Origin of the sequence: Streptomyces chattanoogensis (genome assembly GCF_001294335.1) — a bacterium.
In the GTDB taxonomy this organism is placed as follows: domain Bacteria; phylum Actinomycetota; class Actinomycetes; order Streptomycetales; family Streptomycetaceae; genus Streptomyces; species Streptomyces chattanoogensis.
The window spans coordinates 1-56,350 of record NZ_LGKG01000153.1; the positions used below are offsets into that span (position 1 = coordinate 1).

The 56,350-nt window shown below is 72.3% G+C and carries 50 protein-coding genes and 1 pseudogene (1 of these 51 cut by a window edge); 28 read left to right on the plus strand and 23 right to left on the minus strand.

What is annotated here, in order from left to right; translation table 11 throughout:
• Window positions 1-95: 95 nt before the first annotated feature.
• From ADL29_RS26705 to ADL29_RS26725, 5 genes are all read right to left on the minus strand, one after another.
• The gene (locus ADL29_RS26705; protein WP_053926144.1) at window positions 96-335 is read right to left on the minus strand and encodes a DUF397 domain-containing protein; all 240 of its coding nucleotides are present in this window, start codon (window positions 333-335) and stop codon (window positions 96-98) included.
• A gap of 88 nt (window positions 336-423) precedes the next feature.
• A complete protein-coding gene (locus ADL29_RS26710; protein ID WP_053926145.1) occupies window positions 424-1,590 on the minus strand; it encodes a thiolase domain-containing protein in 1,167 nt (388 codons plus the stop codon).
• Entirely contained in the window at window positions 1,587-2,645 is a 1,059-nt protein-coding gene (locus tag ADL29_RS26715; RefSeq protein ID WP_053926190.1) for a thiolase domain-containing protein, read from the minus strand. Before ADL29_RS26715 ends, ADL29_RS26710 begins: the two co-directional genes overlap by 4 nt.
• Window positions 2,646-2,653: 8 nt before the next feature.
• A complete protein-coding gene (locus tag ADL29_RS26720; RefSeq protein ID WP_053926146.1) occupies window positions 2,654-3,595 on the minus strand; it encodes a Zn-ribbon domain-containing OB-fold protein in 942 nt (313 codons plus the stop codon).
• Between the two features lie 33 nt (window positions 3,596-3,628).
• Window positions 3,629-4,594 carry a crotonase/enoyl-CoA hydratase family protein gene (locus ADL29_RS26725; RefSeq protein WP_078971312.1) on the minus strand — a complete coding sequence of 322 codons (966 nt, stop codon included), beginning with the start codon at window positions 4,592-4,594 and terminating at the stop codon, window positions 3,629-3,631.
• 131 nt (window positions 4,595-4,725) lie between these two features.
• Here ADL29_RS26725 and ADL29_RS26730 point away from each other — a divergent pair, with 131 nt between their 5' ends.
• Window positions 4,726-6,354 carry an acyl-CoA synthetase gene (locus ADL29_RS26730; RefSeq protein WP_053926147.1) on the plus strand — a complete coding sequence of 543 codons (1,629 nt, stop codon included), beginning with the start codon at window positions 4,726-4,728 and terminating at the stop codon, window positions 6,352-6,354.
• Between the two features lie 157 nt (window positions 6,355-6,511).
• On the opposite strand, the gene ADL29_RS26735 is transcribed toward ADL29_RS26730, so the two are convergent.
• Together ADL29_RS26735 and ADL29_RS26740 are read right to left on the minus strand one after the other, a co-directional pair.
• Window positions 6,512-7,165 carry a chorismate mutase gene (locus ADL29_RS26735; RefSeq protein ID WP_425424285.1) on the minus strand — a complete coding sequence of 218 codons (654 nt, stop codon included), beginning with the start codon at window positions 7,163-7,165 and terminating at the stop codon, window positions 6,512-6,514.
• A 147-nt stretch (window positions 7,166-7,312) separates the two neighbouring features.
• Window positions 7,313-8,011, minus strand: coding sequence for an alpha/beta fold hydrolase (locus ADL29_RS26740; RefSeq protein WP_053926148.1), 699 nt, complete (start codon window positions 8,009-8,011; stop codon window positions 7,313-7,315).
• A gap of 123 nt (window positions 8,012-8,134) precedes the next feature.
• Here ADL29_RS26740 and paaK point away from each other — a divergent pair, with 123 nt between their 5' ends.
• Window positions 8,135-9,529, plus strand: a complete 1,395-nt coding sequence (paaK, locus tag ADL29_RS26745; protein ID WP_245689643.1) for a phenylacetate--CoA ligase PaaK — start codon at window positions 8,135-8,137, stop codon at window positions 9,527-9,529.
• A gap of 97 nt (window positions 9,530-9,626) precedes the next feature.
• Here the strand turns inward: paaK and ADL29_RS26750 are convergent, their stop codons facing one another.
• The 5 genes from ADL29_RS26750 to ADL29_RS26770 form a co-directional block, all read right to left on the minus strand.
• Complete coding sequence (locus tag ADL29_RS26750) at window positions 9,627-10,427, minus strand: VOC family protein (protein WP_053926149.1); 801 nt, start codon at window positions 10,425-10,427, stop codon at window positions 9,627-9,629.
• Between the two features lie 214 nt (window positions 10,428-10,641).
• Window positions 10,642-12,201: an acyl-CoA synthetase gene (locus tag ADL29_RS26755; protein WP_053926150.1), complete on the minus strand. Its 1,560-nt coding sequence runs from the start codon at window positions 12,199-12,201 to the stop codon at window positions 10,642-10,644.
• A 403-nt stretch (window positions 12,202-12,604) separates the two neighbouring features.
• Entirely contained in the window at window positions 12,605-14,206 is a 1,602-nt protein-coding gene (locus tag ADL29_RS26760) for an acyl-CoA synthetase (protein WP_078971313.1), read from the minus strand.
• Window positions 14,203-15,312: an NAD(P)H-dependent flavin oxidoreductase gene (locus tag ADL29_RS26765; protein WP_053926151.1), complete on the minus strand. Its 1,110-nt coding sequence runs from the start codon at window positions 15,310-15,312 to the stop codon at window positions 14,203-14,205. The genes ADL29_RS26760 and ADL29_RS26765 overlap by 4 nt, the downstream gene beginning before the upstream one ends.
• A gap of 106 nt (window positions 15,313-15,418) precedes the next feature.
• A complete protein-coding gene (locus ADL29_RS26770; protein WP_053926152.1) occupies window positions 15,419-17,002 on the minus strand; it encodes a phytoene desaturase family protein in 1,584 nt (527 codons plus the stop codon).
• 200 nt (window positions 17,003-17,202) lie between these two features.
• Between ADL29_RS26770 and ADL29_RS26775 the strand changes: the two genes are divergently transcribed.
• Window positions 17,203-18,540, plus strand: coding sequence for a glycoside hydrolase family 27 protein (locus ADL29_RS26775; RefSeq protein WP_053926153.1), 1,338 nt, complete (start codon window positions 17,203-17,205; stop codon window positions 18,538-18,540).
• 29 nt (window positions 18,541-18,569) lie between these two features.
• On the opposite strand, the gene ADL29_RS26780 is transcribed toward ADL29_RS26775, so the two are convergent.
• The 6 genes from ADL29_RS26780 to ADL29_RS26805 form a co-directional block, all read right to left on the minus strand.
• Window positions 18,570-20,537, minus strand: a complete 1,968-nt coding sequence (locus ADL29_RS26780; protein WP_053926154.1) for a serine/threonine-protein kinase — start codon at window positions 20,535-20,537, stop codon at window positions 18,570-18,572.
• A 26-nt stretch (window positions 20,538-20,563) separates the two neighbouring features.
• On the minus strand, window positions 20,564-21,481 hold the full coding sequence (locus ADL29_RS26785; RefSeq protein ID WP_053926155.1) for an oxygenase MpaB family protein: 918 nt from the start codon (window positions 21,479-21,481) through the stop codon (window positions 20,564-20,566).
• A gap of 15 nt (window positions 21,482-21,496) precedes the next feature.
• Window positions 21,497-22,687, minus strand: coding sequence for an acyl-CoA dehydrogenase family protein (locus ADL29_RS26790; protein ID WP_053926195.1), 1,191 nt, complete (start codon window positions 22,685-22,687; stop codon window positions 21,497-21,499).
• Window positions 22,688-22,882: 195 nt separating this feature from the next.
• Window positions 22,883-23,371 carry a hypothetical protein gene (locus tag ADL29_RS26795; RefSeq protein WP_053926156.1) on the minus strand — a complete coding sequence of 163 codons (489 nt, stop codon included), beginning with the start codon at window positions 23,369-23,371 and terminating at the stop codon, window positions 22,883-22,885.
• A 130-nt stretch (window positions 23,372-23,501) separates the two neighbouring features.
• Window positions 23,502-24,083, minus strand: coding sequence for a TetR/AcrR family transcriptional regulator (locus tag ADL29_RS26800; RefSeq protein WP_053926157.1), 582 nt, complete (start codon window positions 24,081-24,083; stop codon window positions 23,502-23,504).
• A gap of 122 nt (window positions 24,084-24,205) precedes the next feature.
• Window positions 24,206-25,345: an FAD-dependent oxidoreductase gene (locus tag ADL29_RS26805; RefSeq protein WP_053926158.1), complete on the minus strand. Its 1,140-nt coding sequence runs from the start codon at window positions 25,343-25,345 to the stop codon at window positions 24,206-24,208.
• Between the two features lie 239 nt (window positions 25,346-25,584).
• On the opposite strand from ADL29_RS26805, the gene ADL29_RS26810 reads away from it, so the two are divergent.
• The 20 genes and pseudogenes from ADL29_RS26810 to ADL29_RS26900 all read left to right on the plus strand — a co-directional run bounded on the left by ADL29_RS26810 (window position 25,585) and on the right by ADL29_RS26900 (window position 46,877).
• Window positions 25,585-26,595: a FecCD family ABC transporter permease gene (locus ADL29_RS26810; protein WP_053926159.1), complete on the plus strand. Its 1,011-nt coding sequence runs from the start codon at window positions 25,585-25,587 to the stop codon at window positions 26,593-26,595.
• Window positions 26,592-27,650: a FecCD family ABC transporter permease gene (locus tag ADL29_RS26815; RefSeq protein ID WP_053926160.1), complete on the plus strand. Its 1,059-nt coding sequence runs from the start codon at window positions 26,592-26,594 to the stop codon at window positions 27,648-27,650. Before ADL29_RS26810 ends, ADL29_RS26815 begins: the two co-directional genes overlap by 4 nt.
• Window positions 27,647-28,480 carry an ABC transporter ATP-binding protein gene (locus ADL29_RS26820; protein ID WP_046929307.1) on the plus strand — a complete coding sequence of 278 codons (834 nt, stop codon included), beginning with the start codon at window positions 27,647-27,649 and terminating at the stop codon, window positions 28,478-28,480. Before ADL29_RS26815 ends, ADL29_RS26820 begins: the two co-directional genes overlap by 4 nt.
• Window positions 28,481-28,543: 63 nt before the next feature.
• On the plus strand, window positions 28,544-29,560 hold the full coding sequence (locus ADL29_RS26825) for an ABC transporter substrate-binding protein (RefSeq protein ID WP_053926161.1): 1,017 nt from the start codon (window positions 28,544-28,546) through the stop codon (window positions 29,558-29,560).
• A 659-nt stretch (window positions 29,561-30,219) separates the two neighbouring features.
• Window positions 30,220-31,407, plus strand: coding sequence for an ATP-grasp domain-containing protein (locus tag ADL29_RS26830; RefSeq protein WP_053926162.1), 1,188 nt, complete (start codon window positions 30,220-30,222; stop codon window positions 31,405-31,407).
• Between the two features lie 8 nt (window positions 31,408-31,415).
• Window positions 31,416-33,218, plus strand: coding sequence for an IucA/IucC family protein (locus tag ADL29_RS26835; protein ID WP_107095096.1), 1,803 nt, complete (start codon window positions 31,416-31,418; stop codon window positions 33,216-33,218).
• A complete protein-coding gene (locus ADL29_RS26840; protein ID WP_078971314.1) occupies window positions 33,218-34,699 on the plus strand; it encodes an MFS transporter in 1,482 nt (493 codons plus the stop codon). Before ADL29_RS26835 ends, ADL29_RS26840 begins: the two co-directional genes overlap by 1 nt.
• The gene (locus ADL29_RS26845) at window positions 34,687-36,474 is read left to right on the plus strand and encodes an IucA/IucC family protein (RefSeq protein WP_053926163.1); all 1,788 of its coding nucleotides are present in this window, start codon (window positions 34,687-34,689) and stop codon (window positions 36,472-36,474) included. Before ADL29_RS26840 ends, ADL29_RS26845 begins: the two co-directional genes overlap by 13 nt.
• Window positions 36,471-37,721 carry a type III PLP-dependent enzyme gene (locus ADL29_RS26850; protein ID WP_053926164.1) on the plus strand — a complete coding sequence of 417 codons (1,251 nt, stop codon included), beginning with the start codon at window positions 36,471-36,473 and terminating at the stop codon, window positions 37,719-37,721. Before ADL29_RS26845 ends, ADL29_RS26850 begins: the two co-directional genes overlap by 4 nt.
• Before the next feature lies 1 nt (window position 37,722).
• Window positions 37,723-38,493 carry an HpcH/HpaI aldolase family protein gene (locus ADL29_RS26855; RefSeq protein ID WP_053926165.1) on the plus strand — a complete coding sequence of 257 codons (771 nt, stop codon included), beginning with the start codon at window positions 37,723-37,725 and terminating at the stop codon, window positions 38,491-38,493.
• Window positions 38,494-38,628: 135 nt separating this feature from the next.
• Window positions 38,629-39,861, plus strand: a complete 1,233-nt coding sequence (locus tag ADL29_RS26860) for an NAD(P)/FAD-dependent oxidoreductase (RefSeq protein WP_053926166.1) — start codon at window positions 38,629-38,631, stop codon at window positions 39,859-39,861.
• Window positions 39,862-40,047: 186 nt separating this feature from the next.
• On the plus strand, window positions 40,048-40,239 hold the full coding sequence (locus tag ADL29_RS26865) for a hypothetical protein (protein ID WP_053926167.1): 192 nt from the start codon (window positions 40,048-40,050) through the stop codon (window positions 40,237-40,239).
• A gap of 150 nt (window positions 40,240-40,389) precedes the next feature.
• A complete protein-coding gene (locus tag ADL29_RS26870) occupies window positions 40,390-40,590 on the plus strand; it encodes a DUF5133 domain-containing protein (RefSeq protein ID WP_046929299.1) in 201 nt (66 codons plus the stop codon).
• Between the two features lie 2 nt (window positions 40,591-40,592).
• Window positions 40,593-42,980, plus strand: coding sequence for a phosphoketolase family protein (locus tag ADL29_RS26875; protein WP_053926168.1), 2,388 nt, complete (start codon window positions 40,593-40,595; stop codon window positions 42,978-42,980).
• Window positions 42,981-43,099: 119 nt separating this feature from the next.
• Window positions 43,100-43,291 (plus strand): hypothetical protein, encoded by a 192-nt coding sequence (locus tag ADL29_RS26880; protein WP_053926169.1) that lies wholly within the window; start codon window positions 43,100-43,102, stop codon window positions 43,289-43,291.
• Complete coding sequence (locus ADL29_RS26885) at window positions 43,288-43,821, plus strand: monovalent cation/H+ antiporter complex subunit F (RefSeq protein ID WP_078971315.1); 534 nt, start codon at window positions 43,288-43,290, stop codon at window positions 43,819-43,821. Before ADL29_RS26880 ends, ADL29_RS26885 begins: the two co-directional genes overlap by 4 nt.
• Window positions 43,814-44,080 (plus strand): hydrogenase subunit MbhD domain-containing protein, encoded by a 267-nt coding sequence (locus tag ADL29_RS26890; RefSeq protein ID WP_046929296.1) that lies wholly within the window; start codon window positions 43,814-43,816, stop codon window positions 44,078-44,080. The genes ADL29_RS26885 and ADL29_RS26890 overlap by 8 nt, the downstream gene beginning before the upstream one ends.
• Window positions 44,077-44,620 (plus strand): annotated as a pseudogene (locus tag ADL29_RS41560) (Na(+)/H(+) antiporter subunit B). The gene ADL29_RS26890 and the pseudogene ADL29_RS41560 overlap by 4 nt, the downstream one beginning before the upstream one ends.
• Window positions 44,617-44,964 (plus strand): sodium:proton antiporter, encoded by a 348-nt coding sequence (locus tag ADL29_RS26895; RefSeq protein WP_053926198.1) that lies wholly within the window; start codon window positions 44,617-44,619, stop codon window positions 44,962-44,964. The pseudogene ADL29_RS41560 and the gene ADL29_RS26895 overlap by 4 nt, the downstream one beginning before the upstream one ends.
• Window positions 44,961-46,877 carry a complex I subunit 5 family protein gene (locus ADL29_RS26900; RefSeq protein WP_053926170.1) on the plus strand — a complete coding sequence of 639 codons (1,917 nt, stop codon included), beginning with the start codon at window positions 44,961-44,963 and terminating at the stop codon, window positions 46,875-46,877. Before ADL29_RS26895 ends, ADL29_RS26900 begins: the two co-directional genes overlap by 4 nt.
• 74 nt (window positions 46,878-46,951) lie before the next feature.
• On the opposite strand, the gene ADL29_RS26905 is transcribed toward ADL29_RS26900, so the two are convergent.
• Window positions 46,952-47,614 (minus strand): HhH-GDP family DNA glycosylase, encoded by a 663-nt coding sequence (locus tag ADL29_RS26905; protein ID WP_053926171.1) that lies wholly within the window; start codon window positions 47,612-47,614, stop codon window positions 46,952-46,954.
• Window positions 47,615-47,813: 199 nt separating this feature from the next.
• On the opposite strand from ADL29_RS26905, the gene ku reads away from it, so the two are divergent.
• Window positions 47,814-48,905: a non-homologous end joining protein Ku gene (gene ku / locus ADL29_RS26910; RefSeq protein WP_053926172.1), complete on the plus strand. Its 1,092-nt coding sequence runs from the start codon at window positions 47,814-47,816 to the stop codon at window positions 48,903-48,905.
• Between the two features lie 118 nt (window positions 48,906-49,023).
• Here the strand turns inward: ku and ADL29_RS26915 are convergent, their stop codons facing one another.
• From ADL29_RS26915 to ADL29_RS26930, 4 genes are all read right to left on the minus strand, one after another.
• Window positions 49,024-49,239 (minus strand): hypothetical protein, encoded by a 216-nt coding sequence (locus tag ADL29_RS26915; RefSeq protein ID WP_053926173.1) that lies wholly within the window; start codon window positions 49,237-49,239, stop codon window positions 49,024-49,026.
• A gap of 260 nt (window positions 49,240-49,499) precedes the next feature.
• Window positions 49,500-50,372 carry an NmrA family NAD(P)-binding protein gene (locus ADL29_RS26920; RefSeq protein WP_078971316.1) on the minus strand — a complete coding sequence of 291 codons (873 nt, stop codon included), beginning with the start codon at window positions 50,370-50,372 and terminating at the stop codon, window positions 49,500-49,502.
• 145 nt (window positions 50,373-50,517) lie between these two features.
• Window positions 50,518-51,309, minus strand: coding sequence for a uracil-DNA glycosylase (locus ADL29_RS26925; protein WP_053926175.1), 792 nt, complete (start codon window positions 51,307-51,309; stop codon window positions 50,518-50,520).
• A 66-nt stretch (window positions 51,310-51,375) separates the two neighbouring features.
• Window positions 51,376-51,873, minus strand: a complete 498-nt coding sequence (locus ADL29_RS26930) for an FBP domain-containing protein (RefSeq protein ID WP_053926176.1) — start codon at window positions 51,871-51,873, stop codon at window positions 51,376-51,378.
• 268 nt (window positions 51,874-52,141) lie between these two features.
• Here ADL29_RS26930 and ADL29_RS26935 point away from each other — a divergent pair, with 268 nt between their 5' ends.
• The 4 genes from ADL29_RS26935 to dhaK all read left to right on the plus strand — a co-directional run.
• The gene (locus tag ADL29_RS26935) at window positions 52,142-54,262 is read left to right on the plus strand and encodes a bifunctional serine/threonine-protein kinase/transporter substrate-binding domain-containing protein (protein WP_245689646.1); all 2,121 of its coding nucleotides are present in this window, start codon (window positions 52,142-52,144) and stop codon (window positions 54,260-54,262) included.
• A gap of 181 nt (window positions 54,263-54,443) precedes the next feature.
• Window positions 54,444-54,860, plus strand: a complete 417-nt coding sequence (locus tag ADL29_RS26940; RefSeq protein WP_053926178.1) for a DUF6221 family protein — start codon at window positions 54,444-54,446, stop codon at window positions 54,858-54,860.
• Window positions 54,861-55,109: 249 nt separating this feature from the next.
• Entirely contained in the window at window positions 55,110-55,544 is a 435-nt protein-coding gene (locus tag ADL29_RS26945) for an NUDIX domain-containing protein (RefSeq protein ID WP_053926179.1), read from the plus strand.
• Window positions 55,545-55,908: 364 nt separating this feature from the next.
• On the plus strand, window positions 55,909-56,350 hold the 5' portion of the coding sequence (gene dhaK, locus ADL29_RS26950) for a dihydroxyacetone kinase subunit DhaK (protein ID WP_046929207.1). The gene runs 551 nt beyond the window's last position; 442 of the gene's 993 nt are visible here — the first part of the coding sequence; it begins with the start codon at window positions 55,909-55,911; its stop codon lies beyond the right edge, outside the window.

A 56,350-nucleotide genomic window follows, 5' to 3' on the forward strand; every position in this document is an offset into this window, starting at 1 on the left:
GCGTCCGGTCGGGGAGCAACGGCTCGATTCGCCTCCACTGCACATCAGTTAACGGCATACCCAGACCAACGACCGACTGATCCAAACGAAACTGCCTAGGTGAGGTCGAACTCCCCCTCCCGCGCCCCCAGGACGAACGCCCGCCATTCCACCGGCGTGAAGATCAGCGCCGGGATTTCCGGACTGCGGCCGTTGCGCATCGCGATATAGCCCTCGACGAAGGCGATCTGGACGTCGCCCACGCCCTGGCTGCCCGACTGCCACTCGGCGTGGGTCAGATCGAGTTCGGGCACGGTCTCGCCCCTCAGCCGCTGCTCGGTGATGCTGTCGGCCACGTTGCCGCTCCTCCCGGTCGGTCGTCCGGGCGTCAGCGTAGTGACCGGGCCGGGGGACGGACAGGGTGCGACCGGGGCCCGGGGCGGCCTAGCGGGCCGGGGGTTCGGCGCCCACCAGCCACATGGCGAAGAACTGGGCGCCGCCGCCGTAGGCATGCCCCAACGCCCGCCGTGCGCCGTCGACTTGGTGCTCGCCGGCCCGGCCGCGCACCTGGAGGGCGGCCTCGGCGAAGCGGATCATTCCGGAGGCGCCGATGGGGTTGGTGGACAGGACGCCGCCGGAGGGATTGACGGGGAGGCCGCCGTCCAGTTCGGTGAGGCCGGACTCGGTGAGTTTCCAGCCCTCGCCCTCGTCGGCGAAGCCCAGGTTCTCCAGCCACATCGGCTCGTACCAGGAGAACGGGACGTACATCTCGACCGCGTCGATCTCGCGGCGGGGGTCGGTGATCCCGGCCTGGTGGTAGACGTCGGCGGCGCAGTCCTTGCCCGCCTGCGGGGAGACGAAGTCCTTGCCGGCGAAGAGAGTGGGTTCGCTGCGCATCGCGCCGCCGTGCACCCAGGCGGGCGGGTGCGGTGCGCGGGCGGCGCCGGTGCGGTCGGTGAGGACCATCGCGCAGGCGCCGTCGGAGGAGGGGCAGGTTTCGGAGTAGCGGATGGGGTCCCAGAGCATGGGGGACGCCTGGACCTTTTCCAGGGTGAGGTCCGCTTCGTGCAGGTGGGCGTAGGGGTTCTTGAGGGCGTTGCGGCGGTCCTTGTAGGCGACGAGGGAGCCGATGGTGTCGGGGGCTCCGGTGCGGCGCATATACGCGCGGACGTGCGGCGCGAAGAATCCGCCCGCGCCGGCGAGCAGCGGCTGCTGGAAGGGGATCGGCAGGGACAGCCCCCACATCGCGTTGGACTCGGACTGCTTCTCGAAGGCCAGGGTGAGGACCGTGCGGTGCACCCGGGCGGCGACGAGGTTGGCGGCGACGAGGGCGGTGGAGCCGCCGACGGAACCCGCGGTGTGGACGCGCAGCATCGGCTTGCCCACGGCGCCGAGCGCGTCGGCCAGGTAGAGCTCCGGCATCATCACGCCCTCGAAGAAGTCGGGGGCCTTGCCGATGACGACGGCATCGATGTCGGCCCAGGCCAAGTGGGCGTCGTCCAGGGCGCGCCGGGCGGCCTCGCGGACGAGTCCGGCGATCGATACGTCGCGCCGGGCGGCAACGTGTTTGGTCTGGCCGATGCCTACGACGGCCACGGGCTCTTTGGTCACTGGGCGTCTCCTTCGAGTACGGCGACCAGGTTCTGCTGGAGGCACGGGCCGGAGGTGGCGTGGGCGAGGGCGCGGTCGGACTCCCCGCGCTGGATACGGGCGGCGGCCTCGCCCAGGCGGATGAGACCGGCGGCCATGACGGGGTTGGCGGCCAGGGCGCCGCCGGAGGGGTTGATCCGGACCTCCTCGGCGCCCGGCAGGTCGAGTTTGAGGGCGCGGCGGAGGACGACTTCCTGGGAAGTGAACGGGGCGTGCAGCTCGGCCGTGTCCACGGGCAGTTCGAAGGCTCCGGCGCGTTCGGCGGCCAGGCGGGTGGACGGGGAGTCGGTGAGGTCGCGGACGCCCAGGCTGTGGGCCTCGATGCGGTGGTCGAGGCCGCGGATCCAGGCGGGGCGGTCGCACAGCCGGCGGGCGGTGTCGCCGGCGGCGAGGACGACGGCGGCGGCGCCGTCACCGATGGGCGGGCAGTCTCCGGTGCGGAGGGGGGCGACGAGAGGGTCCCCGGGGGGTGTGGCGCCGCGGAGCTGGGCGTGCGGGTTGGCCGCGGCGGCGGTGCGGCTGCGGGCGGCGATGGCGGCCAGTTCCCGCTCGTCGGTGAGGCCCGCGTCGATCAGTGCCCGGGCCTGGAGGGCGGCGAGCGCGACGGAGTCCGGCCAGAGCGGGGCGACGTAATACGGGTCGAGCTGGCGGGTGAGGACCTCGCGGACATCACCGGGCGAGGTTTTGCCGTACGCGTAGACCAGGGCGGTCTCGGCCTCGCCGGTGAGGAGCTTGACCCAGGCCTCGTACAGCGCCCAGGCGCCGTCCGTCTCGACATGGGATTCGGAGATCGGCGGCCAGGCGCCGACCCCGTCCAGGGCCATGGTGAAGGAGAAGGCGCGGCCGGCGAGGTAGTCGCTGGAGCCGGAGCAGGTGAAGCCGATGTCGCCGGCCTTGAGGCCGGTCCGGGCGAGGACGTCGTGGAGCACCGGCATCAGCATTTCGACCTCGGAGAGCTCCTCGCTGGTGCGCCGGTGGCCGGTCTGGGCGAAGGCGACGACCGCGATCTCACGGATCTCACGCGTCACAGCAGCTCCTTGTAGGTGTCGTACTCCGCGTCGGGTTCGCCGGTGGGCCGGTAGTGGTCGGGGAAGCGGGCCCCTTCCGTCCACACCGGTTCGACGCGCAGGCCCATGCGCACCTGGTCGTAGGGCATGCCGCCGATACGGGCGTGCAGCGCGAGGTCGGCCCCGTCGAGGGCGATGTGGGCGTAGACGTAGGGGACTTCGATGTCGAGGTTCTTCGCCTTGATGTTGACGATGCAGAAGGTGGTGACCGTGCCGCGCGGACCCACCTCGACCTGCTCCGACGTGGCGACGCCACAGGTGGGGCAGGCGCCTCGGGGCGGGACGTACACCTTCCGGCAGGACGGGCAGCGTTCGCCGACCGTGCGCCGTCCGGAGAGGGCGTGGAGGTAGGCGGACTGGGCGCGGCCCGGCGAGTAGGTGTAGTCGAGGCGGGCGGCGGCGACGATGCCCGTGACCGCGTCCTCGAACTCGCCGGTGTGGCCGGTGCGTTGGGCCGGTTCGCCGTCGTACGGCTCGAAGCAGGCGATGTCGGTGATGGCGCCGGTGCGCTCCTCGGCCCAGCGGACGCGGACGCGCATGCCGGTGTGTACGGCGTCCTGGCCGGGGGCGTCGAGGGCGTGCAGGAGGGCGGTGTCGGCACCGTCGAGGCGGACCAGCACCCAGGCGAAGGGGGTGCCGAGGGGCTGGCCGCGGCGGGGGTGGTGGTTCCATGCCCAGGTGGTGACCGTGCCGGTGGGCGCGACCTCGACGAGGTCGCGGAGTTCCTCGGCGGTGACGGGGTCGTACTCGACGGGCGGGACGAGCGTGCGGCTGTCGACGGTCTTCACCCCGAGGACGACACGCTCGCGCAGGCCGGTCAGGAAGGCGCTCTGGACGGGGCCGAGGGAGCGGGTGAAGGGGAATTCGACGGCGAGGGGGGCTTTGAGGACTTCGGGCATGCCGATCTCCTTGGGAAGCCGGGCCTGTGGGGCTCAGGCTCGTTTGTAGACGGGCGGTCGCTTCTCCGCGAAGGCGCGGGCGCCCTCCTTGGCGTCGGCGGTGTCGAAGACGGGCCAGCCGCGGGCGAGTTCGGCCTGGAGTCCGTCGGCCTCGGTCATCTCCGCGGTCTCGTGGACGGATGCCTTGACGGCCTCGACGGCGAGCGGTCCGCACGCATTGATCCGCTCCGCGATCTCCAGGGCCTTGTCGAGCGCGGTGCCGTCGGGGACCACATGGCCGATCAGGCCGATGCGTGCGGCCTCGGGTGCCGGGTACGGCCGGCCGGTGAGCAGCATCTCCAGGGCGTGGGTCCGCGGGATCTGGCGGGCGAGGCGGACGGTGGAGCCGCCGATGGGGAACAGTCCGCGCCGCACCTCGTAGAGGCCGAAGGTGGCGCCCTCGCCCGCGACGCGGATATCGGTGCCCTGGAGGATCTCCGTCCCCCCGGCGACGCAGTGCCCCTCGACGGCGGCGATCACCGGTTTGCGGGGGCGGTGGTGCCGCAGCATCGCCTTCCAGTGCAGGTCGGGGTCGGCACGCAGCCGCTCGCGGTACTGCTCGCCCGCCATGCCGTCTCCGGCCAGGGCCTTGAGGTCCATCCCGGCGCAGAAGGCGCCGCCGGCGCCGGTGAGGACGATGGAGCGGACCGCGTCGTCCTCGTCGGCCGCGACCCAGCCGTCGTACAGTCCCACCAGCATCGGCAGCGAGAGCGCGTTCTTCGCCTCCGGCCGGTTGAGGGTGAGCACCAGCGTCGCGCCGACCCGCGTCATCGTCAGATGTTCCGTACCGCCCGTATCGCCGACACCGTCCGCGCCGGCGCTCCTGTCCGTGCCACCGGCCTTGCCTGCGCCACCAACCTTGCCTGTGCCACCGGCCTCGTCCGTCGTATCGATCCCGCCCATTCCGTCCTCCCGTCTCACGGCGTAGAACAGGTTGCAGTAGCCGCACGGCGACTTCAAGGCTTTTCTGACACACAGTCAGATTTCTTGGCTCCGGGCCTTCCCTGCTCCTCTCCCCGGCGCTCTAATGACCGCCGGGGTCCGGTCCGGCGGGCCGGACCGAGCCGCTGGCCGCACGGTCTGGAGGAGACATGGAGTACAACCTTGCCGACCTCTTCGAGTCGATCGTCGACACGGTCCCCGACCGCGAGGCGCTGGTGTACGCCGACCATCCGGGAACCGGCGCCGAACGCCGTCTGACGTACGCGGAACTCGACCGCGCCGCCAACCGCCTCGCCCACCATCTGCACGACCACGGCATCGGCCCCGGCCAGCACGTCGGACTGCATCTCTACAACGGCATCGCCTACCTCCAGGCCGTCTACGCCTGCCTGAAGATCCGGGCCGTCCCGGTGAACGTCAACTACCGCTATGTCGAAGAGGAGCTGGTCTACCTCTACCGGGATGCGGACCTGGTGGGCCTGGTCTTCGACGCGGAGTTCACCGAGCGGGTGGCAGCGGCCCTCCCCCAGGCGCCCGGGCTGCGGCATCTCGTCCGGGTCGGCACACCGCCCGCCGGCGCCCCCGAGCCGGCGATCGCCCCCGTCGCGCTCGAGGACGCCGAGGCCTCCGGTTCGCCCGCGCGCGGTTTCGGACCGCGGTCCGCCGACGACCAGATCGTCATCTACACCGGCGGCACCACGGGGATGCCCAAGGGCGTGATGTGGCGCCACGAGGACATCTTCTTCTCCGGCATGGGCGGCGGGGCCCCGACCGGCGAGCCGGTGAAACGGCCGCAGGAACTGGCCGAGCGCGTCGCCGCGGGCGGCGACGGCATCGTCTTCTTCCCCACGCCCCCGCTGATGCACGGCACGTCCACCCTCACCGCGTTCATCGCCTTCCACTTCGGCCAGAAGGTCGTCATCCATCGCAAGTACGTGCCGGAGGAGGTGCTGCGGACCATCGCACGCGAGAAGGTCACCAGCGTGTCGCTGGTCGGCGATGCGATGCTGCGCCCGCTCGTCGACGCGCTCGGCGGTCCGCTCCGGGGCACCGACTGCTCGTCCCTCTTCAGCGTCAGCAGCTCCGGCGCGATCCTCTCCGAGACCGTACGGGCCCAGTTCAGCGCGCTGGTCCCGGACGTCATGCTGCTCAACAACTTCGGCTCCTCGGAATCGGGGTTCAACGGCACCGCGACGGACGACTCCGGGCCGGAGGCCGGGTTCCGGCTGCGGGTCAACGCCCGTACGGCGGTGGTGGATCCGGTGACTCATGAGCCGGTACCGGCGGGCGAGCCCGGCCGTCTCGCGCTGCGCGGGCACGTCCCCCTGGGCTACTACAACGATCCGGCGAAGACCGCCGAGACGTTCTTCGAGGCGGACGGGGACCGGTGGGTGCTGCTGGGCGATATGGCGACCGTGGATGCGGAGGGCATCGTCACCGTCCTCGGCCGGGGTTCGCAGTGCATCAACTCCGGCGGGGAGAAGGTCTATCCGGAGGAGGTCGAGCAGGCGCTGAAGGCCCATCCGGATGTGTACGACGCGCTGGTGGCGGGCGTACCGGACGGCCGGTGGGGAAACCGGGTCGCGGCGGTGGTGCAACTCCGCGACGGCTGCGGCCCGCTGGACCTGGCCGGCGTACAGGCCCATTGCCGTACCCGGCTCGCCGGATACAAGATCCCGCGGGCCGTGGTCTTCACCGACCGCATCCAGCGCTCACCCAGCGGCAAGGCGGACTACCGCTGGGCAAAGGCGGTGGTGACGGGCGAACGGGAGGGGTGAGGAGGGGGAGACGGGGACTGCTGCCGGAATACCGCGCGGAACGGGAACTCCACGCAGCCGGGAATACCGCGCAGGCCCGTCGCGTTGTGGCCTGCAAGGGGCGCTCGCGTCCCCTAGGGGATCTGTTCGAACAACCCCTAGGGGTACGCCCCATGGGTCACCCGGCACCGCAGACCGAGCGCAGCGCGCGGGCCAGCGCGACGGTGTGCAGTGCGTCCAGGTGCCGCTCCTGCCGTACGAGGACGGCGGCTCCCGTCAGCACCGGACCGCAGTACGGCGCGGAGCGGGCGCGCGGTGAAGCGGCGACGGCCCGGACAAGTTCGCCGTTGAGGCGATTGATCTTCTCCCGCACCTTGCCGAGGTCCGGCCGCTCGGCGGGCGCCTGCGACGGGTCGGCTTGCCACTTCCGGAACAGGCCGCGCTGGACGACCTTGTTCGCCTCGATCTGGTCCCGGAAGATCCGCACCGTCGCCTCGGGATCGGCGCCCCACTGCCGCGCCTGCTCCGCCGCCGAGTCCAGCACCATCTGCTCCCTGGCCGGATCGTCGATCGGGCTCCCGGTGCCCCACTTCGCCGCGGCCACCAGATCGCCGGTGGCCAGCCGCTCGGCGGACAGCGCGGCGAGAGGCCGGAGTTGGGCGTACGGGGAGTGGGTGCCGTACGGGGAGGGGGCGGTGTGCGCGGTGGCGGCGGGCGCGGCGGCCGCTGCCGGGTGCGCCGGGGCCGCGGCGGCACCGCCCGCTCCGGTGAACACAAGGGTCGCGGTGGCACCGGCGACAAGCGCGCGGCGCAGAAAGCCGGTCGGCGGCACATTCGGCCTTTCTCTCACCCGGGTTCCGTCCCGCGCCGGGGGGGTCGACTGCGGGGCGACCGGGGATGGGCTGGGCACGTCACCCTATGGCCATGCCGCACCCCAGGGCGAGACCGCTTCGGCCCGGCCGTCCTGCCCGGCGCCACATCACGGACGCGACGTCAGGAAGGACGTCACCGCCGCGAGGAACTCGCCCGGCCGCTCCTCGTGGACGAGATGGCCGCCGCCCTCGACCGTCACCAGGCGGGCGTCGGGGATCCGGTCGGCCATCTCGGCGAGGTGATGCTGCGGGACGGGGCTGGTGGGGCCGCCGCCGATGACGAGGGTGGGTGCGCTGATCTGCTCGAGGGCGTCCCACCACAGGGGGTCGGGGGCATTGCGCTCGGCCGCCACCGCGGACTCCGCGCGCCGGTCGAAGGACTGCGGGCCCGTCGGCGCCCCGGGCGCTTCGCGGGGCGGGTCGGCGGGGTGCGGTGGCGCGGCTTCCTCGAGGACCAGCCGGGCCACCAGCTCCGGGCGGGCCGCGGCCAGCAACAGGGCCGCCATCGCACCCAGCGAGTGCCCGATGAGGGTCACCCGTCCCAGGCCGAGGGCGGTGACGAACCCGATCGCGTCGTCCCGCCAGCGCGCGAGGCCGTACTCCCCCGGCCAGTCGCTGTGGCCGTGGCCGCGCTGGTCGAGGGCGTACACGCGGTGCGTACCGGCGAGCCGGCCGACCACACCGCGCCAGTCCTCGCCGTCCTCCCCGAGGCAGTGCAGCAGTACCGCCGGGGGCGCGCCCGGCTCACCCCACACCCGGTATGCCAGCCGGACCTCACCCACCTGCACATTCCGTACGTCACTCATGCGCCGGACGCTACCCGGGAGCTCTCTGCGGCACGCCCCTTGACGTGTTCGCCGCGCGCTGATTACTTGGATCCGCATTCACTACCGAATGATCGGTAGGGAGAAGTGAGGCGGTGACTCTCCATGCCGGAAACGGTGACGGGCGCTGGGGACAACGGGACGGGCCGGAGGGACGGGTCCGGCGGTGCGGGCGGCAGGGGCCGGACGGGCGGCACGTTCGACGCCGACACGTTCGACGCCGCGGAACGGCTGTCGCGGGATGCGCTGTGCGCACTGCAACTGACCCGGCTGCGCGCGTCGTTGCAGCACGCCTATGACCATGTGCCGTTCTACCGGGAGTCCTTCGACCGCGCCGGGATCCGGCCGGACGACTGCCGCTCGCTGGGCGATCTCGCCCGCTTCCCCTTCACCGTGAAGGACGATCTGCGCGCTCAGTACCCCTTCGGCATGTTCGCCGTCCCGAAGAGCGAGGTACGCCGCATTCACGCCTCCAGCGGCACCACCGGCCGCCCCACGGTGGTCGGCTACACCGAGCGCGACCTCTCCCATTGGGCGGATGTCGTCGCCCGCTCGATCCACGCGGCGGGCGGACGCCCCGGCCACATGGTCCATATCGCCTATGGATACGGGCTGTTCACCGGCGGCCTCGGCGCCCATTACGGCGCGGAGCGCCTCGGCTGTACGGTCGTGCCCGCGTCCGGCGGGATGACCAGCCGGCAGGTGCAGATCATCCAGGACTTCCGCCCCGAGATCATCATGGTGACGCCGTCGTACATGCTCACCCTCCTGGACGAGTTCGAACGGCAGGGGATCGACCCCCGGACCACCTCGCTCAAGGTGGGCATCTTCGGCGCCGAGCCGTGGACACAGGAGATGCGGCGTGAGATCGAGGAACGGTTCGCGATCGACGCGGTGGACATCTACGGGCTGTCGGAGGTCATGGGCCCCGGCGTCGCCCAGGAATGCGTCGAGACCAAGGACGGGCTGCACATCTGGGAGGACCACTTCTATCCGGAGGTGGTCGATCCGTTCACCGGCGAGGTGCTGCCGGACGGCGCGCACGGAGAGCTGGTCTTCACCTCGCTCACCAAGGAGGCCATGCCCGTCATCCGTTACCGCACCCGCGATCTGACCCGGCTGCTTCCCGGCACCGCGCGCGCCGCCTTCCGCCGGATGGAGAAGGTCACCGGGCGCAGCGACGACATGATCATTCTGCGTGGGGTCAATCTCTTCCCCGCGCAGGTCGAGGAGATCGTGCTGCGCACACCGGGCGTCGCCCCGCACTTCCAGCTGCGGCTGACCCGCGAGGGCCGGATGGACCATCTGACCGTGCGCGCCGAGGCCCGGCCGGATGCGACTCCCGAGGAACGGGCGGCGGCCGCCGGGGGGATCGCCCGGGGCGTCAAGGACGGCATCGGGGTCTCGGTCGCGGTCGAGATCGTCGATCCGGAGACGCTGGAGCGGTCGGTCGGCAAGATCAAGCGCATCGTGGACGCGCGGCCTCGGGGCGGTTCCTAGCACAGCCGTGGGCATGTCCTTCGGGGCGGGCTCGGGGCGGGCCGCCTGGACGTCGGGGTGTCCCGGCGCCAGGGCGGTTCACGTCGCGGCCGGTGGGTCAGGTCATGTTCGGATCCCCCTTGATCAGGGCGAAGACGGCGCCCGCCGGGTCCTTGAGCATGGCCAGGCGGCCGACGCCCGGAGCGTTGCTCGGCGGGATCAGGACCGAGGCGCCACGGGAGGTGGCCGTGGCGAAGGTGGCGTCGCAGTCGGTCACGCCGAAGTACGGGTGCCACTCCGACGCCGAACCGGCCTTCAGGTTCTCCTCCTGCAGCTGCATGATGCCGCCCTGTCCGGCGTCCCCCTCCTTCCCGCCCCCGGGTGAGGAGACGACGGAGTACACCAGGTCGCCGCCCATCGGCATGTCCTGGTACTCCCAGGAGAAGACCGAGGTGTAGAACTCCTTCGCGGCGGCCGCATCGGTGGTGTAGAGCTCCGTCCAGCAGAGGGTGTTCGCCTCCATGACCGTCTCCAGGCCCTTGGTGTCACCGGGTTGCCATACGGCGAAATCGGCGCCCGTCGGGTCGGTGAAGGCGGCGAGCCGGCCGGCGGTGAAGACATCCATCGGCGGGACCCGGACCGAGCCGCCCGCCTGCTGCACGGCCTTCGCCGTGGCGTCCGCGTCGGAGGTCCGGAAGTACGCCGTCCAGGCGGAGCTCGCGCCCTCCTCCGTCAGCGGGCCGGCCGCGCCGACGGTCTTGCCGTCGAGCTGGAAGAAACCGTAGCCGCCGGCCTGGGGGCCCGCCGACTGGAAGGTCCAGCCGAAGACGGCGGCGTAGAACTCGGCGGCGGCGCCGGTGTCGGGTGTCCCGAGGTCGAGCCAGTTGGGGGTGCCCGGAACGTAATGGGTCGTCAGCATGGTTGCTCCTCCAGTGCGCTCTGATCCCTGCTCTGATCCCTGCTCTGACGGCTGCTCCGGCGGCTGCCGATCCGCCGTCTGCTGATGTGGTGGTGATCTGGTGACTACTGCTGTGCCGGTCGTCGGTCGCGGTCGCGGGTACGGCGTCCACGACCGCTTTCTCCCTCACCCTCAGCATGGCAGGAGGCACTGACAGTCGCCCTCCGCGCGGCCCTCAGGGCGTGCCGAAGCGGTCCCGCAGCTCCCGCTTGAGGACCTTGCCGCTGGCGTTGCGCGGCAGCGCGTCCACGAACATCACCCGCTTGGGCGCCTTGAACGGCGCGAGGCGGGCGCGGGCGGCGTCGATCAGCTCCTGCTCGCCGACCTCGCTGCGGCCGCCGTCGCCGTCGGCCGCGGCACGCCGTACGACGACGGCGGTCACCGCCTCGATCCACCGCTCGTCCGGCAGCCCGATGACCGCGACCTCGGCGACCTGCGGATGCTCGTACAGCGCATCCTCCACCTGGCGGGAAGCGACGAGTACGCCACCGGAGTTGATGACGTCCTTGACGCGGTCGACGACGGTGAAATAGCCCTCCGCGTCCCGTACGGCGAGATCGCCGGAGTGGAACCAGCCGTCCCGGAAGGCCTCGGCGGTCTCCTCGGGTTTGTCCCAGTAGCCGGAGCACAGCTGCGGGGAGCGGTAGACGACCTCGCCCCTGCTGCCGTCCGGTACCTCCTGCCCCGCCTCGTCGACCACGCGCGCCTCCACGAACAGCACGGGGCGGCCGCAGGATGCCATCCGGCCTTCGTGTTCGTCCGGGCCGAGCACGGTGGCCAGCGGGCCGATCTCGCTCTGTCCGAAGCAGTTGTAGAAGGCGAGGGAGGGCAGCCGGGCGCGCAGCCGCTCCAGGACCGGTACGGGCATGATCGAGGCGCCGTAGTACGCCTTGCGCAGGCCGCCGAGTTCACGGACCGGGAAGTCCGGGTGGTTCGACAGGGCGATCCAGACGGTCGGCGGCGCGAACAGGCTGTCCGCCAGGCCCGCTTCGACCAGGTCGAAGATCCGCCCCGGATCGGGCCCGTCCAGGATGATGTTCTCCGCGCCGACCGCCAGGTAGGGCAGCAGGAAGACATGCATCTGCGCGGAGTGGTAGAGGGGCAGGGAGTGCACCGGCCGGTCGCTTTCCCGCAGGTCCAGGGCGACGATCGCGCTGGTGTATTCGTGCACCAGCGCGCGGTGGGTCATCATCGCGCCCTTGGGGAGGGCGGTGGTTCCCGAGGTGTAGAGCAGCTGGACGAGCGTGTCGTCGCCGGCCGCGGCCGGCGGGTCCCCCGCGCTCGTCGCCTCGTCCGGGGCGGCCGCCTCCGTCACTGCGGCGAGCCGTTCCAGCAGCCCGCCGGGCGCGGCGTGCAGCGGCATGGTGCGTACGGAGTCCGGCAGCCGGTGTGCAAGGGCGGGGTCGGTGAGGGCCAGCGCGCTGCCCGACTGCTCCAGGATGTAGCGCAGATCGTCGCCGGTGAGGGCGTGGTTGACGGGCACGTGCACCAGGCCGGCACGGGCGCACGCCAGAAAGCCGATCAGGTACGCGTCGGAGTTGTGCCCGTACGAGGCGACCCGGTCGCCCGGGGTCAGTCCCTCCGCCAGCAGGACCCGGGCCGCGGCCGTCACCGCCTCGTCCAGCTCTCGGTAGGTCCACGCCCGCTCCCCGTACCGGACGGCCGTCCGCTCGGGCACCCGGCGCGCGCTGCGCCGCAGGACCGAGTCCACCGTGTTGCTCCGCGCTTGCGTCATGGCGCGATCCTCGGGGCCGCCCGGTGCCGGGTCAAGCGCTGTGGACAGCGAGCCGCGGGGGCCGTACCCGGCGCACCCCTGGGTTGTTTCCCCGCCGCCCACCCCGGTGTTGTTGTTTCCCCGCCGCCCACCCCCCTTCGGGGGGTGGGCGGGTCTGGAGGGGGGAGCCCTGCGGCGCGGCGGGGGTCGGCGGGCCGGGAGGGCCCCTGCGGCACGCCTGGGGATCAGCGGGCCGCTGGGAAGCTGCAGCACGCCCGGGGGTCGGCCGACCGGGGGAGTGCCTTGCAGCACGGCAAGGGGCCGGCGAGGCAGAAGGGGCCTCTGCGCCGCGACGGGCTCGACGAGTCAGGAAGGCACCCCCGCAGCGGGTTCGCGACCGCACGGAACAACCACCGCTCACGGCCTACACCGCACGCTCCCGCCCCGTCCAGTACGGGTCGCGGAGCCGTCGTTTGTAGAGCTTGCCGTTGGGGTCGCGGGGCAGGGTGTCGATGAAGTCGACGGAGCGGGGGCGTTTGTAGCCCGCCAGGTGGCGCGCGCAGTGGGCGAGGATCTCGTCGGCGAGGGCGGGGCCCGCCGCGTGGCCCTCGGCCGGTTCGACGACGGCCTTGACCTCCTCGCCCCAGTCGTCGTGCGGGATACCGAAGGCGGCGGCGTCGGCGACGGCGGGGTGGCCGAGCAGGGCGGATTCGATCTCCGCGGGGTAGATGTTGACCCCGCCGGAGATGATCATGTCGATCTTGCGGTCGCGGAGGAAGAGATAGCCGTCCTCGTCCAGACAGCCGAGGTCGCCGACGGTGAAGAAGTCGCCGATGCGGTTCTTCTTCGTCTTGTTCTCGTCCTTGTGGTAGCTGAAGCCGCCGGTGGTCATCTTCATGTAGACGGTGCCCAGTTCGCCGGGCGGCAGACGGTTGCCGTCGTCGTCGAAGACCGCCAGTTCGCTGATCGGCCAGGCCTTTCCGACCGTGCCGGGCTTCTTGAGCCAGTCCTCGGCGGTGGCGAAGGCGCCGCCGCCCTCGCTCGCCGCGTAGTACTCCTCCACGCAGCCGCCCCACCAGTCGATCATGGCGCGTTTGATGTGGTCGGGGCAGGGCGCGGCGCCGTGGATGGCGTGCCGCATGGAGGTGACGTCGTAGGACGTCCGTACCTCCTCCGGGAGGGCGAGGAGGCGGTGGAACTGGGTGGGGACCATGTGCGTGTGGGTGCAGCGGTGAGCGTCGATCAGGGCGAGCATGGTCTGCGGGGTCCACTTGTCCATCAGGACGATGCGGTGGCCTATGTGGAGCGAGGCGCCGGCGAACTGGAGCACGGCCGTGTGGTAGAGCGGTGAGCAGACGAGGTGGACGTTGTCGTCGAACGGCTTGATGCCGAAGATGCCGAGGAAACCGCCGAGGTAGGTCTCCTCGGGGGGCTTGCCGGGCAGCGGGCGGCGGATGCCGCGGGGGCGTCCGGTGGTGCCCGAGGTGTAGTTCATGACCCAGCCGAGGGTCCGGCCGGAGGGGGCGGACTCCGGTTGGCCGGCGAGGAGTTCGGCGTACGGGCGGAAGCCGTCGGCCGTGCCCACGGCGTACCGCCGGGCGGCCGGGAGTTCCGCCTCGTCGGCGGCCCGGCGTGCGGCATCGCCGTAGCGCTCGTGGGCGATCAGTACCTTCGCTCCGGAGTCGGCGACGATCCAGGCGATCTCGGGGCCGACCAGGTGGTGGTTGACGGGGACGAGGTAGAACCCGGCCTGGGATGCGGCCAGGTAGGCGGTGAGGAACTCGACGCCGTTGGGCAGGACGACGGCGAATGCGTCGCCGCGCTCCAGGCCCGCGGCGCGCAGGCCGTGGACCAGTTGGTTGACGGCGCCGTGCAGGCGGCCCGCGGTCCACTCCTCGCCGTCCGGGGCGATCAGGACGGTGCGGCCGGGGTCGGCGGTGGCCTGCGCCCAGAAGCCGTTGGGGGGTCCGCTCGTTCCCGGGCTCGCTCCCGGGCTCGCCCCTGGGCTCGCTGCCGAGCTGCTCACTGCTGGCTCCTTCCGGCGATGCGGTTGATGCGGTCGATGGCCCGTTCGAAGCCGCGGGTGAGGTCGTCGAAGACGGCCTGGACGCTGCGTTCGCTGGTCATCCGGCCGACGATCTGGCCGACCGGGGTGCCGAGCAGCGGCTCGGTCTCGTGCCGCTGGATACGGGAGTTGGCCTCGGCCACCAGGAGTCCCTGCAGCGGCATGGGCAGCGGGCCGGGGCCGGCGGGGTCGTCCCAGGCGTCGGTCCAGTCGGTGCGCAGCTGACGGGCGGGCTTGCCGGTCAGGGCCCGGGAGCGGACGGTGTCGCCGGGACCCGCGGCGAGCAGTTTCGCGGTCAGCCGGCGGGAGTGCAGCTCGGCCTCCTCGGTGGTCAGCCAGATGGAGCCGAGCCAGACGCCCTGCGCGCCGAGGGCCAGCCCGGCGGCTATCTGTTCACCGGTGCCGATGCCGCCGGCGGCCAGCACGGGCAGCGGGTCGACGGCCGCCACGACCTCCGGGGTGAGGACCATGGTGGCGATCTCGCCGGTGTGCCCGCCGGCCTCGTACCCCTGGGCGACGACGATGTCGATACCGGCCGCCTTGTGGTGCCGGGCGTGGCGGGGGCTGCCGGCCAGCGCGGCGACGAGGATGCCGTGGTCGTGGGCGCGCCGGACGATGTCGGGCGGCGGCGAGCCGAGGGCGTTGGCGAGCAGCTTGATCGGATAGTCGAAGGCGACGTCGAGCTGGGTGCGGGCGACCTGCTCCATCCAGCCGGTGATCCGCCAGCCGGACGTCTCCCCCTCGGCGAGCCGCGGCACCTGGTATTTGTCGAGGAGTTCGGTGACGAACCGCCGGTGGCCGTCGGGGATCATCGCCTCCACGTCGGCCTCGGTGACGCCTTCCACCTTTTTGGCGGGCATCACGACATCGAGGCCGTACGGCAGCCCCCCGGTGTGCTCCTGCATCCAGTCGAGGTCGCGGGCCAGCTCGTCCGGCGCGGTGTAGCGGACCGCGCCGAGCACCCCGAACCCGCCCGCCCGGGTGATCGCCGCGGCGACCGCGGGGAAGGGCGTGAACCCGAAGACGGCGTGCTCGACACCCAGTGTGTTGCTCAGCTCCGTCTGCATGGGCGCAGGATGCCGCAGCGGGCTGTGGGAGGGAAGAGATTTTCTGATGCTTCGTCAGAAAACGGTGCCCGGTGTGCCGGGACCGGCGCGGCCCGGAAAGGCGCGGTCAGGAGCGGCTGTCCTCCTCCAGCACCGCCATCGCCGCATTGTGCCCGGGGATCCCGCTCACTCCCCCGCCGCGCACCGCGCCCGCCCCGCACAGCAGCACATTGGCGTGCCCGGTGGCGACGCCCCAGCGGCCGGGTGCGGTGGCCGCCGCCCGCTCGTCCTCCTCGTCCGCGTACGGAAAGGCCAGCTCGCGGTGGAAGATGTTGCCGCCCGGCAGGCCCAGTTCCCGGTCGAGGTCGAGGGGGCTGCGGGCCTCGATGCACGGGCGGCCGTCGGCGTCGCGGGCCAGGCAGCCGGCGAGCGGTTCGGCCAGGTGGGTGTCGAGTTCCTCGAGGGTGGCGGCCAGCAGCCGGTCGCGGGTGGCGGGGTTCTCGGGGGTGTCGGCGGCGAACAGCCGGGCGGGGGTGTGCAGGCCGAAGAGGGTGAGCGTGTGGTAGCCCTGCCGGACCAGCTCGTCACCCAGGATGGAGGGGTCGGTCAGGGAGTGGCAGTAGATCTCGGAGGGCGGGGCGGCGGGGAGCGTTCCGGCCGCGGCCTGCCGGTGGGCGGTCTCCAACTGGCCGTAGCTCTCGGCGATGTGGAAGGTGCCGGCGAAGGCCTCGCGGGGGTCCACGTGGGTGTCCCGCAGGCGCGGCAGCCGGGTGAGGAGCATGTTCACCTTGAGCTGGGCGCCCTCGGCGGGCGGCGGCGGGTCCTCGCCGAGCAGGCGGGCCAGCTCGCGGGGTGAGGCGTTGACCAGCACCCGGCGGGCGCCGACGGTGCCCCGGGGGGAGGACACCTCGGCCGTACGGCCGTCCGTGGCGAGGGCGGTGACCGGACAGCCGGTGATGATCTCCGCCCCGGCGCCGCGGGCGGCGTCGGCCAGTGCGTCGGTGAGTGCGCCCATGCCGCCGATGGGGACGTCCCAGTCGCCGGTGCCGCCGCCGATGACGTGGTAGAGGAAGCAGCGGTTCTGGCGCAGCGCCGGATCGTGGGCGGTGGTGAAGGTGCCGATGAGGGCGTCGGTGAGGACGACTCCGCGGACGAGGTCGTCGGTGAAGGTTGCCTCGATCAGCTCCCCCAGGGGGCGCTCGAAGAGGGCGTGCCAGGTGGCGTCGTCGTCGATACGGGCGCGGAGTGCGGCGCGGGTGGGCAGCGGTTCGGTGAGGGTGGGGAAGACCCGTCGGGCGAGGCGGTGGGTGGTGCCGTAGAAGCGCTGCCAGGCGGTGAACTCCCTGTTCGATCCGGTGAGTCCGAAGAATGAGGCGCGGGTGCGCGCCTCGCCGCCGCCGACCAGGAGGCCGGTGGGGCGGCCGTCGCGTACGGCGGGGGTGTAGGAGGAGACGGTGCGTTTGCGGACCGCGAAGCGCAGGCCGAGGTCCCGCACGATTTCTGGCGGCAGCAGGCTGACGAGATAGGAGTACCGGGACAGCCGGGCGTCCACCCCGGTGAACGCCCGGGTCGACACGGCCGCACCACCGGTGTGGTCCAGCCGCTCCAGCACCAGCACGCTGCGCCCGGCGCGTGCGAGATAGGCGGCGGCGACCAGCCCGTTGTGCCCGCCGCCGACGATGACCACGTCATACGAAGTCCGTTCCGGCATGCCCCTTGGTAACACGGCGTCAGGCCCGGCGGAAGCATGCGGCGCTCGCGGTCGCAGGGGCAGGCGGCTGAAACCTCCGGGCGGGCCGGTGCGGCTTCTTGACCGGGCCGGGGCCGACTCCTAGCGTCCGGCCGTGCGCTGCACCGCAGGCGCCGTACGGTGCGCGCTCCGGCCGTCCCGCCCACCCCGTGAGGTGACCCGTGTCCCACCGTCAGGTTCCCCGCACCGGCCGCACCTTCGCCGCACTGACCACCGTCGCCGCCTGCACGGCCGGACTGCTCGCGGCCACCCCTCCGGCCTCTGCCGCCCCCGGCACCCCTCGCGCCGCCGCCCGCCCCGGCACCGCCGCGCCCTATCCGAATCTGGCCCCGAGGCCCCCGATGGGCTGGAACAACTGGTCCTACTACAGCTGCAACATCAACGAGAAGGTCATCCTGGACAATGCGCGGGCGCTGGTGCGGACCGGCCTCGCGGCCAAGGGCTATGACACCGTTACCGTCGACGACTGCTGGATGGCCAAGCAACGCGGCCCCCGGGGCGAGCTGGTGCCGGACACGACGAAGTTCCCGCACGGCATGGCGTACATCGGGCAGGAACTGCACCGCCTGGGGCTGAAGTTCGGCATCTACGAGGACGTCGGCACGCTGACGTGCGGGAAGTACCCGGGCAGCTACGGGCATTTCAAGGAGGACGCGCGGCTGTTCGCCCAGTGGGGCGTCGACTACCTCAAGGCGGACGGCTGCAACGTGCCACGGCCGGCGGGCCGCACCAAGGAGCAGATCTACCGCGATGTGTACGAGCAGCAGAGCCGGGCGCTGCTGGACGTCGGACGTCCCATCACCTTCTCGGTGTCCGCACCGGCCTATTTCCAGTACGACGGCGACGCCGTCTGGCACCGGGTGATCGACTGGTCGGCCCGGCTCGGCAATCTGTGGCGGGGCGGCCGGGACATCGCGCTCGAGCAGCAGAGCCCGGCCACGAAGTGGTCCTCCATCGTCTACAACTTCCGCTACAACGCGGGGCTGGCGGCACTCCAGCGGCCGGGACGCTGGAACGACCCCGACTTCCTGCTGGCCGGTGACTCGGGGCTGAACCGGCACGAGATGCAGAGCCAGATGTCGCTGTGGGCGATGATGGCCGCACCGCTGATCTCCAGTACGAACCTGGCCGGGCTGTCACCGGAGGCGCGCGAGGTCCTGGGCAACCAGGAGATCATCGCCGTCGACCAGGACCCGCTCGGCGAGCAGGGGAAGGTCGTCGAGCAGAACGACGGCTACACGGTGATGTCCAGGCGGCTGGGGAACGGCGACCGCGCGGTCGCGCTGTTCAACGCGGGTGACGCGCCGCGCACGCTGTCCACCACCGCGGCCGCGGCGGGGCTGCCGGACGCGCCCTCGTACTGGCTGCACAATCTGGTCACGGGGCACGGCAGGCACAGCGGCGGGACCATCGCCGCGAGGGACGTGCCGCCGCACGGCACCGTGCTCTACCGGGTCACCGCGCGCGCAGGGGGCCAGGACGCGGCGGCCGGGGCCTGACCGCACAGGCCCGGGCCTGACACCGCCCGCTACCGCCGCGCGGCCCGCTCCTGGCGCAGTGCCGCGACCCGGCGGTGGAGAGCGGCCGCCTCGTCCGTACGGCCCAGCTGCTCCAGGCACTGGGCCTCGTCCGTACGGCTGGCCAGCGCTTCGAGGTCACCGGCGCCCAGGACCCGTTCGCGGGCGTCGGCGACCCTGCGGTAGTTGCCGAGCGCATCCGCCCAGCGGCCGAGCCAGCCGAGCGCCACGGCGACCTCGCGGCGGCTGACGAGGGTGTCGGGATGGTCGGCGCCGAGCACCCGCTCGCGCGCCGCCGCCACCTCGCAGGCCTCGTCCAGCGCCTCCTCCCAGCGGCCCAGCCGCCCGAGGTTGACGCCCAGGCCGTGCCGGGCGCGCAGCGTCTCGGGGTCGTCGGCGCCCTGTGCGCGCGTACGGGCCGCCACCAGGTCGCGGTAGACCGCCAGGGCATCGGCGCTGCGGCCCAGGCGGCCGAGGCTGATGCCGGTCTCGTAGCGGGCGGCGAGGGTGTCGGGGTGGTCGTGGCCGAGCGTTTCGGCGCGCGCCGCCGCCACCTCCCGGTAGGTCCCGAGCGCCTCCTCCCATTTACCCAGCTGCCCCATGACGAAGCCGAGTTCGTAGCGGGTGAGGAGGGTGTCGGGGTGCCGTGCGCCCAGCACCCGGCTGCGCGCTCCGGCCACCTCGCGGGCCGTGGCGTAGCAGTCCTCGAGCCGGCCCAGGCGGGCGAGGCCGAACGCGAGGTGGTGGCGGCAGCCGAGGGTGTCGGGGTGGTCGGGGCCCAGGACGCGTTCCCGGCCCGCCAGCACTCCGGCGCACACCTGGTACGCCTCGAAGTGCCGGCCGAGCCTGCTCAGCGCGATCCCGGCCTCCAGGCGCGCGGTGAGCGCCGCGGGGTCGTCGCCGGGCGGCACCGGCCGGGCGCTTCCGGCGGCCGGGGAGGCCTCGTGCGGCCGGCCCGCGCCGCCGCCCGTCCAGCTGTCGGTGAGGACGGCGGCGGCCCGGTCGGCCGCGGGACGGCGGACCGTACCCGCCGCCGGGGACCCGGTGGTCATCCCGCGCGTCCAGGAGGGCTGCCGCTGGGCGGGGACGGTGGCGCCGCCGACCGCCGGGGCGGTCCGCCCGGTGTGGCCGTCGCGGGCGTCGGCGAGGCGTTTGCCCAGCTCGTCGGCGTCCTGCGGACGGTCGTCCGGGTCCTTGGCGAGCAGGTCGAGGATGATCCGCTCGTACGGCCCGGGCAGGTCGGGGCGGTGGGTGCGCGGTGGTTCCGGAGGGGTGTCGCGATGGTCGACGAGCACCGCCCAGGCGTCGCCGCTGCCGAACGGCGGGGCGCCGGTGGCGATCTCGTACAGCACACAGCCCAGGGAGTACAGATCGCTGCGGTGGTCGACGGTGTCCGCGCCGATCTGCTCGGGCGACATGTAGTGCGGGCTGCCCATGGCGACGCCGGTGCCGGTCAGCCGGGCGGTGAAGCCGATGTCGTGGCCCAGGCGGGCGATGCCGAAGTCGCAGATCTTGACCGTGCCGTCGGCGGTGCGCACGATGTTCGCCGGTTTCAGGTCGCGGTGCACGATGGCCTGCTCGTGGGTGTAGGCGAGCGCGGCGCCGACCTGCTCGGCGATGTCGACGACGTCCGGGACGGGCAGCGGCCGGCGCCGGTTGTCGTCCAGCAGCTGGCTGAGGTTACGGCCGCTGAGCAGCTCCATGACGAGGAAGAGCGTCCCCTCGTCCTCGCCGAAGTCGTGGACGACGGTGATGCCGCGGTGCTGGAGACCGGCCGCGGCCCGCGCCTCGCGGCGGAAGCGCTCGCGCAGCACCGTGAGGAACCCCGCCTCGTGCCGCGGCCCCACGGGCTTGAGGCATTTGACCGCCACCTGGCGGCCGAGCGATTCGTCGCGGGCCCGCCAGACCTCGCCCATGCCGCCGCGTCCGATGATGTCGAGCAGGCGGTAGCGCCCCTGGATCAGCCTGTCTTCCGCCATCGCGGTATCGCCCCCCGTCCCCGCGTTCAGTCGCGCAGCTCCCCCTGCATGTCCTTGTGCCCGTCCAGTATGGCGGCGGACCGGCGCAGCTTGTAGGGCGCTGGGCGGGTGCCGGGTCCGAGCCGGTCCACCGCGCGCAGGATGTGCTGCGGCGGAAGGCGCCAGCGCAGCGCGGGAGGAATGGCGCGCAATATTCGGCCGGTGGCGCACAGCCGGCGGGTGACGACGGCGGGGGGCGGCGCCGGGCGGCCGTACAGCTCGTGGGCGTGGGCGGGCAGTGCGCCGTAGGCGAGCTGCGCGACCTGGTGCCAGACGAGGGCGCGGGCCGGGACGAGCGGGGCGGGGGTCGGTGGCCTGCGGAGGAACGCGTCGACCTGCCGGGCCCCGGGGGTGAGGGCGAGTTCGGGCCGTACGGCCGCGAAGTAGGCGGCGAGCGCGGCCCGGTCGCCGGGGACCGCGTCCGGGTCGAGGCCGACGAGCCGGGCGCTGACGCGCTGCTCGTCCAGATAGGCGTCGGCCTGGGCGCCGGTGAGCGGGAAGCCGGAGCGGCGCAGTACGTGCAGGTAGGAGTCCACCTCGGCGCAGTGCACCCAGAGCAGCAGGTCCGGCTCGTCGATGCGGTAGCGCTCGCCGGTGGCCGGGTCGGCGGCGGACAGCCGGCAGTGGATACGGCGCACCGTGGCGCCGGCCCGCTCGGCGGCCTCGGTGGTGCCGTAGGTGAGGGTGCCGACGAAGTTCGCGGTGCGCATCAGCCGGCCCCAGGCGTCCCGTCGGCCCCTCTTGTTGCTCTGGAAGGCGGCCGAGTTCTGGATGACGCCGGCCACCGCGCGCGGGTGCAGCGCCTGGAGGTACAGCGCGCGGACGCCCGCGATCCACATCATCGGGTCGCCGTGCATCTGCCAGGTCACCGAGCGGGGGCCGAAGAGCCCCGGGTCGCCCGCCATGGGGGCACCTCCGTGTCAGCGCCGTACGCGGGGCATCCCGAGGCCGATCCACGAGATGATCTCGCGCTGGATCTCGTTGTTGCCGCCGCCGAAGGTGAAGATGACGGCGGAGCGGTAGCCGCGCTCCAGTTCGCCGTGCAGCACCGCGCCCGCCGAGCCCTCCTTCAGCGGTCCGGCGGCGCCGACGATCTCCATCAGCCAGGCGTAGGCGTCCCGCCGGGCCTCGGAGCCGTAGACCTTGACCGCGGAGGCGTCCTGCGGGGTGAGCGTGCCCTGCTGGAGCGCGTCGACCATCTGCCAGTTCAGCAGCTTCATCGCCTCCAGTCTGGCGTGGGTGCGGGCCAGCCGTCCACGCACCCAGCCCAGGTCGATGACCCGGCGGCCGTCGGCGAGCTTGGTGTCCGACGTCCAGCGTTGGACGTCGGACAGCGCACGGATGGCCATGGTGCCGTGCGCGGCGAGGGTGACCCGTTCGTGGTTGAGCTGGTTGGTGATGATCCGCCAGCCCTTGTTCTCCCGGCCGACGCGGCGGGCGGCCGGGACGGTGATGTTCTCGTAGTAGCTGGCGGTGGTGTCGTGCGAGGCGAGGGTGTTGATCAGGGTGCAGGAGTAGCCGGGGTCGCTGGTGGGGACCAGGAGCATGGTGATGCCCTTGTGGGGCGGCGCGTCGGGATCCGTGCGCACCGCCAGCCACACCCAGTCCGCGGTGTCCCCGTTGGTCGTCCAGATCTTCTGCCCGTTGACGGTGTAGTGCCCGCTCTCCTCGTCGCCTTCCCGTACGGCGCGGGTCCTGAGGGCGGCCAGGTCGGTCCCGGCGTCCGGTTCGCTGTAGCCGATCGCGAAGTCGATCTCGCCGGAGAGGATCCGGGGCAGGAAGTAGGCCTTCTGTTCGTCGGTGCCGAACTGCATGATCGTCGGGCCGACGGTGTTCAGCGCCATCAGCGGCAGCGGTACGCCCGCCTGTGCGGCCTCGTCGAAGAAGATGAACTGCTCCATCGGCGTCATCCCGCGCCCGCCGAACTCCTCGGGCCAGCCGACGCCGAGCCAGCCGTCGGCGCCGAGGCGTCGTACGGTCTCGCGGTAGAAGCGCTTCTGGGCGGCGGGGTCGGCGTACCGGGCGGAGGAGTGGTCCGGCACCAGCTCGGCGAAGTACGTCCGCAGCTCGGCGCGCAGCTGCCGCTGCCCGGGGGTGTATTCGAGGTGCACGGCCCCTCCAGTTCGTCCGGTCCGGTCGGCCGGGACGGGCGCACCCTGATGCTGACGGTCCGTCGGATGCCGGCCGAGGGCACAGTAGAACTTGTTCCAGTAATACGGAAGGGGCCGTCCGCGCCGGACGGAGCCCATGCCGAAGGCCCGGGCCGGAACCATGGCGGTTCCGGCCCGGGCCTCGCCGCGGGCCCGTCAGCTCCCGGGGCGCTTCGCCGGTGCGCTCGGCTTGGCGGGCTTGGCCGGCTTGACCGACTTGGCGGGCTTGTCCGGCCTGACCTTGCTGTGGTTGCGCGGCATGTCCTTGCAGAACTTGACGGAGCCGTTGTTGTTCACATGCTTCGCCGAGATCCAGCTGTCGCGGGTGTCACGGATCAGATACCAGATGCTGTTGCCGTCGATGTTCTGCGCGCGGACCTTGCACTCCAAGCCGATCCGGGACTGGTGGCGGATGTAGCCCCGGATCAGCGCATCGGTGCTGGGGTCCTGACGCAGGGTCAGGCCATGACTGGCCGTGACGGTGCCGAACGGCTTGTCGGCCGCACCCTGGGGCGGCGACGGCGGCGCGGCCTGGGCGGGGGCCGCGGCGAGCAGCGTCGCACCGAGGGTCAGAGCCGCCGTCAGCGCACCGGCACCGGCCGCCAGCCGCTTGCCCCGGCCCCCGAAGATATCGGTCGTGGACATAAGGTTCTCCTGTTCTTGACGCGCAATGCCACCATTGACGCAAAGCGGACATTACGCATAAATCACAAGAATCAAGCGACGCAACGACGGTCGCGGGGCCGTTCGTATGACGAAATCATGATTCGCTCCGTCAGGCCCCCAGGTCACCCCAGCCGTCCCGCAGAAGCGCGAAGATCCGGTCCAGCGCCGCCCCCGGGTCCTCGCTGCCGCGCGCCAGCCGGGGCGCGGCCAGCGCGTAGTGCGCCAGCGCGCGGACCGTCACCTCGTCCGCACCGGCGCCGGTCTCCGCGGCGATCGCCTCGGCCAGGGCCGTCTCATGGCGCATCCACATGCGGTGCGCGTACTCACCGAGCGCCGGTGTGCCGTCGATCAGCTCCCGGAACCTGCGGAACTCCGGCGCGTCATGGATCTCGAGGAGCACCCCCCGCAGATGCTCGTGCAGCCCGTCCAGGACCGTCCGGCCCGGCCCGCGGTCCCGTACGGCCGCGACCAGCGCCTCGCCCCGCTCGGTGTCCTGGTCGAAGACCAGCGCCTCTTTGCCGCTGAAGTGCTTGAACAGGGTGGTCACCGACACATCCGCGGCCTCGGCCACATCCTTGACGCTCACCCGGTCGTAACCGTGCTCCAGAAACAGCCGGAGCGCGGCATCCGCCAGCGCCTTGCGGGTCTGGGCCTTCTTGCGTTCCCGGCGGCCGGTCGTCGGATGGGTCATAACGTCAGACTAACTCTCAGGGTTGAGCGGGCCGGGAAGCGGAGTGGGGCGGGGACGGGCGGCGGGGGCGGTCGGCGGGGAGGTGCTCGGCTCGGTGGGCCTTGGGGAATACCCCCCAGGACCTAACGGCTGTGCAGATGGCGCAGCGAGCCCTGCGGGGCGTCGGGGGCGATGGCGTTGTCCAGGCCACGGGCGGCACCCTCGGCCGCGCGGGCGGCGCGGGGCAGCATGGCGGTCTCGTACGCACGCACCGCCTCGTCCAACTCCGCGTGCCGGAGGAGGGATTGGGCGAGTTCACAGCCGTCGAGCATGGCGAGGTTGGCGCCCATGCCGGAGAACGGTGTCATCAGATGCGCGGCGTCGCCGAGCAGCGTCAGGCCCGGGGTGTGGGTCCAGGAATGGGGTACCGGCAGCGCGTACAGCGGTCGGTTGACGAACCCGCCGTCGGCGTCCCGCAGCAGCGCCAGCAGCCGGTCGTCCCAGCCGGTGAAGCGCTTCAGCAGCGCGGCGCGTACGGCCTCGGGGTCGGTGAGGTTCACACCGTGCTCCAGCGCCCAGTCCTGGGAGCCGCGGAAGGCTGCGTACACGCGGATCCGGCCGCGGCTGTTGCGCTGGGCGATCAGGGCCTTGTTGTCGTGCGCGGCCATCATGCTGCCGTCGCCGACGAGTTGGGCGACGGCCGGGTGGCGGGTGTCGGCGTCACCGAATCCCGTTTCGACGAAGGTGACACCCGAATAGTGCGGCGCATGCTCCGAGAGGAGCGGCCGCACCCGGGACCAGGCCCCGTCGGCGCCGATGACCAGGTCGAAGGTCTCGGCCGCGCCGCCGTCGAACTCGGCCTTGTGGGAGCCGTCGCCGAGCGGGTGAAGGGTGCGCAGATAGCGGCCCCAGCGGACGGTGCCGGGGGCGAGGGAATCGAGGAGGAGGCGCCGTAGTTCACCCCGGTCGATCTCGGGATTGCGCTGCTCGCCGGGGGCCGGCCGACGCTGGAAGAGCAGGGTGCCGGTGTGGTCCAGCAGCCGCATCTCCTGGCCCTCCGGGCGGGCGACGGCGGCGAACTCCTCCTCCAGGCCCGCCGCGCGCAGGGCGGCCTGCCCGGTGTCCTCCTGCATGTCGAGCGTGCCGCCTTGCGGGCGGTCCTCGGCGTACGCATCGCGGTCGAAGACGGTGACCGGGATGCCGTGCCGCTGGAGGACCCGGGCACAGATGAGGCCGCCGGGCCCGCCACCGATGATCGCGATGCGAGGGGTGGTGGAGGTCATGACCCCAGAAAAGCACACTCACTAAGAAAGTGCAATCGATACACTTTTCCATCCGGATCGGCCGCCGCGGCGGGCGGCCTCCTGAGGTCGCGAGCCTTCGAAAGACAGGCGGAACCCTCAACCCCCGCCACAAAAGGGACAGTTCTCCGCATCCCCCTCCACCACTTGCAGGTTTAGGTATGCCTAACCTAATGTAACGACGCGTGCCGACGACCAAACCACCTGCCACCGCACCCCCTGTGCCCGGACCGCGCCCCGCCGCGCGCACCTGGCCGCGTATCCCGCTCTTCGTGGCCGGGCTCTGCGCGCTGGCGGTCTGTGCGGCGCTGAGCCTCGCACTGGGTGCCCGTTCCGTACCGCTGTCCACCGTGCTCGATGCGCTGTCCGGCACCGCGCACGGGCGGGACGCCATCGTGGTGACGGGCCTTCGGCTGCCGCGGACCCTCATCGGTCTCGCGGCCGGTGCCGCGCTCGGCGTGGCCGGGGCGGTCGTCCAGGGCATCACCCGTAACCCGCTCGCCTCGCCGACCACGTTGGGCATCAACCACGGTGCCGGATTCGCGGTCGTCCTCGCCGTCTACGCGCTGCATCTGACCCGCCCCATCGAATACCTCTGGTTCGCCTTCGCGGGCGCCGCGGCGGCCGCGGTGTTCGCCCAGGCGCTGGCCCGGCGGGCCGGTGACCTCGACCCGGTCCGCCTCGCGCTGGGCGGCACGGTCCTCCAACTCGTCCTGCTCTCCTGGACGTCGACGGTGATGCTGGCCAGCAAGCGGTCGCTGGACGAGGCCCGGTTCTGGCTGGCCGGTTCGCTGGCCGAACGCCCGCTGTCCGTGCTCTGGCCGGTGCTGCCGGCGCTGCTGATCGGGCTGGTCGTCGCGGCGGCCATCACGCCGGCGCTCAACGCCCTGGCGCTCGGCGACGATTCGGCGCATGCGCTCGGCGTCCCAGTGTCCCGGATCCGGCTGGCCGGCGGCCTCGCCGTGGTGCTGCTCGCCGGCTCGGCGGTGGCGGTGGCCGGTCCGCTCTCCTTCATCGGGCTGGCCGCGCCGCATCTCGTACGGCAGCTGTTCCGCACCTCCGACCACCGGATCCTGGTCCCCGGCTGTCTGATCGCCGGACCGCTGCTGCTGCTCGGCGCCGACATCCTCGGACGCCTCGTCATCCGGCCGTCGGAGCTCCAGGTCGGCATCATCAGCGCCTTCCTCGGCGCCCCGCTGCTGGCGCTGCTGGCCCGGAAGGTGGCCCGATGACCGACGTCCTACGTCCTACGACGCCCGCGCCGCCGGACGCCGGACGCCCGCGCCGCGACGGCCGCCGCACCCCGCTGCTCGCCCTCGTCACCTCGCTGGTGCTGCTCGCGCTCGTCACGGTGTCGGTGTCCACCGGCGACATGCCGCTGCCGCCGTTCGATGCGCTCAAGGGGCTGTTCGGGCTGGGTGACAGCGCCACGGTCCTCATCGTCCAGGAGTTCCGTGCCCCGCGGATGGCCGCCGCGACCGTCGCGGGGACCGGGCTGGGGGTGGCCGGTGCGCTGCTGCAGCGGCTGTTCCGTAATCCGCTCGCCTCCCCGGATGTGATGGGGGTGACCGGCGGCGCCTCGTTCGGCGCGGTGGTGATGCTGGCCGCCGGTGCCTCGCAGATGCTGATGCCGCTGGCCGCACTCGGCGGCGGGCTGCTCGCGGCCGTGCTGCTGGGAGGGCTCGGCTGGCGCTCCGGCGCGAGCGTGACCCGGCTGGTGCTGGTGGGCCTCGCCGTCCAGGCCGGGCTGACCGCCGCGGTGAACTTCATGGTCGTCAGCTTCCCCACCGAACTCGCGGGCTCCGCCCTGCAGTGGACGACCGGCTCGGTGTACGGACGGACCTGGACCGAGGTGTGGACCGCGGGCGGTGCGGTGGCCGTGGCGCTGGTCGTCGCGTTCGCGCTGCACCGCCGGCTGGCCGTGCTCGACCTGGGGGACGACTCGGCCGGCGCGCTCGGGCTGAACACCGATGCGGCCCGCCTCCAGATCCTGGTGACCGCGATCGTGCTGGCCTCGCTGGCCGCCGCGCTCACCGGCCCGGTCGCCTTCGTCGCGCTGGCCGTGCCGCACATGGTGCGGTTCCTGGCCGGTCCGCCCACCGCCGGAACGCTGGCGCTGTCCGGCCTCGCCGGTGCCGTACTGCTGCTCGCCTCCGACCTGGTGGCGCAGCATCTGCTGCCGGTCAGCGGGCTGCCGGTCGGGGTGGTCACCGCCACCCTGGGCGCGCCCTGGCTGCTGGTGCTGATGATCCGTCAGAGCAGTTCCGTGAACAGGAGTGTCCGATGACCGCCGACCAGCTCTCCGCCGCCGGGAACCAGCTCGCCACGCACGGACTCGATCTGCGCTACGGCGACCGGCTGATCGTCGGCGGCCTCGATCTGGTGCTGCCCGGCGGCGCCGTCACCGCCATCGTGGGCCCCAACGCCTGCGGGAAGTCCACCCTGCTGCGGGGGCTGACCCGGCTGCTGGCGCCGGCCGCGGGCACGGTCACGCTGGACGGCTCCGACATCCACCGGATGTCCGCCAAGGCGCTCGCGCTGCGGATGGGACTGCTGCCCCAGCAGCCGGTCACCCCGGACGCGATCACCGTCGAGGCACTCGTACGGCTCGGCCGCTATCCGCACCAGAAGCTGCTGACCCCCTGGTCGGCGGCCGATCAGCGGGCCGTGGACGAGGCACTCGAGCGCACCGGGACCGCCGTACTGCGCGACCAGCCGGTCGACCAGCTCTCGGGAGGGCAGCGGCAGCGCGCCTGGATCGCCCTGGCACTGGCCCAGGACACCGATCTGCTGCTGCTCGACGAGCCCACCACCTTCCTCGATCTCCGGCACCAGCTCGATGTTCTCGACCTGGTCGCCGAGTTGCACGCCGAGGCGGGCCGCACCGTGGTGATGGTGCTGCACGACCTCGGGCAGGCCGCCCGGTACGCGGATCACCTCGTGGTCCTCAAGGACGGGCAGCTCGCGTCCGCCGGGGCCCCGGCCGACGTGCTCGACGCGGAGCTGGTCAAGTCCGTGTTCGACGTGGACTGCCGGGTGATCCCCGATCCCGAGACGGGCACTCCGCTGGTCATTCCCAAGGCCGGCGCGAAACGGCCCACCGCCGTGAGCGCCTGACCCCACCGCACCCCCCACCTGCATTCACCTTTCCGCTCCGCCCCCTAAGGAAGTCCGAGCCTCATGTTCACCAGACCCACTTCACGCAGCGTCCGCCGGCTGCCGGCCGCACTGCTCACCGTCGTCCTGGGCACCGCCGTGCTCAGCGCCTGCGGGGGCGACAAGTCCCCGGCGGACGACTCGGCGAAGGGCAGCGCCGGCGCCGGTTTCCCCCGCACCGTGAAGAGCGCCCTCGGCGGCGATGTGACGATTCCCGCCAAGCCCAAGCGCGTTGTCGTCCTGGACACCGGCGAGCTCGACGACGTCACCACGCTCGGCGTCAAGCCGGTCGGCGCGGTCTCCCCGCACATGAAGACCGAGGGCGGTTTCCCCGCGTACCTCAAGGACGAGATCGGCGGCGTCAAGGACGTCGGCCCGCTGCTCGAGCCCAACCTCGAGAAGATCATCGCGCTGAAGCCCGATCTGATCCTGTCCTCCAAGGTCCGGCACGAGAAGATCTACGACAAGCTCAAGAGCATCGCGCCGACTGTCTTCACCGAGACCACCGGCGGCCCCTGGAAGGCCAATCTGAAGGTCCATGCCAAGGCCCTGGGCCTGGAGAAGCAGGCCGACAAGAAGCTGAAGGAGTACGAGCAGCGGGCCAAGGCGCTGGGCGAGGCGATCAAGAAGAAGTACCACGGCAAGATGCCGTCGGCCTCCGTGGTCCGCTTTGTCGCCGGTCCGACCCGCCTGTACCAGAAGTCCTCCTACAGCGGCGTCGTCCTGGACGACATCGGCCTGGCCCGCCCGAAGTCGCAGAGCTCCACGAGCCCGGACAAGACCATGCTCGACGTCAGCCCGGAGCAGATCGACCAGGCCCAGGCCGACCTGATCTTCGTGACCGCCGCGGACGACCCGGACAGGACCCAGAAGAAGGACGTCACGTCCAACCCGGTCTGGAAGGCGCTGCCCGCCGTCAAGGACCACAAGGTCTTCGAGGTCCCGGACGAGACCTGGATGTCCGGCATCGGCATCCAGGCCGCCGAGCACATGCTCGCCGACGTGGCGAAGGCCACCGGCGTGACGCTGCCGAAGGCCTGATCTCGAAAGCCTGATCTCGAAGGCGTGATCTCGGGGGTTTGGTTTCAGGCCTCGGTTCAGTTCTCAGGCCAGGCCTCGGTTCAAGCCTGGCGCGGGTCTCGGTTCAAGCCTGGCCCCGTTGAAGGCGTGGCCTGGGACTGAAGCCGTGGACTGGGTGAGCATGGCCCTGGTGAAGGCGTGAGGTGAAAGCCTGAGCGGCCGTCACCGGGGGCTGTCAGGGGGCTGTTACGGGGTTGGGTCGGGGGGTGTCCCTGGCCCGCCTCGGCACCGCCTCGGTCCTTCTCGCTCGGTCCTCCTCGCTCGGTCCTTCTCGGCCGAGACCTGAGTGGCGCTTTCGCCATGGCCTCCGTCGCTCGTCGCTCTCCTCGGTTCGGCCCGGTTCTCGTCTGCGGGGCTGTGACGTACCGCTGTGCGGCGTACGCCGCGTGTGCAGGGGCGTCATGTTCCTGCGAGTGGCTTGCGAGTGGCGTGTGTGCCTGCGAGTGGCCTCATGTGCCGTTGCTGGCTGTGCCTGGTGCCTTGCCTCGCCTCCTTCCTACTTCCGGCAACGAATAACGGAGGGTGATTAGTTCCGGAGAGTAGTTGTTCCGTCTCGTTGTGCTCCGGTGCGCCCCCCCAACGTTCCCCGCACCACCGTTGATCCCGAAAGGGTCCCGCTCATGCGGATGTATGTGCTCGCCGTCAACCCCACCGACTCGGTCACCGAGGGGTTTCTTCCCGCTGCTGCCCGCCTCGGGCTCGATGTCACGATCCTGACCGACCAGCCCGAAGCGCATCGGCGCAACTCCCCGCAGGCCGAGGTGCTGGAGTGCGACGTCCATGACTTCCGCGCGGTCATCACCTGCGTGGCCGGGCACCGTCCGGCCGACGCGATCTTCACCAACAGTGATCACCTTCAGACCCAAGCGGCCCTGGCCGCCGAGTACTTCGGGCTGCCCGGCAAGGACTGGCGGGTGACGCTGCGCGCCAAGAACAAGGCCGAGATGCGGCGTCATCTGGCTGCCACGGGGGTGGACTCCGTACGGTCCGTGGAGCTGGGCGCCGGCCTGGACCCGAGCGCGCTGGCCGCCGCCGGGCTGCCGTACCCGTGTGTCGTCAAGCCCCGTGAGGGCGTGGCCAGCGAGGACGTGGTGCTGGTCGACGGGCCCGAGGAACTGGTGGTGCGGGCCAAGGAGATCCAGGCGCGGCGGCCGGAGGCGGCGCTGGTTGCCGAGGAGTTCCTGGCGGGTGAGCTGTACACGTTGGAGACGCTGGGGGACGGCCGGCTGCGTCATGTCCTGGGCGGCTTTCACTCCGTCATCTCGGCTCCGCCGACCTTCATCGAGGAGCGGCATGCGTTCGTGGCGGCCCATCCGGAGTCCGTGACGGGCCAGGTGCTGGCGCAGCTCGATGCGCTGGGCGTCGGATTCGGTGCGTGTCACACCGAGTTCGTGGTGCACGAGGGCCGGGCGCGGCTCATCGAGGTGAACTACCGCGTCATCGGCGACCAGTGCGATCTGCTGCTCGCGCAGGTCCTGGGCATTCCGTTGTTCGAGCTGATTCTGCGGACGCATCTGGGCGAGCCGCTGCCGGCGGACCTGGGCGCCCGTGAGGACGGCGCGGCCCGGGTGGAGTACGCCCTGGCCGACCGGGCCGGGACGCTGACCGCGGCACCCGGCGCCACGGACCGCACCGTTGACGGCGTGCGGCTGAGCTACCGGCCGCTGCGCGCGGTCGGCGCCGAGCATCCGCATTACCGCACCAACCGCGACTACCTCGGCGTGGTGCGGGCCATCGGCACCGATCAGGGCGCCGTGGACCGTGCCGTGGACGGTTTCTTCGCCACCGAGCGCTGGGAGATCGCGTGATGGGTGTGATGGGTGTGACCGCAGAGATGAAGAGTGTGACGACGGAGAGCGGGACGACGGCGGGCGAGGAATCGGGGCTGCTGATACGGGTCCTGGGTGCGCTGCTGCGTGAGGACGTCGTCGGGCTGCGCAGCCGCGGCACCATACTGGAGCGGCCGGACGGTCCCTGGCTGCGGCTGCCCGCGGACGAGGCGGCCGGTGCCCTGCTGCTGCCGCTCGGTGCGGACGGTTATCAGAGTGTGTACGCGGCCCGGCTGCCGCTGCTGGTGCGCGAGTCCGACGGTGCGAGGCTGACCACGGTCGACGCCGTGCTCACCGCGCTGCGCGCCCTTGCCGACCCCGAGGACCACGAGGGCTTTGACGCCTTCGCCGCGGAGTGCCGCCAGACGCTGGCCACGATGCGGCTGCACGCACGGACGCGGAAGGAGGCGGAAGCCGACCTGACGGCCCGTCATGGTGGCGATCCTGGCGGCTGGCTGGGGCCGGACGGGGGTGTGGCGTTCGACGCGCTGGCGGCCCGTCTTGATCATCCCGTGTATCCGACCTCGCGCGGCCGTTCCGGTCTGGACGAGGCGCAGCTGCGCGCGTATGCGCCGGAATTCCGGCCGGACTTCGCGCTGCGCTGGCTCGCCCTGCCGCGTGCGGCGGTCAGCGTCGCGGGCGGGGAGGCGGCACTGCCCGTCTGCTGGCCGACGCCTGCGGAGTTGGGCCTGCCGCATCTCCAGGGCAGTCATCTGGCGCTTCCCGTCCATCCGTTGACGCTCGGCGACCCGCTGCGCGACGCGTTGCACGAGAGCGGGCTGGCGGGCGAGGCGGTGCTCTCCGAACAGGCCCGGCTCACCGTCGTACCGACGCTGTCGATGCGCACCGTGGCCGTGGACGCCGACCCGCGGCTGCATCTGAAGCTGCCGCTGGCCACCTCGACGCTGGGCCTGCGCAACCGGCGCACCATCAAACCCCGCACGCTCGTCGACGGTGCCGAGGGCCAGCGGCTGCTGGAGAAGGTGATCGCCCGCGAGCCGCGCTTCGCGGAGTCGGTCCTGCAGGCCGATGAGACGGTGTATGCGCACGCCGGGCATGAGCTGCTGGCCGTGCTGTGCCGGCGCTATCCGGCCGGCCTCGGGGGCAGTGCCGTGGTGCCGATGGCCGCGCTGCTGGGCCGGGCGCCGGGCGGGCGGCTGGTGATCGACCACCTCGCCGACCGCTTCTACGGCGATGATCCGCTGGCCCTGCTGGATGCCTGTTTGACCCTGCTCTTCGACTGGCAGACCACGCTCTTCGGTTATGGCATCGGGCTGGAGTCCCATCAGCAGAACATCTCGCTGGTGCTGGACGCCACGGACGAGGGCAGTCGGCTGCGGCTGCTGTTCAAGGACAATGACGCGCCGCGGATCAACACCGTCAGACTGCGGGACAGGCTGGGCGCGGATGCCCCGGACCCCGCCGACTTCGCCGACCCGCGGATCTTCGCCGACGGCGACCGGCCGGTGCTGGACCTCTTCACGACCATCACCCTGCACCTGTGCGCGGGCTCCTATGCCTTCGGGCTCGCCCGGCACGGCCGGGCGCCGCTCGGACGGCTGCTGGGGCTGGTGCGTGACCGGCTCGCCGAGGCCGCCGGACGGCAGGGCACCGCACCGGGCGAGCCGGGGGCCGTGCTGCGCGCCGCCGTGCTGGACGCGCCCGAGCTCCCGATCAAGGCCATGGTCAGCGCCGGAACCCTGCTGTCCAAGGAGCGGTCGGGGGCCGCCGACATCAACAAGCATTACGCCAGCGGGCCCAACTACCTGCTGCCGGCGGGGATGCGCTGATGGCCGCCTCCACCTCCTCGACGTCGCGGGCCACCGCCACCGCACCGACCACCGCCGCCGCCACCTCACGGACCACCTCCGCGCCCCGGAGCGCCTCCCCCGCAGAGAACGCCGCTACTTCAAAGAACACCGCCCGGTCGCAGACGGTTGCCGATTCGCGGTCGGTCGCCGCGGCCGCCGTCGAGGCCAAGGTCGGGCCGGGCCTCGCGCGCCGCCAGGTGTACGCGGTGGCCGGCTGCTACTTCGTGGCGTCGTTCGCCGCCCTGGGTCTGCCGCCGTATCTGACGGAGATCCTCCCCGAGCTGGGCGACGGCGCGGCCCGCTGGGCCGGTCTGCTCTACATCGTCCCGACCATCTTCGGCGCGATCGGCGCCCCGCTGTGGGGCCGCCTCGCCGACCGCTTCGGCCGCAAGCGGCTGCTGCTGCGGGCGCAGTTGGGGCTGGCGGCCGCGTTCCTGCTGGCCGGCTGGGCGGACTCGCTCGGTACGTTCGCCGCGGCGCTGGTCCTCCAGGGTGTGCTGGGCGGCACCTTCGCCGCCTCGAACGGCTATCTGGGGGCGGCACTCGAGGGCGGTGCGCTGTCCCGGGCGCTGACGGTGATGCAGGGCAGCGCCCGCGCGGCCCTGGTCTTCGCGCCGATCGTCGTCGGCGCGCTGACGCCCTGGCTCTCGCCGCACCGCCAGTACGCGCTGCTGGCCGTACTGCCGCTGTCCGCCGCGCTGATGCTGGCGGCGCTCCCGGAACCGCCGCTGACGGAGGCGGCCGCCCCCTCGCCGGCCCCCGAGAAGGCCGGGCCGGCGCCCGAGGAGACCGGTCCGGCGGCCGGTGATGCCGGAGCAGCGCCCAGCAGTGAGACCGGACCGGTGTCCGGGACCAGCAGTCCCGGACGCTCCCCGGCCGCCTCCCTGCGCGCCCTGTACACGCTGGAGTTCGCGTTCGTCTTCTCGACCGTGATCTCCTTCCCGTATCTGATCTCGCTGATCAAGGAGCGTCTGCCGGGCACCGGCCCGCTGGTGTCGGGTGTGCTGTTCGCCCTGCCGCACATGTGCTATCTGGTCGCGGCGATGGCGGTGCATGCGCTGTTCCGCAGCCGCCCCCGGCTCGGCATCGCGCTGGGCTTCGGCTGTATAGCCCTCGGCCTCGCGGGCCACGGTGTCGCCGACTCGCTGACCGCGTTCGTCGCGGTGCGGCTCGTACTCGGCGCCGGCCTCACCATGGGCCTGGTCTGTCTGTCCGTACTGGCCGCCGACTGTGCCAGGGGCCGGGCCCCCGGCGGGCTGTTCGGCTCCATCGAATTCTTCTCCAAGGCAGGCGCGGTCGCCGCCGGCCTGGCCGCGGCGGCCGGAAACGACTGGTTCGGTCCCGCCGCACCCCTCTTCACCGGTACGGCGATAGCGCTGGTCACCGTGTTCGCGACCGTCTTCCCTGCTCTGCTCTCCCGTCTCCCCCGCACCCGCAGGAGCCCTCGATGCCCCCGCTGACCCATTCCTCCGGCACCGCCCCGGCCCCCGTCGCCCCGGCCGGTCCGCCCACCGCCGACCATGCCGTTGCGCACACCCTGCTGAACTGTCTGCTGCGCGAGGTCTCCGGCCCCGAGCACCAGACGGCCGTCGACAGCGGCCATCTGCTGCTGCGGCTGCCGCGCCGCGGAGTGCTGCTGCGCGTCGCGTTGCGCCGTACGTCGCTGGTCGGGGCGCACCGGTTCACCGGCCCGGTGACCGAGGAGACGGACGGCGGCTGGACGGAGGTCGGCTGGCGCCGGCTGGCGGAGTACGTCCATGCCGAGCTGTCGTTGCGGACCGGTGTGCACAACGACGAGTTCCTGACCCAGATAGCGTCCAGCCACCAGGCCGTGACCGCCGCGCTCGAAAGCCGGGCCGCGCTCGACAGCGGCATCGCCCTCGGCGGCCCTGGGGCGGACGACTGGCAGGCCGCCTACCTCGCCTCCGAACAGTCCCTGGTCCTCGGCCACCGCTTCCACCCGACGCCCAAGGCCCGTACCGGCGACCCCGCCTCCTGGCGGTCGTACGCGCCGGAGGCCGGGGCGTCCTTCCCGTTGCTGCTGCTGGCCGTGCGTGAGGAGCTGATCGCCGAGGAGTCCGCCGCGCCCGGGGACACCGCTCCCCTGGACGCTCTGCACCCCGAGGTCCCGGAGGGCTACCGGCTGCTGCCCGCCCACCCCTGGCAGTACGAGCTGCTGCGCGATCACCCCGGCCTCAAGGAGGCGCTGGACCGCGGCGACATCCGCGTCCTGGGTGCCGGCCGGACCCCGTTCGCCGCCACGGCCTCCGTCCGTACGCTCTACGACGGCGCGTCGTTCCTGAAGTTCAGCCTGAACGTGCGGATCACCAACTGCCTGCGCAAGAACGCCAGTTACGAGCTGTCCGGGGCCGTCGCCCTGACCCGGCTGCTGGCGCCGGTCCTGACCGACCTGGCCACCCGCTTCCCGGGCAGCGCGGTGCTCCGCGAGCCCGCCTACCGCAGCCTCGCGCTCCCGGGCCCCGACGGCCGCCCCGACACCGGGCTGCTCGAGGGTTTCGGCGTGATCGTCCGCGAGGGCCTCTCCCAGCGGCTGCTGCCCGGCACCACGCCGCTGCTGGCCGCCGCGGTCGCCGACGAGTACCCGCTGAGCCCGGCCCACATCTCCCGCCTCCTGGACGGCGCCGGACCCCAGGCCGCGCTCGACTGGTGGGCCGCCTACCTCAATCTGCTCCTGCCGCCGGTGCTCGCCGCCTACTTCGACCACGGCGTGGTGCTCGAGCCGCACCTCCAGAACGTCCTGGTCTGCGTGGACGGCGACGGCATGCCCGCGCAGGTCCTCTTCCGCGACCTGGAGGGCACCAAGCTCGTCCCCGAGCACCACGCCGAGCTGCTCGCCTCGCTGCCCGAGGCGGTCGCGGCGCCGATGACGTACGACGCCCAGCGCGGCTGGGACCGCGTCGTGTACTGCCTGCTGGTCAACCACGTCTCCGAGATGCTCGCCGCGCTCGCCGATCTGCACCCCGACACCGAGGCCGGCCTGTGGGCACAGGTCCGCCGCACCCTGCAGACCCACGCCGACCGCTACGGCTGCCCGCCCCGGCTCGCCGCGCTGCTGGCCGGTGTGCCGCTGCCCGCGAAGGCCAATCTGCTGACCCGCTGGGAGCGCAAGGCCGACCGCGAGGCCGGTTACGTCCTGCTGCCCTCGCCCCTGGCCGAGTCCGTGCTGACCGGCACCGTACGCACCGACGACACCACCCCCTGGAACGCCCGATGACCGCCCCCACCGACCGGATCCGCGCCCGCGCCCTCGCCCTGCGCTCCGCCGAACTCCCCGCCTACCTCTACGACCTGGCGGCCCTGCGGGGACACGCCGCCCGGATCCGGGCCGCGCTGCCCGCCCCCGTCGAGCTGTACTACGCCGCCAAGGCCAATCCGGAACCGGAGATCCTGGCCGCGCTGCGCCCGTACGTCGACGGCTACGAGGTGTCCTCCGGGGGCGAGCTGGCTCACGTCGGCACGTCCGTACCCGGCGCGCCGCTCGCCTTCGGCGGACCCGGCAAGACACCGGCCGAGATCGCCGAGGCGCTGGACCTCGGCGTCGAGCGCTTCCATGTGGAGAGCGTGTACGAGCTCCGCATGCTGGCCGGGCTGGCCGCCCGGCACGGCGGTGACCGCCGTGTCGCCGTGCTGCCGCGCTTCAATCTCCCCGTGGGCGGCGGGGCCCTGGACGGCAGCTCGCTGGCCATGGGCGGCCGTCCGACCCCCTTCGGGATGGATCCCGGGCAGGCCGACGAGGTGGTCGCCCTCCTCACCGACGGCACGTATCCGCAGCTCGAACTCCGTGGTGTGCACGCCCACCTGGCGAGCGGTCTGGAGGCGCCCGAGCAGCTCGCCGTGGCGGAGTCCGTCGTCACCTGGGCCGTGCGGCTGGCCGGACGCCACCGTGTCCCGCTCGCCGAGGTGACCGTCGGCGGCGGTATGGCCGTCGACTACGCCGCCCCGGAGCGCCGCTTCGACTGGGCGGCATACGGCACCGGCCTGGCCCGGCTCGCCGCCGCCCACCCCGGTCTCACCCTGCGCATCGAGCCGGGCCGCGCGCTCACCGCGTACTGCGGCTGGTACGCCACCGAGGTGCTGGATGTGAAGCACAGTCACGGCGAGGAGTTCGCGGTGGTCCGCGGCGGCACCCACCACCTGCGCACCCCGGCCACCAAGGGCCACGACCAGCCGTGCACGGTCCTGCCGTCCGACGAGCCCTGGCCGCACCCCTGGCCCAGGTCGGCGGCGCGGGGCGACCGGGTGACGCTGACCGGTCAGCTGTGCACCCCCAAGGACGTCCTGTCCCGCGATGTCCCGGCGCCGGGGCTGCGGGCCGGTGACCGGGTGGTGTTCGGGGTCGCCGGGGCATATGCGTGGAACATCTCGCACCATGACTTCCTGATGCATCCGCGGCCGGGGTTCCACTTCCTCGACTCTCCCGGGGGCCGTGCGGAGGGCTCCGTGGAAGACGGGGCCGCCTGACATGCTCCGCACCAACCAGGTCCGGCAGAAGCTCGCCGCGGGCGAGGAGGTGCACGGCCTGTTCAGCACGCTCCCCGAACCCGCCATGATCGAAATGATCGGCTGCGCGGGCTACGACTTCGTGATCGTGGACACCGAGCACACCCTGGTCGGCCCGCACCGGCTCGAGAACCTGATCCGGGCCGCCGAGGCCAACGGCCTCACCCCGTTCGTCCGCGTCCCCGAGGCCGACCCGGGTGCCGTACTGCGCGCCCTGGACGCCGGGGCGATGGGCATCGTCGTCCCGCACGTCCGCACCCGCGCGGACGTGGACGCCACGATCCGCGCCGCCCGCTACGCCCCCGAGGGCATGCGCTCCCTCAACGGCGGCCGCGGGCCGGGCTTCGGCCTGATCGACGCCGCGGAGTACATCCGCCGGGCCAACGAAGAGATCATGCTCATCCCGCTGATCGAGGACGCCGAGGGGGTGGCCGCCATCGACGGGATCCTCGCCCCCGGGGGCGTCGACCTCGTCCTCCCCGGCCCCGGCGATCTCTCCCAGTCGTACGGGGTCCCCTGGCAGGTCCGCCACCCCCGCGTCCAGGAGGCGGTACGCACCGTACGGGCGGCCTGCGCCCGTCACTCCGTCCCCTTCTGCGCCATGTCCACGACCCCGGAACGCCGCGCGGAGTGGCGCGCCGACGGGGTCACCGCGTTCGTGCTCGGCGAGGACCGCGATCTGACGGCGCGGGCGCTGCGGGGGCATCTGCAGCGGGTGGGGGGCGGCGGCTGACAGGGCACGGACCTGCGGGAAGGGCTCCGGTCCGGGGAGCCGGCCGCCGCCCCGGCAACACCATCGGCGGGATCGGCCCGGCCGCCCAGCGGGTACCTGTGGCCTGAAGTACGGGACCGAGGGAGCTGAGCGGGAATGGCCACGAGCAATGCGTTGGTGATCGCCGGAGCGGGGCTGGCCGGTGCCAAGGCCGCGGAGACCTTGCGTGCGGAGGGGTTCGACGGGCCGCTGGTGCTGCTGGGGGACGAGAGCGAGCGGCCGTACGAGCGGCCGCCGCTGTCCAAGGGGTATCTCATGGGCCGGTCGGAGCGGGAGAAGGTGTATGTGCACCCGGCCCGGTGGTACGAGGACCACGACGTCGATCTGCGGCTGGGGACGGCGGTGACCGCGCTCGACCCGGCGGCCCACGAGCTGACGCTCGCCGACGGGAGCCGGCAGGGTTACGCGAAGCTGCTGCTGGCCACCGGGGCCACGCCGCGCCCGCTCCCGGTGCCGGGCGCGGAGCTGGACGGGGTGCTCCTGCTGCGGCGGCTGGGGGACAGCGACCTGATCAAGGAGACCTTCCGCACCGCGCAGCAGATCGTGGTGGTGGGCGGGGGCTGGATCGGGCTGGAGACCACGGCCGCCGCCCGTGCCGCGGGGGTGGCGGTGACGGTGGTGGAGACGGCGGAGCTGCCGCTGCTCCAGGTGCTGGGCCGTGAGGTCGCCCAGGTCTTCGCGGATCTGCACACCGATCACGAGGTCGTCTTCCGGTACGGCGCCGAGGTCGCGGAGATCACCGGCACGCTCGGTCATGCGGACGGTGTGCGGCTGACGGACGGCACCCAGATTCCCGCGGACGCGGTGATCATCGGCGTCGGCGTCGCGCCCAACAGCGGGCTGGCCGAGGACGCGGGGCTGGAGGTGGACAACGGCGTCCGGGTCGATGCGCAGCTGCGCTCCTCGCATCCGGACGTCCATGCGGCCGGTGATGTCGCGAACGCCTTCCACCCCTTCCTCGGCACGCACGTCCGGGTCGAGCACTGGGCCAACGCCCTCCACCAGCCGCAGGTGGCGTCCAGGGCCATGCTCGGCCAGGACGTGGCCTACGACCGGCTGCCGTACTTCTTCACGGATCAGTACGACCTGGGGATGGAGTACACGGGTTATGTCGCGCCCGGCGGTTACGACCGTGTCGTCTTCCGCGGCGATACGAGGAGCCGCGAGTTCATCGCCTTCTGGCTCTCCGGCGACCGGGTGCTGGCCGGAATGAACGTCAATGTCTGGGATGTGGTCGAGCCGATCCGGGCGCTGGTGACCAGCGGGCGGACGGTCGATACGGCACGGCTGGCCGATCCCGGGGTGCCGTTGGCCGACCTTGTGACCTAGGGTCGGTGGCCCCCACCAGCCCTGGCCGTAGGGAAGTTGACGGAATGACGGCCGGCGTGACCCGCGGACCCGCCCCCTCTCCCCTCCCCGTTCTCCGGTCCGTGCCGCGGCGCCGCGGCGGGGCCGTTCCGCCGCCCGCGCGCTCCGCCGCCCGCACGGGCACCATGGAGAGGAAGGAGGGTCGCCATGACGACTGAGCCGACGCCCGACGGACCGGGTCCGGTGCCGAGCAAGCCGGAGCCCGTGCCGCGCGACCCCGAGCCGGTGCCGGGCTCCCCCGTGCCCGCCGAGCCGGAGCCGGACGAGCCGGGCCCGCACCCGGCGGAGCCGCCGGGGACCGGCCCGGGCGAGCATCCGGCGCCGGAACCACCCGACTGACCGGTACAGGGTGTCTCCGGTTGCGTGCGCAGGGTGGCAGAGCCAACGTGGGACGTCCCACCTCCTGTCCGGGGGAAGGGTGTGACGGACCTCGGGAGCGAGCACCACGGCGATCACCAACGGCGATCACGACGCGCGGGAGAAGACAGCATGCTGCTGCCGGACAAATCTGTGCTCGCTGCGCAGCTGCGGCGGTACCGGGTCTGGGAGGACCTGGTGCACGCCGCGCCCCATGATCCGGCCCGGCGCCGTCGGCTGGAGGATGTCGCCTACACCCTGTGCGTCCTGACGGGCCGCCGCACCGCCCGCGAGGCGGTCATCGCGGCGGAGAGCTACCTCGCGAGGAGCTGAGCATGCGCGACGCACCGACGCCGCCCGCGCCGACCCACCTCGACCCGGCCGAACTGCGCACCCTGGACGCCCACTGGCGGGCCGCCAACTACCTTTCCGTCGGCCAGATCTACCTGATGGCCAACCCGCTGCTGACCGAGCCGCTGCGCCCCGAGCACATCAAACCGCGGCTGCTCGGCCACTGGGGCACCTCCCCGGGCCTGAACCTGGTGCACACCCATCTCAACCGCGTCATCAAGGCCCGCGGTCTGGAGGCGCTGTGCGTCTGGGGCCCGGGCCACGGCGGCCCCGCCGTCCTCGCCAACTCCTGGCTCGACGGTACGTACGGCGAGACCTATCCCGATGTCGGCCGGGACCGCGCGGGCATGGAGCGGCTGTTCCGGCAGTTCTCCTTCCCCGGCGGCGTCCCCAGCCATGTCGCGCCGGAGACGCCCGGCTCCCTGCACGAGGGCGGTGAGCTGGGCTATTCCCTCGCCCATGCCTACGGGGCGGCGTTCGACAACCCGCAGCTGCTGGTGGCGTGTGTGATCGGGGACGGCGAGGCGGAGACCGGGCCGCTCGCCGCGTCGTGGCACGCCACCAAGTTCCTCGACCCGGTGCACGACGGGGCGGTGCTGCCGATCCTGCACCTCAACGGCTACAAGATCGCCAACCCGGCGGTGCTCGCCCGGATCCCGCACGACGAACTCGACGCGCTGCTGCGCGGCTACGGCCACGACCCGCTGTACGTCGTCGGCAACGACCCCGCCACGGTGCACGACGCGCTGGCCGCCGCGATGGACCGGGCGCTGGACCGGATCGGCGACATCCAGCGGCGGGCCCGTTCCGCGGGCGAGACGGACCGGCCGCACTGGCCGGTGATCGTGCTCCGCACGCCCAAGGGCTGGACCGGCCCGCACGAGGTCGACGGGCTGCCGGTCGAGGGCACCTGGCGCGCGCACCAGGTCCCGCTGACGGGCGTACGCGACCATGCCGATCACCGCCATCAGCTGGAGGCCTGGCTGCGTTCGTACCGCCCGGAGGAGCTGTTCGACGCCTCGGGCGCGCCCCTGCCGGACGTCCTGGCCTGTGTGCCCGAGGGCTCCCGGCGGCTGGGTGCCTCCCCGCACGCCAACGGGGGCCTCCTTCTGCAGGATCTGCCGGTCCCGCCGCTCGAACGGCACGCGGTGGACGTCGCCAAACCGGGCGCCGTGCTGCACGAGCCGACGCGGGTGCTCGGCGGCATGCTGCGGGCCGTCATGGCGGCCACCGCGGAGCGCCGTGACTTCCGTGTCGTCGGCCCCGACGAGACCGCCTCCAACCGTCTGGAGGCGCTCTACGAGGCCACCGGGAAGGACTGGCAGGCCGAAACGGTCGGCAGCGACGAGCATCTGGCGCGCGACGGCCGGGTCATGGAGGTGCTCTCGGAGCATCTGTGCCAGGGCTGGCTGGAGGGCTATCTCCTCACCGGGCGGCACGGTCTCTTCTCCTGCTACGAGGCGTTCGCCCATATCGTCGACTCGATGGTCAACCAGCACATCAAATGGCTGCGCACCTCCCGCCGCATCCCATGGCGCCGTCCCGTCGCCTCCCTCAACTACCTGCTGACCTCGCATGTCTGGCGCCAGGACCACAACGGCTTCTCCCATCAGGACCCCGGCTTCATCGACCACATCCTCAACAAGAGCCCCGAGGTCGTGCGCGTCTATCTGCCGCCGGACGCCAACACCCTGCTCTCGGTGGCCGACCACGCCCTCCGCAGCCGCGACTACGTCAATGTGATCGTGGCCGGCAAACAGCCCTGCTTCGACTGGCTCACCCTGGACGAGGCCCGGGCCCACTGCGCCCGCGGCGCCGGCGTGTGGCCCTGGGCGGGCACCGAGGACGGCGGCAGCGGCCCGGACGTCGTCCTGGCCTGCGCCGGGGACGTCCCCACCCAGGAGACCCTGGCCGCCGCCGGTCTGCTCCGCCGCCATCTGCCGGAGCTCGCCGTACGGGTCGTCAATGTCGTCGACATGGCCCGGCTCCTGCCCGCGGGTGCGCACCCCCACGGCATGCCGGACTCCGAGTACGACGCCCTGTTCACCCCCGACAAGCCGGTCATCTTCGCTTATCACGGCTATCCCTGGCTGATCCACCGCCTGAGCTACCGCCGCACCGGCCACCGCCATCTGCATGTCCGCGGCTACAAGGAGGAGGGCACCACGACCACCCCCTTCGACATGGTCGTCCGCAACGACCTCGACCGCTACCGGCTGGTCATGGACGCCGTGGACCGGGTCCCGGGCCTCGGTGTCCGCGCCCTCGCCGTGCGCCAGGCGATGGCGGATGCCCGTACCCGGCATCACGCCTGGATCCGCGAGCACGGGACGGATCTGCCGGAGGTGGCGGACTGGACGTGGACGGGGTGAGGAGTGGGGGGACGGGGCGGGGCGCCCCACTCGGCGTAACCCCCGGCGCGGTGACCCGGCCGCCTCCCGCCCGCATGTGAGCCTGGGGCCGGGGTAGCCGGTCGGCAGGAGGTGCACGGATGGCTCACCCGAGGGCTCCGGGGGCACTCGCGACGGCAGCCGAACTCCTGGGCTGGTGGGCGGTGTTGACCGTACTGTGGATCGTGCTGATCAGCAGCGTCGACACGCTGGAGTGGGTGGTGGGTGTCCTCGCCGCGCTCCTCGCCGCCTGTGCGGCCTGCGGTGCGCGGCGCGCGTCCGGCGGCCGGTGAACGGCTGGACGGCCGCGGGCACGGCGCTGCTGCTGTTCGGCGCCGCCCCGGCGGGCTGGGCCGCGGCCACCGGTCCGGTACGGCGGCGGGTGGTCGCCCAGAACTCGGCGACCACGCTGGTCGCCCTGGCCGTTCTGCTGCTGGCCCAGGGCTTCGGCCGCCCCGCGTACCAGGATCCGGCCCTGGTGCTCGCGGTGCTCGGCCCGGCCGGGACGCTGCTGTATGTGCGGCTGCTCGCGGACAAGTTGGCGGCCGGGCCGGCCCTGCCGCGGTCGCTGCGGGCGGCGACGCTGCTCAACTACGCCGCCGTGCTCCTGGTCGTGGGGCCGCTGTGTGCGGCCACGGATCCCGGCCGCGCCGTGCTGAAACTGCTGGTGATCGGGGCGCTGTTGGCGCTCGGCAGCCGGGTCGCCAACCGGGCCGCGAGCGCCGCGGCCTCGTCGGGGGGCGGGCCGGGAGGGCCGGGCGGGCCGTTCGGGCCGGGCGAGGGGCCGGGTGCCAGGCCAGGAGAAGGGACGTCCGATGTCTGACGTCCCCCTTGCCCTGGCGCTCGCCCTGGTGGCCGTCGCCGGAACCGCCACCGTGCTGGTCCGCGACCCCGTACGCCAGTCGTTCCTGCTCTCCCTCCTCGGACTCGCCCTCGCGCTGGTCTTCCTGCTGTTCCAGGCGCCGGATGTGGCCCTCTCCCAGCTGGCCGTCGGCACCGCGCTGACCCCGCTGATGGTGCTGCTGTCCGTCCGCAAGGTCCGCCGCCGGGCCCGCGACGAGCGGCGGGAGGAACACGAATGAGCAAGAGGCTCCGGCTGTGGGTGCTCCTCCTGGGCACCCTGGGCCTGGCCGCCCTCTTCGCCGCGGCGTGTGCCGACATGCCGCGCTTCGGCGGGCCCTGGCACCCGTACGGCGACCGGGCCGTGCACGCCGCACTCGCCCGCCGCACCGCCAACACCGTCTCCTCCGTCAACTTCGACCAGCGCGCCTTCGACACCCTCGGCGAGGAATCCATCCTCTTCGGCGCGGTCCTGGGCACCGTCGTCCTGCTCCGCCAGACCGCCGCCGAGAACCGCCTGTCCCCCGAACCCGCCCGCGTCTCCCAGCCGGTACGCCGCTACGCGCTCCTCGCCCTCCCCGTCACCCTGCTCATCGGCCTGCTTCCTCACCAACGTCCTCCCGTACGGGACCTTCAACACGCTCTCCTCCGGCGGCACAGTGCCCCTCCTCAATGCCGCCATCGGGGTGGAGGTGGCCTGCGGCGTCGTGGTGCTGCTGGCCCGCTTCCTCGACCAGGCCGTCGAGATCGAGGACGCCGGAGCGGAGTCGGGGACGAGATGAGTGTGCTGCCGTATGCCATCGCCGGATGGCTGTTCCTGGTGGGCTGCTACGGGCTCGCCACCAGCCGCAATCTCCTGCACGCCGTGGGGTGCCTGGCCGTCTGCCAGTCCTCGACGTACGTTCTGCTGCTCGCCATCGGCTACCGGGACGGCGGCACGGCACCGGTCTTCTCCGACATCGCCCCCGGCTCCCGGCCCGTGGTCGACCCCGTCGTCCAGGCGCTCGTCCTCACCGACATCGTCATCGGCGCCACCGTCACCGCGCTCCTCCTCTCCCTGGTCATCCAGATCGCCAAGCGGCACCGCACCGTGGACCCGGACGAGCTCTCGGAGCTGCGGGGGTGAGCGTCGCAGGGATCCTTCCGCTGATCGTGGCCACCCCGCTGGCCGGCGCGGCGCTGCTGGTCGGGGCGGGCCGGCGGCTGCCCCGTTACGCGGCGGAGGTGATGGGATGTCTGACGTCGGCGGGGACGGCGGCGCTGGCCCTGGGCGCGCTCGCCGCCACCCCGCCGTCCACCGTGCGGCCCGCCGAGTGGCTGGGCGGCTGGCGCCCGCACCACGGCAGGGGCGTGGGCATCGTGCTCGTCGGCGACCCCGTCGGCCTGGGTCTCGCCGCGCTGGTCTGCCTACTGGCCCTGGCCTCCCTCGCCTACGCCTGGCGGTACTTCGACGAACCGCCGCTGCGCCACGCGGGCTCCTATCCCGCCCTCGTCCTGCTGTTCCAGGCGGGCATGTGCGGTTTCGCGCTCACCGGTGACCTCTTCAACGCCTTCGTCTTCTTCGAGCTGATGGGGGTGGTCGCGTACGCGCTGACCGGCTACCGCGTCGAGGAGGCCCGCGCGGTCCAGGGCGCGCTGGTCTTCGGCCTCGTCAACTCCCTCGGCGGATACGCCACCTTGCTGGGCACCGCCCTGCTGTACGCGCGGACCGGCGAACTCGGCCTCGCGGCGATCGGGAGCCGGCTGGACGCGCACCCCGGCCGCCCCGGCGCCCTGGTGACCGCCGCCTTCGTCCTCGTCGTCACGGGTCTGCTGGTGAAGGCCGCGGCGGTGCCCTTCCACTTCTGGCTGGCCGACGCGCACGCGGTGGCCCCGACACCGGTGTGCATGCTGCTGTCCGGCGTCATGGTCGAACTGGGCCTGTACGGCACCGCCCGCGTCTACTGGACCGTCTTCGCGGGCCCCGGCGGCATCCCGGCCCCCGATGTGCACCGCGCGCTGCTGACCCTCGGTATCGTCACCGCGCTGCTGGGCGCGGTGATGTGCTGGCTGCAACGCCATCTCAAGCGGCTTCTCGCCTACTCCACCGTCGCGCACACCGGTCTGTTCCTCATCGGCCTCGCGGTGCTCACCCCGGAGGGCGTCGGCGGCGTGGCCCTGTACGTCCTGGCACACGCCGGAGCCAAGGCCGCCCTCTTCGCCTGTGTGGGCATCCTCCTGGACCGCTTCGGCAGCGTCGACGAGTACCAGCTGTACGGCAAGGGACGTGAACTCCCTTGGCCGGCCGGGCTGTTCGGGCTCGGCGGCCTGGCGCTCGCCGGACTGCCGCCGTTCGGCACCGCGCTGGGCAAGGCCGTCATCGAGGAGTCGGCCGGTGGCTGGGCGACGGCGCTGTGCGTCCTGGTCTCGGCGGCCACCGGCGGGGCGGTGCTGCGCGCGGGCGCCCGGGTGTTCCTCGGGCTCGGCCCTCGCCCGGACGGCGCCGCCGCCCCCGCCGGGGACCGGATCGGTGACGGGGCGGTGGGTGGTGGGACGACGGAGGGCGGGACGGGCGGGGGCGGGACGAACGGTGGTGGCACGACCGGTGGCGGCGCGAGCGCCGAGGAGACGACCGGCGAGAACGAGGAGCCGGAGACCCGCGGCCGGCTCTCCCATATCCCCGACACCATGCTCACCGTGCCCGCCGTACTGCTCCTCGGGGCACTGGCGGCCGGACTCGTCCCCGCCCTCCGCCCGGCCGTCGGCCACGCCGCCGACGCCTTCACCGATCACACCGGCTACGCCGCATCGGTGCTGCACGGCCATCCGGCCCCGCCGCTGCCCACTCCCCCGCCCCACTGGTCGGCGGCCGGTGTCCTGTGGGGCCTGGTGTCCACCGCCCTCGCCGCGGCGCTCGCCCTGTCGGCCGTACGGCGGCCCGTACGCCAGGAACCCGCGCGCTGGACCGTGCCGCTGCGCCGCCTCCACTCCGGCCATGTCGGCGACTATGTCGCGTGTTACCTGGCCGGGATGACACTGCTGGCGGCGCTGGTCATCTGACGTCCCACCGCGTACGACGTCCCACGTCCCATGAGGTCCGGGACGGCGCCGCCCCGTCAGCCGGTGCCGGGCCGTCACCCCGCCGCTGCCTCCCGCACCTCCTCGGCGATCTCCCGGTCCAGCGCCGCCCGCACCAGCGCCGAGGCGAACGCGGCCGTCTCGTCCTCCTTGATCAGCCGCGCCAGCTTCGCACCGTCCCCCGGCAGCCCCAGCCGCTCCGCGCCCTGTACGGCCTTCGGGTCCAGGAACGGGGCGAACTCCGACCAGACCCCCTGCACCTCCCGCAGAAAAATGGCGGCCCCCGTCGGCCCGACCCCCGGCAGCTCCTGCAGCGCCCGTGACAGCGCACCGGCATCCCCGTCGGCCGCCTCCCGCATCCGCCGCAGATCACCGCCGTACTTCTCCAGCAGCAGCGCGGCCCCTTCGCCCAGCCGGGTGGATGTGCTCTCGTCGTAGCGCCGGTATCCCCCCTCACCCAGCGCGTCGACACGCTGCTGCCAGGTGGCGTCCCGCATCCGGCGCGGCGTGCGCATCCCCGCGTCGAACAGGGCCCGCGCCGACGCGACCGCCACCGAGGCACGAATCCGCGTACTGAGCAGATCGGCCAGTACCAGGACCTGATACAGCGGCTGCGGGGTATTGCGCACCTTGATGCCGCACTGTTCGGCGTAGGTCTCGCCGTACCGGTCCAGCAGCGTCCGGACGACGGCACGCTGCCCGCCATCACCACCGTTCATGACAGCCTCCGTCAATCGACTCCGTCACCCTCGGTACCAGTACTTCATACCGACGTCCGACGTCTGCTGCCGTTTCCGTACCACCCGGCCCGTGGCACACCGGGCTGAGCGCAGCCTGAGATGTACGCCCCGGACAACCCGCCTAGCATGGCTTTCATCCCCGCCGGCACGCCGGCAGGCACCGATGAAAGCGGCTCCCATGCGCCCCACGGCGAAGTTCTCCATCAGCTTCGGCCTGGTCACGATCCCGGTCGCCGCCTACTCCGCCACGGACACCACCGCATCGGTCAGCTTCGTACGGATCCACACGGCGGACGGCGGACGGGTGCGCAACCAGCCGGTGTGCTCCCTCGAGGACGCCGAGGTCCCGCAGGACGAGATCGGCAGGGGCTACAAGGTCGACGGGGACACGGTCGTACCGCTGAGTGACGAGGATCTGGAAGCGCTGCCGCTGCCGACCGCGAAGACGCTGACGATCCTGGCCTTCGTCGACGGCGGCGACATCGACCCCCTCCAGATGGGCAAGGGCTACTACCTGAGCGCCGACGGCGCAGCCGCGGCCAAGCCCTACGTCCTGCTGCGCGACGCGATGGAACGCCACCGGCGCGTCGGGCTCGGCAAGGTCGCCCTGCACGGCCGGGAGACCCTGGCCATGGTCCGTCCGATGGAGGACGCGCTGGTGATGCAGGTCCTGCTGTGGCCGGAGCAGATCCGCCCGATGGAGGGCGTGCTGCCCGAGAGCGGGGTGGATCTCGGGACCAAGGAGGTGTCGGCCGCCGAAAGCCTGATGGACTCCTACGGAGAGCTGTCCGAGGACGACGTACACGATCACTACCGCGAGGCGCTCGAAGAGATCGTGGCGGCGAAACTGGCGGACCGCGAGCCGGACTTCGAAGCCGCCGAGGAGGAGCCTGCCGCCCAGGTGATGGACCTGATGGCGGCCCTGCAGGACAGCGTCCGCGCGGCGAAGAGGTCACGTGGCGAGGAGGGTGGCACCGAACCCGCCACCGTCACCTCGCTGACCGGCCGGCCGGCGAAGAAGAGCGCCACAGGGAAGACGGCCGCGAAAAAGACAGCCGCAAAAAAGACGACGGCGAAGAAAACGACCGTGCAGAAGACGGCGGCGAAGGAGACGGCGGCGAAGAAGTCCCCGTCCGGTGCCACGGCGAAGCGTACGGGCGCCCGTACGGCCAAGGCATCGGCGAAGGCACCGGCCGGTGAAACGGCCAAGGCGGGGAAGACGGCCGCGGCCAAGAAGACGGCAGGCAAGCCCCGCCGCCGGGCCGGCTGATCCCCTCGGCCCGCCCGCCCGATGGCTCGGGAGGGTCCGCTTCCCGGGTCACCGGAAACCTGGGTGGGCGGGCGCTCGACACCGTCGAGTGCCCGCCCACCCAGGATGTGACGCGGACTCAGCTCAGGTGAGTCGACCGGGCCGGGTGAGGCGTAAGGCCCCGGTCGTACTCGAGCTGGCTGTACTCGCTGGCGGCGTTCAACACGCCCTGCACCACCGGCGCGACCCGCCCCAAGAGGCCCGGCGGATCGCCCGGCTTGACGGCATCGGCTGCCTGCGCGGGGGATGCGAGGCCACCGAGTACTCCGGCGGCCAGGACGATCACGCCGGACACGTGACTACGACGCACTGAACTCTCCCAACTGAAGTCTGATGCAGGTTGGCAGGCCCGGCAGCAGGCCGAACCCGCGGTGCTAACCGACCCGGCCGCCGTTCGGTCACTGATGTTTACGCCTTTGGGCTGTCAAAAGGTGAGATCGCACAGGTTGTCGGGTCTGCGTGGCCCGAACGGCCCGTTCCATGTTCCAGGCCAATTCCGGGCCACCTCACGCCACCGCGCTCCTGGACGCCGAGGCAGCAGACCACGGACCGGCGTCAGCTACCGGACAGGGCGGGCACGAGCAGGTCGGCCGCGAAGTCCTCGACCGGGCGCGGCCGGCGGCCGAGTACGCGCTGAACGCCGTCGCCGAGACCTGCCACGCCCTCCCGGCGATAGTTCGCGTACAGGCCGTACAGACCGTCGATGACCCACGGCGGGACTCCGCGGTCCGCCATCGCCGCCCGCCAGGCGTCGTCGAGCGGCACGTCGACGTACCGCACCGGCCTGCCCACCACGGTGCCGAAGCGGGCGGCGAGCTGCGGCAGCGTCAGGGCCTGCGGACCGCTGATCTCGATCTCACCGCCGACCGGGCGGTCCGCCAGCAGCTCGGCGACCGCGACCGCCGCGATGTCCCGCACGTCCACATATCCGCGGGCGCCGGGTCCGGCGGGATCGGCGAGCGTGCCCTCGGCGATCGAGGCCGCTGCCGGAAGGAAGTTCTGCAGGAAACGGTCCGGCTGAAGGACGGTCAGTTCCGGGACGCCGGTCCGGCGCAGCCGTTCGGTGATCGTGTCGTGGGCGCCGGTGACGGCGTCCGGGACGATGGCGTCACCGGTGAACCTCCGGGCACCGAGCTTGACGATCCGGCGCGCGCCCGCCTCGAGGGCGGCGGTTCCGAGCTGCGTTTCGACGGCCACCTGGTCCTCGGCGAAGGGATGCGCGAGGTAGAGCCGGTCCACGCCGGCGACCGCGCCCCGCACATCCGCCGCATCGGCGGCGTCCCCGCGGAAGACCTCGCCGCGCACCTCGCCCAGTGCCCTGGCGCTGCCCTCGGAGCGTACGAAGAACCGCACATCGCGCCGGTCGCGCAGTGCCGCGGTCACATGGCGTCCCACCGCACCGTTCGGCGTAGTGATCAAGATGGTCATCGATACCGGCCCCCTTGTGCATGCGATTGCGTATGCGATCAAGAACTCCTTCCGCTCCAACACCCCTCAGCCGTCGTCGAATTCCCGGCCATCGGCCCGTCGTCCCCAGCACCCCGGGGACCGGTCCCCCAACCCCCTGCCCGCCCTACCCGCCCTGCCCGTTCAGGCCCGCCAGCGACGCGGCGCGGGTGAGCAGGTCGATGAGCATGGCGGAGGTGAGTCTGCCGGTGAAGGTGTTGCGCTGGCTGGGGTGGTAGCTCCCCAGCACATGCAGGGGCGGGCCGTCGCCGGGTCCGGGCAGGACCAGGTGCGCGCCGTGGGCGAAAGCGGGGCGGGGGCGCGGGAGCGGGCGGCCTGTGTCCTGGAGAACGGGCAGCAGGGTCTGCCAGCCGAAGGCGCCGAGCGCAACGACGGCCTTCAGGCTCGGGGCGAGGAGTTCCAGTTCCTTCGCCAGCCATGGCCGGCAGGTGGTGCGCTCGTCCGGGGTCGGCTTGTTCTGTGGTGGGGCGCAGTGGACGGGCGCGGTGATCCGCACCCCGTACAGCTCCAGCCCGTCCCCCCGGTGTGTGGCCCCGGGCCGGGAGGCGAGACCGACGGCATGCAGCGCGGCGAAGAGGAAGTCGCCGGAGGCGTCCCCGGTGAACATGCGGCCCGTACGGTTGGCGCCATGCGCGGCCGGTGCCAGTCCGATCACCGCCAGCGCGGCATCCGGCGGGCCGAATCCCGGTACCGGCTTCGCCCAGTACTGCCAGTCGCGGAACGCCGCGCGCCGGGTCCTGCCCGCTTCCTCCCGCCATGCCACGAGCCTGGGGCAGGCCCGGCACCTGATCAGATGCGCGTCGAGTTCGTCCAGTCCGCCGGAGCGCGCCGCGCGATGCGCCGGGAACGCGCGATCGGTGGTGGGCGGGGGCTCGCCCGCTTCCCGGGGGCTCTGCATTCCGCCACGCTAGCCTCCCGGCGGACGGCTGCCCTGCAGCTGCTGCCGTGCCGGGCATCCGCGGCGTCAGGCGGCGAGGACCTTGTCCACGAACAGGTGCACGTTGGTGAGGGTGCGGGTGATGCGCTCGTCCAGGGTGAGTGACTCCTCGTAGCGCAGCAGCCCGGTCTGCTTCTTGCCGCGGAGGTAGAGGGAGCAGGCGAGGTCGGAGCAGAAGTATGCGCCGACGGTGTTGCCCTGGCGGCCGGAGGCGCCGGCCTTGGGGGCGGCGAGGAGGGAGACCCCCGATCCCGGATGGCCGGTGAGGCACATCGCGCAGGCGGTGGTCTTGGTGAAGCTCCGGTGGGCGCTCTGCGGCGTGCGGAGCGTGAGTCCGACGAGGTCGCCTTCGCGTTCCGTGACGAGATAGCCGCGATCGGGCGCGCCCGGGTCACGCCACCCCAGGAAGTCCAGTTCGGACCAGGCGAGTTCGGGGAGTTCCCGCGGCAGGCTGATCCGGCGTGCCTCGCCCTTGGAGCAGTTCACGAAGGAGGCACGTATCTCTTTTTCGCCGATCGGTTCCATGGCTGCGGAAGCTAACACTCTCCTCTGACCTGCGTCGCGGCATTTTTGTTCCGCCGGTTTGCGGGCTTTGGCCTGCGCTGCGGCGACGGGCGCCGGGCTCGGCGGGCACCCGGCTCCCCGTTCGAGGAGACCGCCTCAAGGAGACCAGCCTCGAGGTGGCCGGGCTCCGCAATCCGGCCCGGCCTGGCGCGCTTCGAGGCGCCGGTCGTCCGCGGGCCCACGTGCGGAATACTGCCGTGGAGAACTGCCGGCATGGGTGGGGGCATTGGTGCGACCGTTGGCGAAGGGCGATCCGCGGGGGATCGGGCCGTTCCGGATCGTCGGGCTGCTCGGGGGCGGCGGCATGGGGCGGGTCTATCTCGGCCGCGCGGCGGACGGGCGGACGGTGGCGGTGAAGACCGCGCGGTCGGAACTGGCCGACGACCGGGGTTTCCGGACGCGTTTCGCCCGTGAGGTGGCCGCCGCACAGCGGGTGGGCGGGCCGTTCGTGGCGCCGGTGGTCGACGCCGCGCCGCATGACGACGTGCCCTGGATGGCGACCGACTATGTGCCGGGGATCTCGCTGGCCGACGCCGTGCACGACTGCGGGCCGCTGCCCGAGCAGACGGTGCGGCTCCTGACGGCGGGCCTGCTGCAGGCCCTGACGGCGGTGCATGCGCACGGCCTGGTGCACCGCGACCTCAAGCCGTCGAACATTCTGCTCACCGCCGAGGGCCCGCGCGTCATCGACTTCGGCATCGCGTACTCCGCCGCGGACACCGCTCTGACGGTGACGGGTACCGCCCTCGGCACCCCCGGGTTCATGGCGCCCGAGCAACTCGTCATGACGGGCCCCGAGATCACGGGCGCGGCGGATGTGTTCGCGCTCGGCGGGGTGATCGTGTTCGCGGCGACGGGCGGCGGCCCGTACGGCAGCGCCGAGCCGCAGATCCTCCTGTACCGGACCGTGCACGAGGAGCCCCGGCTCGATGAACTCCCCGAAGGGCTACGGGAGTTGACCGCTGCCTGTCTGGCGAAGGAGCCGGAGCGGCGGCCCGCTCTCCCCGTCCTCATGGCGCAGGTGGGCGCACCGGGCCCGTACGGCCACTGGCTGCCGGAGCCCGTGGCCGTACAGCTGCGGCGTCTGTCGGCGCAGCTCGGCGATGCGTTCTCCCCGGACACCTTCGCGCTGCGGCCGTCGGCCGAGGAGCCCACCGACGTCCCTTACGACCAGCTGCCGACCCGTACGACGGCGGCCGGCGCACCGCCCCGGCCGCCGTACGGCGCGACGCCGCCGCGGCCCGCGGAGGCCCCGGCGCCCCCGCTGCCCGCCACTCCGCCCCAGGGCCAGTACGGTCCCACTCCGCCCCTGGGGCCGCCCGGCACCACCCCGGCCCGGCTGCCGCACCCCCCTGGGCAGCCCGCGTCCCCGGGGCTGAGCCGGCGCCGTGTGCTCGCCGCGCTGTCCGCCGTCGGGGGCGTGGCGGGCAGCGGGGCGCTGGCCTGGGCACTGTGGCCGGACGGCGGGGGCGACGGCCGTCGCCGCACGAGCGCCGGAGACACGCCCGGCGGCACCGGGAATCCGTCCGGCCTGCCGTCGAAGAACCCGTCCGGCCAGAAGAACCCGTCCAGCCGGCTGCCGAAGGAGATTCGCGACAAGGGCAGGATCACGGTCGGCTCGGACATCAGCTACGCGCCCATGGAGTTCGTCCGGGACGGCAAGCCGGCCGGCGTCGATGTCGACCTCGCGAACGCCCTCGGCCGCGAACTGGGCGTGCGCTTCGAGTTCGAGAACGGCGTCTTCGACTCCCTTCTCACGGGCCTGAACGCGGGCCGGTACGACCTGGTCATGTCGGCGATGGCCGATACCAAGGCCCGTCAGGAGAGACGGGCGGGCGGCACGAAGTCCGGCAGCGGCGTCGACCTGATCGACTACTTCAGTGCCGGATTCACCCTCGTCGTCCCCAAGGGCAACCCGGAGGGCATCAGGAGACCCGAGGACCTGTCCGGCAGGACGGTCGCCTTCCAGCGCGGTTCGATCGCCGGTGACCTCCTGAAGGAGCTGAGCCGGAAGGTCCCCAAGGAGTTGAGGCTCCGGGAGTTCGACTCACAGGCCGAGATCTACGACGATGTCGCCAAGGGCCGGTCCTCGGCCTGCCTGGACGACTTCACGGTCGCGGCCCACACCGCCGCGACCCACTCGGGCGGCGACGTCCTCGAACTCGTCGGCGAACAGCTCGAACCCCTTCCGTACGGCATAGCGGTCGGCAAGACCAACACGGCCCTGCGCGACGCCGTGCGGGAAGCGCTCGACCGCCTCATCGTGAGCGGCGAGTACGCGAGGATCCTCAAGCAGTGGTACGTCGAGGACGGCGCGGTGGAGCGGGCGACCGTCAACGGGGGCGATTAGGGCGACGGGTGGGTGCACCGGAGCACTCTCACCTGCCGGCCGAGGAACGCGACCGCCTCATCCCGGTGCACCAGGAACGGGGACTGGAGGCACTCTCCCGGCTCCGGGAAATCCTGGACCTCGAGTGAGGCAGGTATGCCGTTTCCTCCCCCTCGGCCGACCCGTCCTCCAACATGAACCTATGACAGATGACTTGGTGCCGTTCCTCCACAGCCGCCTCGACGAGGACGAAGCGGCAGTGAAGGCCGCCGAGGGGATCGCCGGATGGCACTCCCCGGATTCGCGTGTCGTCATGGCGGACGGCTTCGACTTCCGCGGAGCCCACGAGATGTCCCTGAAAGAGATGCTGGAACGGGACGCATCCCTCATGGCGTTCGGAGGCGTGGCCGTCACGGACTACGACGCCGACGCGAAGTTCATCGCCCGGTTCGACCCCGCCCGCATCCTCGCCGAGATCCAGGCCAAGCGCACCGTGGTGACCGAGCTGGCAGGCTGCGCCTCCCTCGACCAGAACCGTGCAGGGCTCCGCTACGCCGCCCGCGCCCTGGCCCTGCCGTACGCCACCCACCCCGACTACGACCAGGCGTGGCGGCTGTAACCGCCCACGGAACCCCGGCAGCGCCAAGGCCATCTGGGTCCACGTGCGCGACAACAGCACGCGCGCGAGGGTCATCGCATGGAGATCTTCGACCACCGCATTCGCAGGGGCCGCGAGACCGCCGCAGCATGACGCTCTCCCCTCCCCGTACCGGCGGCCGCGTCCCCGTGACACGGCCGCCGTCCTGTGTCGCACGTCCGCCCTCACCATCTGATGGGTGGACGATGGGGACACGTGAAAGGGGTAGAAATGACCGGCACCGCGCCCAGCCCTCAACGCACCACACCCGGCACCGGAACATCCGCGCTCATCACCAACAGCCAGGGCGAATACCTCCTCCACCTGCGCGACAACATCGAAGGCATCTGCTGGCCCGGCTACTGGGCCCCCATCGGCGGCCGTCCCGAACCCGGCGAACCCCTCGCCGACGCCATCGCCCGCGAGCTCAAGGAAGAAACCGGGCTCACCATCCCCCTGACAGCATTCACCACCGTCCACCAGGACAACGCCGAACACCTCGGCAAAGGCACCATTGCCGTCTACACCGGCCACTGGGACGGAGACGCCCACGCCCTCCCCCTCACCGAAGGCGTCATGCTCCACTGGTTCCCGGTCTCGGTGCTCCCTCGGCTCCGCGTGCCCCCATGGTGCAGGGAGGCCATCCGCATCCACCAAGCGGCTTGACCACCCGGCCAGTGCGAAGGAGGCCCGGGAGCTGCTGGGCGTACCGGCGACTGGCACTGAGGCCACCGGGACGGCGGGGCCGAGAGAGCAGGCCCGACCGCCCGGGAAACCATCCAGTCACCGCGGGCATCCAAGCACTGCCGACGCACCGAGCTGCGCCGTCTCCACACCCCCTTAGCTCTTTCCACCGCCGCGCCGACCTGGGCAGCATGAGGTCAGCATCAGCCCCGCCGGCCCCGCTTCCGACCGTCGCGGACCGCCACGGACCGCCACGAACTGCCAAGATCAACAACTACTCAAATGAGCTCTGACCTGGTGAAATGCTGGTCAGAGACACGCCTGCCAGTCTCACACGGAGGTACCCATGAGGATGCTCATCAACGTCGCCGAAACCGTCGTGGCCGACGCGCTCCGGGGGATGGCGGCCGCGCACCCCGATCTGGTGGTGGATGCGGAGAACCGGGTGATCGTGCGGCGGGATGCGCCGGTGGCGGAGAAGGTGGCGTTGGTGTCCGGGGGCGGCAGTGGGCATGAGCCGCTGCACGGGGGGTTTGTGGGACCTGGGATGTTGGATGCCGCATGTCCTGGAGAGGTGTTCACCTCGCCGGTGCCGGATCAGATGGTGCGGGCCGCGGCGGCCGTGGACAGTGGGCGCGGTGTGCTGTTCGTCGTGAAGAACTACACCGGCGATGTGCTCAATTTCCAGATGGCGGCGGAGCTGGCGGAGGACGAGGGGGTGCAGGTCGCCAGTGTGCTCGTCAATGACGATGTGGCGGTGACCGACTCGACCTTCACGGCGGGGCGGC

Excerpts from the sequence above, each read along its gene's own strand:
- ADL29_RS26720 (WP_053926146.1), bottom strand. The coding sequence starts at position 3,595 with ATGCCCGAAGTCCTCAAAGCCCCCCTCGCCGTCGAATTCCCCTTCACC.
- ADL29_RS26730 (WP_053926147.1), top strand. The coding sequence starts at position 4,726 with ATGGAGTACAACCTTGCCGACCTCTTCGAGTCGATCGTCGACACGGTC.
- ADL29_RS26740 (WP_053926148.1), bottom strand. The coding sequence starts at position 8,011 with ATGAGTGACGTACGGAATGTGCAGGTGGGTGAGGTCCGGCTGGCATAC.
- paaK (WP_245689643.1), top strand. The coding sequence starts at position 8,135 with ATGCCGGAAACGGTGACGGGCGCTGGGGACAACGGGACGGGCCGGAGG.
- ADL29_RS26750 (WP_053926149.1), bottom strand. The coding sequence starts at position 10,427 with ATGCTGACGACCCATTACGTTCCGGGCACCCCCAACTGGCTCGACCTC.
- ADL29_RS26755 (WP_053926150.1), bottom strand. The coding sequence starts at position 12,201 with ATGACGCAAGCGCGGAGCAACACGGTGGACTCGGTCCTGCGGCGCAGC.
- ADL29_RS26765 (WP_053926151.1), bottom strand. The coding sequence starts at position 15,312 with ATGCAGACGGAGCTGAGCAACACACTGGGTGTCGAGCACGCCGTCTTC.
- ADL29_RS26770 (WP_053926152.1), bottom strand. The coding sequence starts at position 17,002 with ATGCCGGAACGGACTTCGTATGACGTGGTCATCGTCGGCGGCGGGCAC.
- ADL29_RS26780 (WP_053926154.1), bottom strand. The coding sequence starts at position 20,537 with ATGGCGGAAGACAGGCTGATCCAGGGGCGCTACCGCCTGCTCGACATC.
- ADL29_RS26785 (WP_053926155.1), bottom strand. The coding sequence starts at position 21,481 with ATGGCGGGCGACCCGGGGCTCTTCGGCCCCCGCTCGGTGACCTGGCAG.
- ADL29_RS26795 (WP_053926156.1), bottom strand. The coding sequence starts at position 23,371 with ATGTCCACGACCGATATCTTCGGGGGCCGGGGCAAGCGGCTGGCGGCC.
- ADL29_RS26800 (WP_053926157.1), bottom strand. The coding sequence starts at position 24,083 with ATGACCCATCCGACGACCGGCCGCCGGGAACGCAAGAAGGCCCAGACC.
- ADL29_RS26805 (WP_053926158.1), bottom strand. The coding sequence starts at position 25,345 with ATGACCTCCACCACCCCTCGCATCGCGATCATCGGTGGCGGGCCCGGC.
- ADL29_RS26815 (WP_053926160.1), top strand. The coding sequence starts at position 26,592 with ATGACCGACGTCCTACGTCCTACGACGCCCGCGCCGCCGGACGCCGGA.
- ADL29_RS26820 (WP_046929307.1), top strand. The coding sequence starts at position 27,647 with ATGACCGCCGACCAGCTCTCCGCCGCCGGGAACCAGCTCGCCACGCAC.
- ADL29_RS26825 (WP_053926161.1), top strand. The coding sequence starts at position 28,544 with ATGTTCACCAGACCCACTTCACGCAGCGTCCGCCGGCTGCCGGCCGCA.
- ADL29_RS26830 (WP_053926162.1), top strand. The coding sequence starts at position 30,220 with ATGCGGATGTATGTGCTCGCCGTCAACCCCACCGACTCGGTCACCGAG.
- ADL29_RS26835 (WP_107095096.1), top strand. The coding sequence starts at position 31,416 with ATGGGTGTGACCGCAGAGATGAAGAGTGTGACGACGGAGAGCGGGACG.
- ADL29_RS26840 (WP_078971314.1), top strand. The coding sequence starts at position 33,218 with ATGGCCGCCTCCACCTCCTCGACGTCGCGGGCCACCGCCACCGCACCG.
- ADL29_RS26845 (WP_053926163.1), top strand. The coding sequence starts at position 34,687 with ATGCCCCCGCTGACCCATTCCTCCGGCACCGCCCCGGCCCCCGTCGCC.
- ADL29_RS26850 (WP_053926164.1), top strand. The coding sequence starts at position 36,471 with ATGACCGCCCCCACCGACCGGATCCGCGCCCGCGCCCTCGCCCTGCGC.
- ADL29_RS26855 (WP_053926165.1), top strand. The coding sequence starts at position 37,723 with ATGCTCCGCACCAACCAGGTCCGGCAGAAGCTCGCCGCGGGCGAGGAG.
- ADL29_RS26860 (WP_053926166.1), top strand. The coding sequence starts at position 38,629 with ATGGCCACGAGCAATGCGTTGGTGATCGCCGGAGCGGGGCTGGCCGGT.
- ADL29_RS26865 (WP_053926167.1), top strand. The coding sequence starts at position 40,048 with ATGACGACTGAGCCGACGCCCGACGGACCGGGTCCGGTGCCGAGCAAG.
- ADL29_RS26870 (WP_046929299.1), top strand. The coding sequence starts at position 40,390 with ATGCTGCTGCCGGACAAATCTGTGCTCGCTGCGCAGCTGCGGCGGTAC.
- ADL29_RS26875 (WP_053926168.1), top strand. The coding sequence starts at position 40,593 with ATGCGCGACGCACCGACGCCGCCCGCGCCGACCCACCTCGACCCGGCC.
- ADL29_RS26880 (WP_053926169.1), top strand. The coding sequence starts at position 43,100 with ATGGCTCACCCGAGGGCTCCGGGGGCACTCGCGACGGCAGCCGAACTC.
- ADL29_RS26890 (WP_046929296.1), top strand. The coding sequence starts at position 43,814 with ATGTCTGACGTCCCCCTTGCCCTGGCGCTCGCCCTGGTGGCCGTCGCC.
- ADL29_RS26895 (WP_053926198.1), top strand. The coding sequence starts at position 44,617 with ATGAGTGTGCTGCCGTATGCCATCGCCGGATGGCTGTTCCTGGTGGGC.
- ADL29_RS26905 (WP_053926171.1), bottom strand. The coding sequence starts at position 47,614 with ATGAACGGTGGTGATGGCGGGCAGCGTGCCGTCGTCCGGACGCTGCTG.
- ku (WP_053926172.1), top strand. The coding sequence starts at position 47,814 with ATGCGCCCCACGGCGAAGTTCTCCATCAGCTTCGGCCTGGTCACGATC.
- ADL29_RS26920 (WP_078971316.1), bottom strand. The coding sequence starts at position 50,372 with ATGACCATCTTGATCACTACGCCGAACGGTGCGGTGGGACGCCATGTG.
- ADL29_RS26925 (WP_053926175.1), bottom strand. The coding sequence starts at position 51,309 with ATGCAGAGCCCCCGGGAAGCGGGCGAGCCCCCGCCCACCACCGATCGC.
- ADL29_RS26930 (WP_053926176.1), bottom strand. The coding sequence starts at position 51,873 with ATGGAACCGATCGGCGAAAAAGAGATACGTGCCTCCTTCGTGAACTGC.
- ADL29_RS26940 (WP_053926178.1), top strand. The coding sequence starts at position 54,444 with ATGACAGATGACTTGGTGCCGTTCCTCCACAGCCGCCTCGACGAGGAC.
- ADL29_RS26945 (WP_053926179.1), top strand. The coding sequence starts at position 55,110 with ATGACCGGCACCGCGCCCAGCCCTCAACGCACCACACCCGGCACCGGA.